This is a genomic window from Stenotrophomonas sp. Sm10 (assembly GCF_030985515.1).
Classification (GTDB): Bacteria; Pseudomonadota; Gammaproteobacteria; order Xanthomonadales; family Xanthomonadaceae; genus Stenotrophomonas; species Stenotrophomonas hibiscicola.
This window is the reverse complement of record NZ_JAPTFO010000013.1, coordinates 1-54,565: the sequence shown is the minus strand read 5'-3', so window position 1 is coordinate 54,565 and position 54,565 is coordinate 1. Positions and strand designations below refer to the sequence as shown.

57 protein-coding genes and 1 riboswitch (1 of these 58 cut by a window edge) are annotated in these 54,565 nt (G+C 67.5%); of the genes, 21 read left to right on the top strand and 36 right to left on the bottom strand.

Annotated elements, in window-relative coordinates; genetic code table 11:
• Positions 1–28, top strand: the end of a protein-coding gene (locus tag O0J15_RS06080; protein ID WP_308305310.1) for a PLP-dependent aminotransferase family protein. 1,424 nt of this gene lie to the left of the window's left edge; 28 of the gene's 1,452 nt are visible here — the last part of the coding sequence; its start codon lies off the left edge, out of view; it ends in the stop codon at positions 26–28.
• A 78-nt stretch (positions 29–106) separates the two neighbouring features.
• On the opposite strand, the gene bioD is transcribed toward O0J15_RS06080, so the two are convergent.
• Positions 107–790, bottom strand: coding sequence for a dethiobiotin synthase (gene bioD, locus O0J15_RS06075; RefSeq protein WP_021203375.1), 684 nt, complete (start codon positions 788–790; stop codon positions 107–109).
• 68 nt (positions 791–858) lie between these two features.
• Here bioD and O0J15_RS06070 point away from each other — a divergent pair, with 68 nt between their 5' ends.
• Both O0J15_RS06070 and O0J15_RS06065 read left to right on the top strand, forming a co-directional pair.
• A complete protein-coding gene (locus O0J15_RS06070; RefSeq protein ID WP_005407940.1) occupies positions 859–1,341 on the top strand; it encodes a GAF domain-containing protein in 483 nt (160 codons plus the stop codon).
• Positions 1,338–1,700 (top strand): TfoX/Sxy family protein, encoded by a 363-nt coding sequence (locus O0J15_RS06065; protein ID WP_308305309.1) that lies wholly within the window; start codon positions 1,338–1,340, stop codon positions 1,698–1,700. The genes O0J15_RS06070 and O0J15_RS06065 overlap by 4 nt, the downstream gene beginning before the upstream one ends.
• Positions 1,701–1,789: 89 nt before the next feature.
• On the opposite strand, the gene O0J15_RS06060 is transcribed toward O0J15_RS06065, so the two are convergent.
• On the bottom strand, positions 1,790–2,368 hold the full coding sequence (locus tag O0J15_RS06060; RefSeq protein WP_021203373.1) for a histidine phosphatase family protein: 579 nt from the start codon (positions 2,366–2,368) through the stop codon (positions 1,790–1,792).
• Between the two features lie 143 nt (positions 2,369–2,511).
• A riboswitch (cobalamin riboswitch) is annotated at positions 2,512–2,735 on the top strand.
• A 114-nt stretch (positions 2,736–2,849) separates the two neighbouring features.
• On the opposite strand from O0J15_RS06060, the gene btuB reads away from it, so the two are divergent.
• Entirely contained in the window at positions 2,850–4,694 is a 1,845-nt protein-coding gene (gene btuB, locus O0J15_RS06055; protein WP_308305308.1) for a TonB-dependent vitamin B12 receptor, read from the top strand.
• Positions 4,695–4,813: 119 nt separating this feature from the next.
• Here btuB and gph read toward each other — a convergent pair whose 3' ends face one another.
• The 3 genes from gph to O0J15_RS06040 form a co-directional block, all read right to left on the bottom strand.
• Positions 4,814–5,482, bottom strand: coding sequence for a phosphoglycolate phosphatase (gene gph / locus O0J15_RS06050; protein WP_019660933.1), 669 nt, complete (start codon positions 5,480–5,482; stop codon positions 4,814–4,816).
• A gap of 63 nt (positions 5,483–5,545) precedes the next feature.
• On the bottom strand, positions 5,546–6,337 hold the full coding sequence (locus O0J15_RS06045; protein ID WP_019660932.1) for a class I SAM-dependent methyltransferase: 792 nt from the start codon (positions 6,335–6,337) through the stop codon (positions 5,546–5,548).
• Positions 6,334–7,263, bottom strand: coding sequence for a LysR family transcriptional regulator (locus tag O0J15_RS06040; protein WP_019660931.1), 930 nt, complete (start codon positions 7,261–7,263; stop codon positions 6,334–6,336). Before O0J15_RS06040 ends, O0J15_RS06045 begins: the two co-directional genes overlap by 4 nt.
• Before the next feature lie 105 nt (positions 7,264–7,368).
• Here O0J15_RS06040 and O0J15_RS06035 point away from each other — a divergent pair, with 105 nt between their 5' ends.
• Complete coding sequence (locus O0J15_RS06035) at positions 7,369–8,007, top strand: NAD(P)-dependent oxidoreductase (RefSeq protein ID WP_164144235.1); 639 nt, start codon at positions 7,369–7,371, stop codon at positions 8,005–8,007.
• 187 nt (positions 8,008–8,194) lie between these two features.
• Positions 8,195–9,106, top strand: coding sequence for an MBL fold metallo-hydrolase (locus O0J15_RS06030; RefSeq protein WP_308305307.1), 912 nt, complete (start codon positions 8,195–8,197; stop codon positions 9,104–9,106).
• A 269-nt stretch (positions 9,107–9,375) separates the two neighbouring features.
• Here the strand turns inward: O0J15_RS06030 and dinB are convergent, their stop codons facing one another.
• Positions 9,376–10,446, bottom strand: coding sequence for a DNA polymerase IV (gene dinB, locus O0J15_RS06025; protein ID WP_134734979.1), 1,071 nt, complete (start codon positions 10,444–10,446; stop codon positions 9,376–9,378).
• A 190-nt stretch (positions 10,447–10,636) separates the two neighbouring features.
• Between dinB and fabA the strand changes: the two genes are divergently transcribed.
• Together fabA and fabB are read left to right on the top strand one after the other, a co-directional pair.
• Positions 10,637–11,152, top strand: a complete 516-nt coding sequence (gene fabA / locus O0J15_RS06020; protein WP_014035851.1) for a 3-hydroxyacyl-[acyl-carrier-protein] dehydratase FabA — start codon at positions 10,637–10,639, stop codon at positions 11,150–11,152.
• Positions 11,152–12,360: a beta-ketoacyl-ACP synthase I gene (gene fabB / locus O0J15_RS06015; protein ID WP_019660927.1), complete on the top strand. Its 1,209-nt coding sequence runs from the start codon at positions 11,152–11,154 to the stop codon at positions 12,358–12,360. Before fabA ends, fabB begins: the two co-directional genes overlap by 1 nt.
• Positions 12,361–12,457: 97 nt before the next feature.
• Here the strand turns inward: fabB and O0J15_RS06010 are convergent, their stop codons facing one another.
• From O0J15_RS06010 to O0J15_RS06000, 3 genes are read right to left on the bottom strand one after another with little or no spacing between them, the layout of a single operon-like run.
• The gene (locus O0J15_RS06010; protein WP_180877013.1) at positions 12,458–13,141 is read right to left on the bottom strand and encodes an HAD family phosphatase; all 684 of its coding nucleotides are present in this window, start codon (positions 13,139–13,141) and stop codon (positions 12,458–12,460) included.
• The gene (locus tag O0J15_RS06005) at positions 13,138–13,839 is read right to left on the bottom strand and encodes a pseudouridine synthase (RefSeq protein WP_019660925.1); all 702 of its coding nucleotides are present in this window, start codon (positions 13,837–13,839) and stop codon (positions 13,138–13,140) included. Before O0J15_RS06005 ends, O0J15_RS06010 begins: the two co-directional genes overlap by 4 nt.
• Positions 13,836–14,900 carry a class I SAM-dependent methyltransferase gene (locus tag O0J15_RS06000; RefSeq protein WP_308305306.1) on the bottom strand — a complete coding sequence of 355 codons (1,065 nt, stop codon included), beginning with the start codon at positions 14,898–14,900 and terminating at the stop codon, positions 13,836–13,838. The genes O0J15_RS06005 and O0J15_RS06000 overlap by 4 nt, the downstream gene beginning before the upstream one ends.
• A gap of 156 nt (positions 14,901–15,056) precedes the next feature.
• On the opposite strand from O0J15_RS06000, the gene O0J15_RS05995 reads away from it, so the two are divergent.
• Entirely contained in the window at positions 15,057–15,320 is a 264-nt protein-coding gene (locus tag O0J15_RS05995; RefSeq protein ID WP_005407925.1) for a hypothetical protein, read from the top strand.
• A gap of 70 nt (positions 15,321–15,390) precedes the next feature.
• Here O0J15_RS05995 and O0J15_RS05990 read toward each other — a convergent pair whose 3' ends face one another.
• Both O0J15_RS05990 and O0J15_RS05985 read right to left on the bottom strand, forming a co-directional pair.
• Positions 15,391–15,684 carry a DUF3247 family protein gene (locus O0J15_RS05990; protein WP_019660923.1) on the bottom strand — a complete coding sequence of 98 codons (294 nt, stop codon included), beginning with the start codon at positions 15,682–15,684 and terminating at the stop codon, positions 15,391–15,393.
• Between the two features lie 43 nt (positions 15,685–15,727).
• Positions 15,728–17,716 carry an ATP-binding protein gene (locus O0J15_RS05985; RefSeq protein ID WP_134731221.1) on the bottom strand — a complete coding sequence of 663 codons (1,989 nt, stop codon included), beginning with the start codon at positions 17,714–17,716 and terminating at the stop codon, positions 15,728–15,730.
• Between the two features lie 243 nt (positions 17,717–17,959).
• On the opposite strand from O0J15_RS05985, the gene O0J15_RS05980 reads away from it, so the two are divergent.
• A complete protein-coding gene (locus tag O0J15_RS05980) occupies positions 17,960–18,523 on the top strand; it encodes a DUF3016 domain-containing protein (RefSeq protein WP_019660921.1) in 564 nt (187 codons plus the stop codon).
• Positions 18,524–18,611: 88 nt separating this feature from the next.
• Here O0J15_RS05980 and alr read toward each other — a convergent pair whose 3' ends face one another.
• Both alr and O0J15_RS05970 read right to left on the bottom strand, forming a co-directional pair.
• The gene (gene alr / locus O0J15_RS05975) at positions 18,612–19,679 is read right to left on the bottom strand and encodes an alanine racemase (RefSeq protein WP_019660920.1); all 1,068 of its coding nucleotides are present in this window, start codon (positions 19,677–19,679) and stop codon (positions 18,612–18,614) included.
• The gene (locus O0J15_RS05970) at positions 19,658–20,962 is read right to left on the bottom strand and encodes a D-amino acid dehydrogenase (RefSeq protein ID WP_058980697.1); all 1,305 of its coding nucleotides are present in this window, start codon (positions 20,960–20,962) and stop codon (positions 19,658–19,660) included. Before O0J15_RS05970 ends, alr begins: the two co-directional genes overlap by 22 nt.
• A gap of 149 nt (positions 20,963–21,111) precedes the next feature.
• On the opposite strand from O0J15_RS05970, the gene O0J15_RS05965 reads away from it, so the two are divergent.
• Positions 21,112–21,591: a winged helix-turn-helix transcriptional regulator gene (locus O0J15_RS05965; RefSeq protein ID WP_019660918.1), complete on the top strand. Its 480-nt coding sequence runs from the start codon at positions 21,112–21,114 to the stop codon at positions 21,589–21,591.
• A 61-nt stretch (positions 21,592–21,652) separates the two neighbouring features.
• Here the strand turns inward: O0J15_RS05965 and O0J15_RS05960 are convergent, their stop codons facing one another.
• Both O0J15_RS05960 and O0J15_RS05955 read right to left on the bottom strand, forming a co-directional pair.
• A complete protein-coding gene (locus tag O0J15_RS05960) occupies positions 21,653–21,829 on the bottom strand; it encodes a hypothetical protein (protein ID WP_058980698.1) in 177 nt (58 codons plus the stop codon).
• A 143-nt stretch (positions 21,830–21,972) separates the two neighbouring features.
• Positions 21,973–22,347 (bottom strand): classical arabinogalactan protein 4, encoded by a 375-nt coding sequence (locus tag O0J15_RS05955; RefSeq protein WP_134731094.1) that lies wholly within the window; start codon positions 22,345–22,347, stop codon positions 21,973–21,975.
• A 140-nt stretch (positions 22,348–22,487) separates the two neighbouring features.
• Here O0J15_RS05955 and msrB point away from each other — a divergent pair, with 140 nt between their 5' ends.
• The 5 genes from msrB to O0J15_RS05930 all read left to right on the top strand — a co-directional run bounded on the left by msrB (position 22,488) and on the right by O0J15_RS05930 (position 25,729).
• Positions 22,488–22,955 (top strand): peptide-methionine (R)-S-oxide reductase MsrB, encoded by a 468-nt coding sequence (msrB, locus tag O0J15_RS05950; protein WP_021204375.1) that lies wholly within the window; start codon positions 22,488–22,490, stop codon positions 22,953–22,955.
• Positions 22,956–23,046: 91 nt separating this feature from the next.
• Complete coding sequence (gene motA / locus O0J15_RS05945; protein WP_014645799.1) at positions 23,047–23,901, top strand: flagellar motor stator protein MotA; 855 nt, start codon at positions 23,047–23,049, stop codon at positions 23,899–23,901.
• 3 nt (positions 23,902–23,904) lie between these two features.
• Positions 23,905–24,843, top strand: a complete 939-nt coding sequence (gene motB, locus O0J15_RS05940; protein ID WP_019660913.1) for a flagellar motor protein MotB — start codon at positions 23,905–23,907, stop codon at positions 24,841–24,843.
• Between the two features lie 108 nt (positions 24,844–24,951).
• The gene (locus tag O0J15_RS05935) at positions 24,952–25,440 is read left to right on the top strand and encodes a hypothetical protein (protein ID WP_019660912.1); all 489 of its coding nucleotides are present in this window, start codon (positions 24,952–24,954) and stop codon (positions 25,438–25,440) included.
• Between the two features lie 13 nt (positions 25,441–25,453).
• Positions 25,454–25,729, top strand: coding sequence for a DUF4031 domain-containing protein (locus O0J15_RS05930; RefSeq protein WP_019660911.1), 276 nt, complete (start codon positions 25,454–25,456; stop codon positions 25,727–25,729).
• A gap of 94 nt (positions 25,730–25,823) precedes the next feature.
• Here the strand turns inward: O0J15_RS05930 and O0J15_RS05925 are convergent, their stop codons facing one another.
• Complete coding sequence (locus O0J15_RS05925; RefSeq protein ID WP_019660910.1) at positions 25,824–26,366, bottom strand: hypothetical protein; 543 nt, start codon at positions 26,364–26,366, stop codon at positions 25,824–25,826.
• A gap of 90 nt (positions 26,367–26,456) precedes the next feature.
• Between O0J15_RS05925 and O0J15_RS05920 the strand changes: the two genes are divergently transcribed.
• The gene (locus tag O0J15_RS05920) at positions 26,457–26,705 is read left to right on the top strand and encodes a DUF3297 family protein (RefSeq protein WP_026347120.1); all 249 of its coding nucleotides are present in this window, start codon (positions 26,457–26,459) and stop codon (positions 26,703–26,705) included.
• A gap of 148 nt (positions 26,706–26,853) precedes the next feature.
• Here the strand turns inward: O0J15_RS05920 and O0J15_RS05915 are convergent, their stop codons facing one another.
• The 3 genes from O0J15_RS05915 to O0J15_RS05905 all read right to left on the bottom strand — a co-directional run bounded on the left by O0J15_RS05915 (position 26,854) and on the right by O0J15_RS05905 (position 29,854).
• Positions 26,854–28,503, bottom strand: coding sequence for a Na+/H+ antiporter (locus O0J15_RS05915; RefSeq protein ID WP_308305305.1), 1,650 nt, complete (start codon positions 28,501–28,503; stop codon positions 26,854–26,856).
• A gap of 117 nt (positions 28,504–28,620) precedes the next feature.
• A complete protein-coding gene (locus O0J15_RS05910; protein WP_155028898.1) occupies positions 28,621–29,412 on the bottom strand; it encodes a dioxygenase in 792 nt (263 codons plus the stop codon).
• Between the two features lie 31 nt (positions 29,413–29,443).
• Entirely contained in the window at positions 29,444–29,854 is a 411-nt protein-coding gene (locus tag O0J15_RS05905; protein WP_019660906.1) for a DoxX family protein, read from the bottom strand.
• A 96-nt stretch (positions 29,855–29,950) separates the two neighbouring features.
• Between O0J15_RS05905 and O0J15_RS05900 the strand changes: the two genes are divergently transcribed.
• Positions 29,951–30,832 (top strand): LysR family transcriptional regulator, encoded by an 882-nt coding sequence (locus O0J15_RS05900; protein ID WP_308305304.1) that lies wholly within the window; start codon positions 29,951–29,953, stop codon positions 30,830–30,832.
• 90 nt (positions 30,833–30,922) lie between these two features.
• Here the strand turns inward: O0J15_RS05900 and O0J15_RS05895 are convergent, their stop codons facing one another.
• On the bottom strand, positions 30,923–33,985 hold the full coding sequence (locus O0J15_RS05895; RefSeq protein WP_171953450.1) for an EAL domain-containing protein: 3,063 nt from the start codon (positions 33,983–33,985) through the stop codon (positions 30,923–30,925).
• 176 nt (positions 33,986–34,161) lie between these two features.
• Between O0J15_RS05895 and O0J15_RS05890 the strand changes: the two genes are divergently transcribed.
• Positions 34,162–36,273 carry a M13 family metallopeptidase gene (locus O0J15_RS05890; RefSeq protein ID WP_021204370.1) on the top strand — a complete coding sequence of 704 codons (2,112 nt, stop codon included), beginning with the start codon at positions 34,162–34,164 and terminating at the stop codon, positions 36,271–36,273.
• A gap of 113 nt (positions 36,274–36,386) precedes the next feature.
• Here the strand turns inward: O0J15_RS05890 and O0J15_RS05885 are convergent, their stop codons facing one another.
• On the bottom strand, positions 36,387–37,559 hold the full coding sequence (locus O0J15_RS05885) for an MFS transporter (protein WP_308305303.1): 1,173 nt from the start codon (positions 37,557–37,559) through the stop codon (positions 36,387–36,389).
• Positions 37,556–38,770: an MFS transporter gene (locus tag O0J15_RS05880; RefSeq protein ID WP_308305302.1), complete on the bottom strand. Its 1,215-nt coding sequence runs from the start codon at positions 38,768–38,770 to the stop codon at positions 37,556–37,558. The genes O0J15_RS05885 and O0J15_RS05880 overlap by 4 nt, the downstream gene beginning before the upstream one ends.
• Before the next feature lie 133 nt (positions 38,771–38,903).
• Between O0J15_RS05880 and O0J15_RS05875 the strand changes: the two genes are divergently transcribed.
• Positions 38,904–39,491 carry a TetR/AcrR family transcriptional regulator gene (locus tag O0J15_RS05875; RefSeq protein WP_155028895.1) on the top strand — a complete coding sequence of 196 codons (588 nt, stop codon included), beginning with the start codon at positions 38,904–38,906 and terminating at the stop codon, positions 39,489–39,491.
• A 111-nt stretch (positions 39,492–39,602) separates the two neighbouring features.
• Here the strand turns inward: O0J15_RS05875 and O0J15_RS05870 are convergent, their stop codons facing one another.
• On the bottom strand, positions 39,603–40,532 hold the full coding sequence (locus O0J15_RS05870) for an oxygenase MpaB family protein (protein WP_111102073.1): 930 nt from the start codon (positions 40,530–40,532) through the stop codon (positions 39,603–39,605).
• Positions 40,533–40,841: 309 nt separating this feature from the next.
• Here O0J15_RS05870 and O0J15_RS05865 point away from each other — a divergent pair, with 309 nt between their 5' ends.
• Complete coding sequence (locus O0J15_RS05865; RefSeq protein ID WP_021204368.1) at positions 40,842–41,456, top strand: hypothetical protein; 615 nt, start codon at positions 40,842–40,844, stop codon at positions 41,454–41,456.
• A 39-nt stretch (positions 41,457–41,495) separates the two neighbouring features.
• Here the strand turns inward: O0J15_RS05865 and O0J15_RS05860 are convergent, their stop codons facing one another.
• The 13 genes from O0J15_RS05860 to O0J15_RS05800 all read right to left on the bottom strand — a co-directional run bounded on the left by O0J15_RS05860 (position 41,496) and on the right by O0J15_RS05800 (position 54,019).
• Positions 41,496–41,840 carry a hypothetical protein gene (locus tag O0J15_RS05860; protein WP_031270794.1) on the bottom strand — a complete coding sequence of 115 codons (345 nt, stop codon included), beginning with the start codon at positions 41,838–41,840 and terminating at the stop codon, positions 41,496–41,498.
• Positions 41,841–41,875: 35 nt separating this feature from the next.
• Complete coding sequence (locus tag O0J15_RS05855) at positions 41,876–42,646, bottom strand: LytTR family DNA-binding domain-containing protein (RefSeq protein ID WP_021204366.1); 771 nt, start codon at positions 42,644–42,646, stop codon at positions 41,876–41,878.
• Complete coding sequence (locus tag O0J15_RS05850) at positions 42,636–43,895, bottom strand: sensor histidine kinase (protein ID WP_021204365.1); 1,260 nt, start codon at positions 43,893–43,895, stop codon at positions 42,636–42,638. The genes O0J15_RS05855 and O0J15_RS05850 overlap by 11 nt, the downstream gene beginning before the upstream one ends.
• A gap of 164 nt (positions 43,896–44,059) precedes the next feature.
• Positions 44,060–45,709 carry a M28 family metallopeptidase gene (locus tag O0J15_RS05845; protein WP_308305301.1) on the bottom strand — a complete coding sequence of 550 codons (1,650 nt, stop codon included), beginning with the start codon at positions 45,707–45,709 and terminating at the stop codon, positions 44,060–44,062.
• 433 nt (positions 45,710–46,142) lie between these two features.
• Complete coding sequence (locus O0J15_RS05840; RefSeq protein ID WP_308305300.1) at positions 46,143–47,789, bottom strand: CsgG/HfaB family protein; 1,647 nt, start codon at positions 47,787–47,789, stop codon at positions 46,143–46,145.
• Between the two features lie 16 nt (positions 47,790–47,805).
• The gene (locus O0J15_RS05835; RefSeq protein WP_021202156.1) at positions 47,806–48,483 is read right to left on the bottom strand and encodes a hypothetical protein; all 678 of its coding nucleotides are present in this window, start codon (positions 48,481–48,483) and stop codon (positions 47,806–47,808) included.
• Positions 48,484–48,581: 98 nt separating this feature from the next.
• Positions 48,582–49,682, bottom strand: coding sequence for a hypothetical protein (locus O0J15_RS05830; RefSeq protein ID WP_308305299.1), 1,101 nt, complete (start codon positions 49,680–49,682; stop codon positions 48,582–48,584).
• A complete protein-coding gene (locus tag O0J15_RS05825; RefSeq protein ID WP_308305298.1) occupies positions 49,673–50,869 on the bottom strand; it encodes a hypothetical protein in 1,197 nt (398 codons plus the stop codon). Before O0J15_RS05825 ends, O0J15_RS05830 begins: the two co-directional genes overlap by 10 nt.
• A 106-nt stretch (positions 50,870–50,975) precedes the next feature.
• Complete coding sequence (locus tag O0J15_RS05820; protein WP_308305297.1) at positions 50,976–52,238, bottom strand: sigma-70 family RNA polymerase sigma factor; 1,263 nt, start codon at positions 52,236–52,238, stop codon at positions 50,976–50,978.
• A gap of 45 nt (positions 52,239–52,283) precedes the next feature.
• Positions 52,284–52,640, bottom strand: coding sequence for a DUF1428 domain-containing protein (locus tag O0J15_RS05815; RefSeq protein ID WP_019660895.1), 357 nt, complete (start codon positions 52,638–52,640; stop codon positions 52,284–52,286).
• Positions 52,641–52,664: 24 nt separating this feature from the next.
• Positions 52,665–53,075 (bottom strand): VOC family protein, encoded by a 411-nt coding sequence (locus O0J15_RS05810; protein WP_191863867.1) that lies wholly within the window; start codon positions 53,073–53,075, stop codon positions 52,665–52,667.
• A 40-nt stretch (positions 53,076–53,115) separates the two neighbouring features.
• Complete coding sequence (locus O0J15_RS05805) at positions 53,116–53,538, bottom strand: VOC family protein (RefSeq protein WP_134731123.1); 423 nt, start codon at positions 53,536–53,538, stop codon at positions 53,116–53,118.
• 67 nt (positions 53,539–53,605) lie between these two features.
• Positions 53,606–54,019 carry a YciI family protein gene (locus O0J15_RS05800; protein WP_053500761.1) on the bottom strand — a complete coding sequence of 138 codons (414 nt, stop codon included), beginning with the start codon at positions 54,017–54,019 and terminating at the stop codon, positions 53,606–53,608.
• Positions 54,020–54,565 lie beyond the last annotated feature (546 nt).

Sequence of the window (54,565 nt, the reverse complement as noted above, 5' to 3'; positions counted from 1 at the left end):
GGAGCTGGCAGTGCGCCAGCTCCTGTAGAGCCGAGCCTACGCTCGGCTGCCCTTCGCTGACGGTCCCCGCTGAGCCGAGCATGGGCTCGGCTCTACAGGAAGCAGGTCAGTCGAGCAGGTGCGTACTCAGGATCTGACCATCCGCCCCCGGCAGATGCGGCAGCCGTCCCCAGCACGGCATCGGCAGGCGCTGCTGCAGCGTGGCGATGTTCTCGTCCTGGCGCTGCATCGCAGGATCAATGTGGTTGCCGATCCAGCCCAGGCGGTCCACGCCGCTGGCCTGCAGTGATTGCGCAGTCAACCGCGCATGGTTGACGCAGCCAAGCCGCATGCCCACCACCAGCAGCACCGGCAGCTGCAGCGCACGCACCAGGTCGAGCTGGTCCAGCGTGGCCGAAACCGGCGCCAGCCAACCGCCAACCCCCTCCACCACCACGATATCGGCCTGCGCGCGCAGTCGCGCGAACGCGGCCACGATCGGCGCCAGTTCCACCTGCACGCCGTCCTCGGCCGCCGCCAGCTCCGGTGCCAGCGGCTGCCGCAGCGCATATGGGTTCAGGTCGGCATAGTCCGGCACCGGCCAGCTGGCCGCCTGCAGTGCCAGCGCGTCCTCGTTGCGCAGGCCCTGCCCCAGGTCTTCGCTGCCACTGGCCACCGGCTTCATGCCGACCGCACGCAGGCCGCGCCGGCGCAGCGCATGCAGCAGCGCAGTGCTGGCCGCGGTCTTGCCGATTTCGGTGTCGGTGCCGGTAACGAACAGGGCGGGCGGCAGCGTGGCAGGCAACGGCATCGATTGGCTCCAACAGGGCAACAGAGCGTGCATTATCGCCGGCCCGTCGCGCTTGCTAGACTGCGGGCATGTTCGCCAATGCCTCGCTCACCGGCAGCAAGCCGGAACAATACGCCCAGCTGCTGGAACAGGCCCGTGGCCTGGTCTACGCCGAGTCCGACCGCATCGCCAACGCGGCCAACCTCTCCGCACTGGTCTACCACGCCCTGCCCGACCTGAACTGGGTGGGTTTCTACCTGTACGATGGCAAGGAACTGGTGGTCGGCCCGTTCCAGGGCCTGCCGGCCTGCGTGCGCATCCCGCTGGACAAGGGCGTGTGCGGTGCCGCCGCCAGCCAGCGGGTCACCCAGCGCGTGGAGGATGTCGACGCCTTCCCCGGCCACATCGCCTGTGATTCGGCCTCGCGTTCGGAGCTGGTGGTGCCGCTGCTGCGCGGCGATGAACTGATCGGCGTGTTCGACATCGACAGCCCGAAGGTGGGCCGCTTCGATGCCGACGACCAGGCCGGCCTGGAAGCCATCGCCCGCGTGTTCGTCGAGGCGCTGGGATGAACGCACCCAAGCTGCGCAACATCGGCCCCAAGAGCGCGGCCTGGCTGCGCCAGGTCGGCCTGCGCAGCCGCGACGACCTGGTCGCGATCGGAGCGGTCGGTGCCTTCGTCAAGGTCAAGCGTGCCGGCTTCAAGCCCAGCCTGAACCTGCTGTACTCGCTGGAAGGTGCGTTGCTGGACTGCCACTGGCAGGAACTGAGCGAGCCGCAGCGCGATGCGCTGGTACAGGACTATGAAGCGCGCATCGCCGCGCATCCGCTGAAGGCGGCCGGCCCGGCGTCTGGCCCGGTGCATGAGCACCGCTTCGATGCCGACGATGAGGCGGAAGACAGCGTGACCGAGCGCGCGGACGAGGATTGAGCCGCGCCCTCCTGTAGAGCCGAGCCCACGCTCGGCTGGCCTTTCTGATCGAAGTGCAGCCGAGCATGGCTCGGCTCTACAAGAGCAGCTCAGGGCTGCTGCAGTTCCAGCAATTCGCCCACCAGCCCGGCCTCACCGCGCTCCAGCCACACACGCAGGCGCGTGCCATGGTCGATGCGCAGCGCCCAGCACAGCGACATCGGCAGGCCGCAGACCTTCGACAGCACCATGCGCAGCGGGCCGCCATGGCTGACCACCAGCGTCGGCACCGGATCGTCATCATCGAGCAGGCGATCCAGCGCGCGCGCGATGCGCCGCTCGAAGTGGCCCCAGCTTTCGCCGTTCGGCGGCGGGAACGCATGCGGGTCAGCATGGAAGGCAGCCAGTGCATCCTCCGGCAGGTCGAACAGCGACTGCCCGTCCCAATCGCCGAAATCCAGTTCCTCCCATTCCTCGTCCGCTTCCACGTCCAGCCCGCGCGGCGTGGCCAGCGCCATTGCCGTGTGCAGCGCGCGCAGCCGCGGCGAACTGATCACCCGCTCCCAGGGCTGCGCGGCGTAGGCGTCGACCAGTTCCTGCGGCAGGCGGGCCAGCTGCGGTGGGTCGCTGCGGCCATCGAGGAACTCATCGCGACCGTTGCCGGCATGGCGGACCAGGTCGAGGATCATGCGTGCGTTCCGTACAGGCAACGCGGGGACAGCGGAAAACGGGCGGACATCGGCAACGGCACCACGGGATCGAGGGACCATTCTAAGGGCACAGCAAAGGCAGTCGAGCAGGCGCGACGCAACGGGAGTGCCTGCGATGCCGTAGACTGCGCGCACTTCCAGGTGACCTGCGGCCACGGCCGGCAGGTTGAAACGGGAAGCCGGTGACGCGTGATTCCACGCCAGGCCGGCGCTGCCCCCGCAACGGTAAGCACGTCAGTTCCGGGCAACACTGCCACTGTGCCTCAGGCATGGGAAGGCGCCTGGACGGCGGCCTCGCGCCGCCCGGCGGCAAGCCCGGAGACCGGCCCGGAAGCCTCAGGTCGCGATGCGGTGGGCATGGCGCTGGATGACCGTGGCGTGCGCTGCGGCATCGGCGCGTGCCTGCCTTCGCGGCTCCTCCCCTTCGCCACGCGGGCGTGCGTGGCACCTGGAGTCCCCCATGAAGCTGCAGTCCCGAATGTTGTCCCTGGCCGTGCTGGCCGCCCTGCCCGCGCTGGCCCAGGCCGCCAATGACACCACCGCGCTCGACCAGATCCTGGTCACTGCGACCCGCACCCCGATCGCCCTGCAGGACAGCATCGCGCCGGCCCAGGTGATCGACCGCGCGCAGATCGAATCCAGCCAGGCCACCTCGCTGCAGGAACTGCTGCGCGGCCGCGCCGGCATCAACCTGACCAATGCCGGCGGCTTGGGCAAGCAGAGCTCGCTGTTCCTGCGCGGCACCAACTCCGGCCACACCGTGGTGCTGGTCGATGGCGTGCGCATCAACAGCGCCGACCTCGGCCTGGCGATGTACCAGGACCTGCCGCTGGCACAGATCGAGCGCGTGGAGATCGTGCGTGGCCCGCAGTCCAGCCTGTACGGCGCGGACGCCATCGGTGGCGTGATCCAGATCTTCACCCGCCGCAACCAGGGTGATTTCGCCCCGCACTTCCAGCTCGGTGGCGGCAGCAACGGCCTGCGCGAAGCCAGCGGCGGGATCGGCGGCGGGACCGAACGCGGCTGGTTCGGCGCTGACATCGCCTACCAGCATTCCGATGGCATCGATGCCTGCCGCGGCTCCTCCTCGGTGTTCACCGCGGGCTGCTTTGCCGACGAGCATGACCGCGACGGCTACCGCAACCTGTCCAAGAGCCTGCGCGGTGGCTACACCTTCAACGACCAATGGAACGTGGAAGGCAGTGCATTGCGTGCCGACGGAAAGAACCATTACGACGGCTACTACAACTATTCGGAAACCCGCCAGCAGGTGCTGTCCGGCAAGCTGCGCTACACCCCGTCCGAACGCCTGGCGTTCACCGCCAATGTCGGCCGCAGTGACAACGAGTCGGACAACTTCGGCGACTTCGATGCCCGTGGCAGCGCCCAGACCCATCGTGACAGCGCCTCGCTGCAGGGCGACTTCGGCATGGCCGAAGGCCAGCTGCTGAGCACCGGCGTGGACTGGAGCGAAGACAACCTGGATGGCAGCAGCGCCGGGTACCTCGTCGACAGCCGTCGCAACACCGGCGTGTTCGTGCAGTACCAGGGCCGCTTCGGCCGCCACCAGCTGCAGGTCAGCGCACGCAACGACGACAACCAGCAGTTCGGCAACCACGCCACCGGCAGCGCCGGCTGGGCGATGGAACTGGGCCACGGCCTGCGCCTCAACGCCAGCTATGGCACCGCGTTCAAGGCGCCGACCTTCAGCGATCTGTACGACCCGTGGAGCGGCGTGCCGACGTTGAACCCGGAGAAGTCCAAGAGCGCCAACCTGGGCGTTTCGCAGCAGGGACAGGGCTGGCACTGGGGCCTGGACGTCTATGAAACCCGCATCGATGATCTGATTACCTACGATGCGGCGACCTTCAGGATGCAGCAGGTGGAGAAGGCGCGCATCCGCGGTGCCGAACTGACCGGTGGCGTGCTGCTGGCCGGCTTCGACATCAACGCCCAGCTCAGCTACACCGACCCGCGCAACCGTACCCATGGCAGCACCCAGTTCGACAACTGGCTGCCGCGCCGCGCGCAGCAGACCGCACGCCTGGACCTCGATCGACGTTTCGGGGCCTTCCGCGCAGGCCTGACGGTTCAGGGAGCGGGCAAGCGCTATGACGATGCCGCCAACGCGGTGAAGATGGCGGGTTACGGTACGCTGGACCTGCGCGCCGAGTACGCGCTGACGCCGTCGTGGACGCTGCTGGCGCGTGCCGCCAATGTGTTCGATCGCCGCTACGAGACCGTGGCGTGGTTCAACCAGCCCGGCCGCGAGTACCAGCTGAGCGTGCGTTACCAGCCGAAATGAAGGCGCGCGCCGGGCATCGCCCGGCGCCTCCTGATGCCATCGACGCATGGCGTCGATCTACTGTAGAGCCGAGCCCATGCTCGGCTCACGCAATGAAGCAGCCGAGCGTGGGCTCGGCTCTACGCCCGAACGCCCGCGGCCAACCCCGGCAACTCACGCAGGTCGTCGATCACTGCCACCGCGTGCGCGCTGCCCAGGTCCAGGCCGCGCGGATAGCCGTAGCGCACCAGCGCGATCGGCATGCCCGCATCTTCGGCGGCGCGGTAGTCGGTCAACGAATCTCCCACCATCAGGCACGCCTCCACCGGCAGCGCGAAATGCGCGGCGATGTGCCGCAGCGGTTCGCCACTGGGCTTGCGCTGCGGCAGCGAGTCACCGCCCAGTATCAGCGCGAACGCATCACCAATGCCCAGGTGCTGCAGCAGCGGCGGCACCAGTGCTTCGGGCTTGTTGGTGCAGATCGCCAGTGGCACGTCGCGCGCGCGCAGCTGCGCCAGTGCGTCGGCCACGCCATCGAACAGGCGCGGGCTGCGCAGCAGGCATTCACGGTAGTGCACCATGAACACCGGCATCACTTCGGCCAGGTCGACCTCGCGGCCTGCCGCATGCACGGCCTGTTCGACCAGGCGGCGCACACCGTCGCCGATCCAGCCGAGCACGGTGGCTTCCGGCACGCGTGCCATGCCGATGTCCTCCAGCGTGCGGTTCAGCGCTTCGGCGATATCAGCTGCGCTGTCGACCAGCGTGCCATCAAGGTCGAACACGACCAGTGGATAGGGATACGACAAGGAACGGTACCTGCACGACGTGGGCCCCCCATTGTACGCCGCTGGTTTCCGCGCCGATCCGCCTCAACCGATCCGGCGCGCTCGGGTGGCCAGGAAGGTGGGAAGATAACGGTCGATCAGGAAGCGCGGCCGCGGCTGCCAGTCTTCCATGAAGCGATCGATGACGAAGCCGGCATCCAGCTGGCCACCAATCAGCTCGGTCAGGCTGTGGCCAAATGTCAATGCGTCGCCACGGGCCAGCTTCGCCTCGCGTTCGGCTTGCGGCAGGTCTTCCAGGTCCGAATAGGGAATGGCGTACTGCGGACGGATCAGGCCCTGTGCATCCAGCTGCGGATCGCGCGCACCCACGAACAGCACCGGATTGTAGAAACTGGCCATCAGCATGCCATCGCGCGCCAGCACGCGGCGGCATTCAGTCCATACCGGGCGCACGTCAGGGACGTAGAGGTTCGAGATCGGGTGGAACACCACATCGAAACTGTCATTGGCAAACACGTGCAGGTCGCGCATGTCACCCTGCACGGTGCGCAGCTGCAGGCCATCGCGCGCGGCGACCGCGCGGTCCTGTTCAAGCTGCCCGTCGGAGAGGTCGAACACGGTGACATCGGCGCCAGCGGCAGCAAGCACCGGTGCCTGTTGGCCACCACCCGAGGCCAGGCACAGGATGCGACGGCCGCGCACGTCGCCCATCCAGTCCAGCGGCAACGCGCGCGGCGTCAGGTGCACCTGCCAGCGGCCTGCGCGCGCGGCAGCAATCGTTGAGCTTTCCACCGGGCGCGACCATTCGCGCGCTTCACTGGCCTGGCGGTCCCAGGCAGCACGGTTGTGGTCGATCAAGGCCTGTCCATGGTTCATGTATCCTCCGTGCCCGGCGGGCGCCAATCCAGATCCTGGAAGGCCGGGCCGGCGAAGCACTCGCCCAGGAAGTCCAGGAATCGCCGCATGATAGCGGGCTGCTGTCGCCGTGATGCGTACACGGCATGAATGCCGAGCTCGTCCAGACTGAATTCGGGCAGCAGTTCGACCAGTTCGCCACTGCGCAGCATCGGCGCCACCTGGTAGGTCGGCAGCATGGCGATACCGGCACCGGCCCGCACCGCCTCCAGCAGCAGCGATGCCTCGTTGGCACTGATGTTGCCGCCCACAGCCACCGACAGCGAACGGCCATCGCGGTGCAGCTGCCACAGGCTCTTGCCGACGTAGTGGTGGGTCAGGCAGTTGTGCGCGGCCAGGTGTTCGGGAGCGGTTGGCGTACCGCGCGCCTCCAGGTAGGACGGCGTCGCGCACAGCACCGAGCGGCAGGTCGCCAGCCGCCGTGCGATCAGGCTGGGATCGATCTGGCGCGCGATGCGCACGGCCAGGTCCACCCGTTCTTCCACCAGGTTCACGGTGCGGTCGACCAGCAGCAGTTCGATGCGCGCGGCAGGATGGCGCGCGACGAAACCGGCCACCGCTCGTGCCAGGTGGCTCTGCCCGAACGACACGCTGGCGGTCACCCGCAGCGTGCCGTGCGGTTCGGGATCATCGCTGGCCAGCTCGCCCTGCAGTTCCTCACTTATCGCCAGCATCTGCCGGAAGCGCGCCAGCGCCGCTTCGCCGGGGCCGGTCAGGCTGACCCGCCGTGTGGTCCGGTGCAGCAGGCGCGCGCCCAGCCAACCCTCGACCTCGGCCAGGTAACGGCTGACCATCGCCCGTGACATGTCCAGCACCTCTGCCGCTGCGGTCAGGCTGCCGCGCTCGGCCACCTCGACGAACACGGTCATGGCGGTCAATCGGTCCATATGCTCGATCCATGCAACAAACAAGCGCGTTATACGCTGTTTTTCGAGCGACTGCAGCGGCCTACAGTGGCCGCGTCCCCCCACACCGCCCCACGGAGTCCTGCCATGAAGATCGCCCTCGTCGGTTCCACCGGCAACATCGGCCGCCAGATCGCCCGCCACGCGCTGGCGAACGGCCACGAACTCACTGTCATCGTGCGCAGCGCGCAGGATCTTCCGGCCGAACTGGCCGGCGCCCATCCGGTGGTCGCCTCGCTGGATGACCAGGACGCGCTGGTCGCCGCCATCGCCGGCCACGACGTGCTGGCCAGCGCCTACGGCCCACGCCCGGGCGATGACATCGGCCGCGTCGGCGAGGTGGCCGCACAGCTGGCCGCGGCCGCGCGCAAGGCCGGTGTACCGCGCCTGGTGGTGGTCGGCGGTGCCGGCAGCCTGGAAGTCGCACCCGGCGTGCAGCTGGTCGATACCCCCACCTTCCCGGAGGCCTACAAGCCATACGCGCTGGCCCATCGAGAAGCCTTCAATCGACTGCAGGTGGTGGACGACCTGGACTGGACCTTCTTCTCGCCGGCCGCCGAAATCGGCCCGGGCGAAGAGCGTGGCCATTACCGCGTGCAGCCCAAGGCGTTCCTGGCCGACGCCAGCGGGCACAGCCGCATCAGTTATGCCGACTACGGCGCCGCGTTCGTCGCCGAGCTGGAAGCGCACAAGTACCCGAAGCAGATCATCACGGCAGCGTATTGATCATGCCGTCCGCCGGGCATGGCCCGGAGCTACCTCCCTGTAGAGCCGAAGGCAACGGCAGGAGCCGTTGCCAACATCGCTTGCGACGGCCCGTAGGGGGCCGGGCAAGGACGCCCGGCATAGCCCGCGCTCGGCTCTACGCGAACATGCAGCCGGGCATTGGCCCGGCTCTAGACAAGGAATTCCCATGCGTACCGCTGCCCTGCTGCTTCCCCTCGCCCTGGCCGCCACTTTCACCAGTGCGCCGCTGCTGGCCGCACCGGCCACCGCGGCGCCGACCACCGCGACGAAATCCCAACTGCACCTGCAGACCTTCCATCCCGGCCCGCAGGCAATGTTCTCGGTGTCCTCGGTGCTGATCGAAGGCCGCCACGACGCGATCCTGGTCAATGCGCAGTTCGGTGCCAGCGACGCGCGCAAACTGGTCGAGCTGATCCGCACCAGCGGCAAGCAGTTGACCACGATCTATATCAGCCACGGCGATCCGGACTACTACTTCGGCCTGGCCACGCTGCAGGATGCGTTCCCGCAGGCGCGCATCGTCGCTACCGCGCAGACCGTTGCCCACATCCAGCAGACACAGGCCGGCAAGCTGGCCTACTGGGGCCCGAAGATGGCTGCCGACGTGCCCGCGCGCATCGTGCTGCCGCAGGTGCTGGAGGGCGATGCCCTGCAACTGGAAGGCCAGCGCCTGCCGCTGATCGGCCTGGACGGACCGACCCCGGACCGCACCGTGCTGTGGGTGCCGTCGCTGCGCGCGATCGTCGGTGGCATTCCGGTGGTGGCGGGCGAGCACGTGTGGATGGCCGACACGCAGACGCCGAAGTCACATGCCGACTGGCTGCAGACCCTGCAGCAGCTGCAGGCGCTGAAGCCGAAGGTGGTGGTGCCGGGGCATTACGCGCCAGGTGCGGCGCTGGATGCCAGTGCACTGCGCTTCACTGCGGACTACATCCGCACGTTCGATATCGAAGCGGCAAAGGCGAAGGACAGTGCGGCGCTGGTGCAGGCAATGCAGTCGCGCTACCCGAAGCTGGATGGCGTCGCATCGCTGGAGCTGAGCGCGAAGGTGGCCAAGGGCGAGATGCAGTGGCCATGAGGTAGGGAGTTTTCTTTTGCAGGGCTGCGCCCTGCACCTGCTCAATGCAACGGCAACAGCCGAAGCAACAGCAACAGCTGGCTATCCGTGGGATGGCGAGGTGGGTCCGGTTGCGGGGGACGCTGCAAGTACGTCCATGTAAGCTCGGTCGCCGCATCCATGCGGCTCACGCCCCCGCAACCGACCCCACCCCGCCTTCGACAGTTTCCTGCTGCTGACGGAACCTGCTGCTGTTGGTGGGTGCCGACCGTTGGTCGGCACGGCAATGATCAGTGCTCGAACAATTCCCCCTGCACCACCGGTTCCTTTTCGCGGAAGCCACCCAGGCCGACGCCGACCAGGCGGTAACGGGTCTCCGCCGGCAGGTCGACGCGGGCGCGCAGGGCCAGCGCGATGTCGCGCAGTTCTTCCATCGATTCCGGCGGGCGCTCCGGGGTGAAGCTGCGGGTGAGGATGCGGAACTGCGCGGTCTTCAGTTTCAGCACCACGGTGTGGCCGACGCGCTCGGTCTTGCGCGTGGCCTTCCAGGTCTTCTCCGCCAGTTGCACGATCGCCTCGCCCAGGTCTTCCAGCAGCAGGTCCTCGGCAAAGGTGTCCTCCGAGGAGATCGACTGTACCTGCTGGTCCGGTTCCACCGGCCGCTCGTCGACGCCGCGTGCGCGGTTGTACAGGCTGCGGCCGAAACTGCCGAACGCCTCTTCCAGATCGGTCAATGCCCATTGCCGCAGATCGCCGCAGGTGGCGATGCCGCGCGCGGCAAGTTTTCCTTCCATCACCTTGCCGACGCCGGGCACCCGGTTCACCGGCAACGGCTGCAGGAACGCGTCCACCCGCTGCGGTGGAATCACGAACTGGCCATCGGGCTTGCGCCAGTCCGAAGCGATCTTGGCCAGGAACTTGTTCGGCGCGATCCCGGCTGAAGCGGTCAGGTTCGTCTCCTCACGGATCTGCGCACGGATGGTGCGGGCGATGTCGGTGGCCAGTTCGATGCCGCTCTTCGGCTCGGTCACGTCCAGGTAGGCCTCGTCCAGCGACAACGGCTCGACCAGGTCGGTGTGGCGCAGGAAGATCTCGCGCACCTGGCGTGACACCGCCTTGTAACGTGCAAAGTCAGGCGGCACGAAGATCGCGTCCGGACACAGGCGTTCGGCGCGCAGCGCCGGCATCGCCGAACGCACGCCGAACACGCGTGCCTCGTAGGACGCCGCACACACCACCGAGCGCGCGCCGCGCCATGCCACAACCACCGGCTTGCCGCGCAGTGACGGATCGTCGCGCTGCTCCACCGACGCGTAGAACGCGTCCATGTCGACGTGGATGATCTTGCGCAGTCGGGTCATGTCAGGCGGAAAGGGCGGGGGCGTGCCGAACGGGCCACACGCCGAAGTATGGTCGTTGCACATCAACAGGATGCGCGTATTCCATTGAAAACACTACGGTTGCGTACGGTTGAAATGTTTGATCGGCGCAGTTTCCACGGGCATCCTCGAACGCTTGTTTCCCTGTTTCCCGCTTCCAGGATTGTGCTTCATGACCCGTCTCCACGCGTTCAACCGCGAACAGCTGCTGGCCAGCGCACGCGGTGAACTGTTCGGCACCGCCGCCGGCCGTTTGCCCAACGATCCGATGCTGATGTTCGACCGCATCACCGACATCCACGAGGACGGCGGACCGCACGGCAAGGGCATGGTACGCGCCGAGCTGGATATCCGCCCGGACCTGTGGTTCTTCGGCTGCCACTTCATCGGCGACCCGGTGATGCCAGGCTGCCTGGGCCTGGATGCCATGTGGCAGCTGACCGGCTTCTTCCTGACCTGGCTGGGCGCCCCCGGCAAGGGCCGCGCGCTGGGCTGTGGCGAGGTGAAGTTCACCGGCCAGGTACTGCCGGACGCCAAGCTCGTACGCTACGAGATCGACATCAGCCGGGTCATCAACCGCAAGCTGGTGATGGCCCAGTCCGATGCCCGCATGTACGTGGATGATCGCGAAATCTACAGCGCCCGCGACCTGCGCGTCGGCCTGTTCACTGAAACCGGGAGCTTCTGATGCGTCGCGTTGTCATCACCGGCATGGGCATCACCTCCTGCCTCGGCAATGATCTGGATACCGTTTCGGCCGCGCTGCGCGAAGGGCGCTCGGGCATCACCGCCCTGGCCGACCACGCCGAAGCGGGCCTGCGCAGCCAGGTCGGCGGTCGTGTCGACCTCGATCTGGAGGCGCTGATCGACCGCAAGCAGAAGCGCTTCATGAGCGACGCGGCGGCCTTCGCCTACCTGGCCATGCGCGATGCCATCGCCGATGCCGGGCTCAGCGCCGAGCAGGTCAGCAGCCTGCGCACCGGCCTGATCGCCGGTTCCGGTGGCGGCTCCAGCGAATGGCAGATCGGCGCGGTCGACCTGCTGCGCGAACGTGGTGTGCGCAAGGTCGGCCCGTACATGGTGCCGCGCACGATGTGCTCGACGGTCTCGGCCTGCCTGGCCACCGCCTACCAGATCAAGGGCGTCAGCTATTCGTTGTCGGCCGCCTGCGCGACCTCGGCGCACTGCATCGGCGCCGCCGCGGACATGATCCGCCATGGCGCGCAGGACATCATGTTCGCCGGTGGCGGCGAAGACCTGCACTGGTCGATGAGCGTGATGTTCGATGCGATGGGCGCGCTGTCGACCAGCTTCAACGAGACCCCGGCCAGCGCCTCGCGCCCGTACGACAAGGACCGCGACGGCTTCGTCATCGCCGGCGGTGGTGGCATGCTGGTGCTGGAGGACTACGACCACGCCGTTGCGCGCGGCGCGCGCATCCATGCCGAACTGATCGGCTATGGCGTGACCTCCGACGGTGCCGACATGGTCGCCCCGTCCGGTGAAGGCGCGGTGCGCTGCATGAAGATGGCACTGCAGGGCGTCGATCGCCCGCTGGATTACCTCAACACCCACGGCACCTCCACGCCGCTGGGCGACGTCACCGAGCTCAACGCCATCCGCGAAGTGTTCGGCGATGCGGTGCCGCCGCTGTCCTCGACCAAGGCGCTGTCCGGCCATTCGCTGGGTGCGGCCAGCGTGCACGAGGCGATCTACTGCCTGCTGATGATGCGCGATGGCTTCGTTGCCGGTTCGGCCAACATCGGCGAACTGGACCCGAAGGTGGAGAGCTTCCCGATCCTGCGCGAAAGCCGCGCGCAGACGCTGGACACGGTGATGTCCAACAGCTTCGGCTTCGGTGGCACCAACGCCGCGCTGGTGTTCGGGCGGGTGTGATGGGGGCAGGTGTGCCGACCAACGGTCGGCACCCACCAATAGATGTAGAGCCGAGCCATGCTCGGCTCAGTGCCGGCTAACGGTCGGCACCTACCGCTTATTTCGGCAACAACGGCACCAGCAACGCGTGCGCATCCACCAGCGAACCGACAATGCGATGGCCAAGCGCGCGCAGCTCTTCGTCAGGATGCACCAGGTCCGGTACCTGGATCACGGTCATGCCAGCGGCCAATGCCGCGCGCGTGCCAGCGGGTGAGTCTTCCAGCGCCAGGCAGCGCCCAGGCACCTGGCCCAGTCGCTGCGCGGCCAGCAGGTAGATGTCCGGCGCCGGTTTCGGCCGCGCCACGTCGCCACTGGTGATCACCGCGTCGAAATACGGCAGCAGTCCGGCCGCCGCCAGCTTGCGGTTGGCACGCGGCTGCCGCGTGGTGGTGGCCACCGCGCGCGGTACCGCGTGCGCCTTCAGCAGCTCCAGCAGTTCCAGGATGCCCGGACGCAACGGCAGGCCGGTCTGTGTGCGTCCTTCGTACAGTTCGTGGCAGCGTGCAGCGACCGCCTCGATCACGCTGTCCTCGATACCCTGCGCACGCAGCAGCGCGTGCGAATCCCGGTCGCCGAGGCCGACCATGCGCAGGAACACTGCCTCGTCCAGGCCCAGTGCGAATTCGTCGGCGGCCTCGCTCCAGCAGGCCAGCGAGACGCGCTCGCTGTCGATCATCAGGCCGTCCATGTCGAAGATGACGGCGTCGGGGAGGAACGGCAGCGCAGCAATGGTGGTCATGGAGCGAACAGCGTATCCAGGTCGGTGGAAGTGAGCTGCCGCCATTGCCCCTCGTCCAGTCCCTGCAGGTCCAGCCCGCCAACACGGCTGCGGTGCAGGGCCTGCACGTGGTTGCCGGTGGCGGCGAACATGCGGCGTACCTGATGGTAGCGGCCTTCGTGCAGCACCAGGCGCGCGCGACGCGCATCCAGCACTTCCAGTTCAGCCGGCAGCAGGGGCGTCTTCTCGGACTCCAGCATCAGCGTGCCGCTGGCGAACAGCGCCACCTCGTCGCCGCGCAGGTCCTCGCTCAATTCGACCTCATAGACTTTCGGCAGCTTCGACTTCGGCGAGATGATCCGGTGCAGCAGGCTGCCATCGTCGGTCAGCAGCAGCAGGCCGCTGGTCTCGCGGTCGAGGCGGCCCACCGTGGACAGCACCGGATCGCGGTCGCGGAAGCGCGGCGGCAACAGGTCGTAGATCAGGCGGCCGGTATCCTTGGTCGAACAGGTGTAGCCAGCCGGCTTGTGCAGCGCGATCGACAGGCCCACCGGCGGGTCCAGCGGCTCGCCATCAACCCGGATCACCTCGTGCGGCACCTGGTCGTCGGCGTACAGTACCTCGCCGTCGGCGTCGGTGATGCGGCCTTCGCGGAACATCCACTGCACCTGCTTGCGGCTGCCATAGCCCAGATTGGCAATGTGCTTGACCAGTTTCACTTGCCTTTCCCCTTCACCGCTTCAACCAGCTTGAAGCCGTCGCGTTCGGCGACCACGCGCACCGCGCCGAAGCTGTCGTTGAGGGTGTGCTCGTACGGCAGGTGGCGATTTGCCACCACGTACAGGCGCCCGCCCGGGCGCAATGCCTGCGCAGCCACGGCGATGAAGCGCTGGCCGATGTCCGGGCGGTCAGCGCGCGACGGCGTATGGAACGGCGGGTTGCTGATGATGACGTCGTAGCCCGGCTCGATGCCGGCGGTGACGTCCTGCCACAGGAAGCGCAGCGGCAGCGGGCGCGGCGGCGGCGCCAGATTGAGCTCGGCCAGCGCCAGTGCGCGCTGCTCGGCCTCGTACAGGTCCAGCGCGGTGATCTTCGGGCAGCGTTCCAGGAGTTCGCGCGACAGGTAGCCGTAGCCGGCGCCGAGGTCGGCGGCACGCCCGGCCAGGTCGGCCGGCAGGTGCTCGGCCAGCAGCGCCGACGCCGGATCGATGCGATCCCAGGCGAACACGCCCGGGCGGCTGAGGAAACGGCCACCGACGATCGGGCGCACCGCGTCCAGTGCCGACCAGCGCTTGGCCAGGTCGGCATCGTGCTGGCCCTGCATCGGGGCGGTCCAGTACACGCGGCAGTGGTTCTTGGTCAGGCTGCCGCCGAGGCCGGCCAACTGCTTGAGGTCGCCCTCGCCGGAGCGCGCGCCTTCGTTGTTGGACTGGCAGGCAACGATGCGGCCGCCGTCGGCGACCAGCGCCAGCGCACGGGCGAACAGCGCACGGGCTTCTTCACGCTGGCGCGGCGGCAGCACCAGCACCAACGGGTAGCGGCCCTTGCCGGCCACATCATCCAGCTGGCCGCTGACGGTCCAGCCGGCGGCCTGCTGCAGCGGCTGCGCGAACGGGGCGAAGCTCTGTTCACAGTGCACCTCGCGGTTGCCGGCCGCTTCGCGCAGCGGCCAGCCGTCGCGGGCCCGCAGGAAGGCCACCGGACCTTCCGGCCAGCGCAGGGCACCTTGTGAAAACGGCAGGAACAGGGTCTGCAGGGGGGCGTCGTCGCTGGAGGCCATCGGCGCGGGTACTTCAAGCGTGAGGGCCGTCCATTGTACCGGCTTGACCGGGCCGGCCCCGGCAGCCGCTTTGCGAAACCCGAACGGGGCTTTGATCTGCCAGCAACATTGAAACGTTCAGGGTAGAGGCTCCCCCGGAAACCCAGGAGAACCTGCATGCGAGCCTTGTTCGTCGGTGGCGTGGTCGACAACAGTGAAATGGACCTGGAAGGCAGCCATCCGCCCGTGCACTACCCCGAGGACACCGGCGGCGGCCACTCGCGCTACCGGCTGCACCAGGTCGGTCATGGCGCCGACGGCAGCGTTGCCTACGCCGTCTATGGGGCACCGGACCTGGCCGATGACGAGGTGGCGAGGGTTGCAGAGGAGCGGGCGTACGCACGCCGGTTCGAGGCGACGCCGACCCTGTTCGAGCACTGACACATCTGTAGCGCCCGAGCCCATGCTCGGGCGGCGGCAGAGCCGAGCGTGGGCTCGGCTCTACCTCGGATCAAGGCGCCTTGGGTGGCAGGCGGTTGATACTGGCGATCTCATCCAGCCACACATGGTGCTGCTGCACCGGCGTGTCGTAGTCATCCAGGCGCAACTGGCCGTTGCTGCCTTCATCACCCGCGGCGTTGCGGTATTGCTGCACAGTTGGCCTCACGGCCACCGTGCCGAGCAGGCGGCGGCCATCGTGCAGAATCAGTTCCACCTGCGTTTCGCCATCCAGCTGCGGCAGCAGGGCTTCCAGGCGCGCGATCTGCGCCGGATCGGTGTGGATACGTGGAGCTATGCGGGACATCGGCGACCTCCTGACTGCAGGGTCGCCGATCGGCCGTGAATGCTCAGTGCAGCGCGCTGTCCGCGCGCGCCACCTGCACCTTGCGCACGGCAGCCACCAGCTGCGCTACCGAGTACGGCTTGGCGACGTGCTCCTGGAAGCCCGAGGCCAGCGCGCGGCGGCGGTCGTCGGCACGCGCCAGTGCAGTCACCGCCACCGCAGGCAAGGTCGCCGCGTCCACGCCCATGTCCTCGCGCAAGGTGCGCACCAGCCCATAGCCATCCATGCCCGGCATGCCGATGTCGGTCAGCAGCACGTGGTACTGCAGGTGGCCGGTGTCGGCCAGCAGTGCCAGCGCTTCGCCGGCCGAGCTGGCCGCCGATACGGTGGCGCCCTGCTCTTCCAGCATGCGGCGCAGGTATTCCAGCACTTCCGGCTGATCCTCCACCGCCAGCACGTGCATGCCGCGCAGCGGATAGGGTTCGACGACCACCGGCTCCAGGATCGGCCCACTGATCACTTCGCGCAGCGGTCGGCGCTCTGCATCCGGCAGGTGCTGGGGCAGGCGCACGGTGAAGGTGGCGCCATGGCCATGCCCTTCGCTGGCGGCAGTGACCGTGCCGCCATGCAGTTCGACCAGCTGCTGCACGATCGCCAGGCCCAGGCCGAGACCGCCATGACGGCGCGTGGTGGTGCCATCAGCCTGCCGGAAGCGGCTGAACAGATGGTTGAGGAATTCGGGCGCGATGCCGTCGCCGGTGTCGCGCACGGTGATCACCCAGTGATTGCCATCGGCCTGCAGCTGCAGGTCGACGCGTCCTTCGGCCGGGGTGAACTTGATCGCATTGGACAGCAGGTTCCACAACACCTGCTGCAGGCGGGTGGCATCGCCCAGCACCAGGCACGGCTGTTCCGGCAGCAGCAGGCTCACATCCAGCGCCTTGCCTTCGGCGACCAGCTCCTGCGCGCCGATGGCTTCGCTCAGCAGGTCGCGCAGGTCCAGTATCTCCACCTCCAGCTGCACCTTGCCCAGCAGCATGCTGCTCAGGTCGAGCATGTCCGAGATCAGCCGCTTCTGCGCACCGGCGCTGTTGGCGATCACGTTCAGGCCCTTGTACAGCGGACTGGTGTTGTCCACGCGCTGCAGCAGCAGTTCGCTCCAGCCCAGGATGGTGGTCAGCGGCGTACGCAGTTCATGCGACAGCGTGGCCAGGAACTCGTCCTTCAGCCGCGCCATGTTCTCCGCAGCGCTGCGCGCGGCACGCTCGGACTGCAGCAGCTCCTCGCGGGCCAGTTCAATTTCGCGTCGTTCGGTGACATCCGGACTGCTGCCGGCCAGGCCAATGAAGCGGCCCATCCGCGAAAAACGCGGGCGGGCGTTCATCTCCAGCCAGCGCCACTGGCCATCCGCGCGCCGCGCACGCACCAGCGCGTGCATCGAACGCTGCGCCTTCAGCGCTTCCTGCAGTTCGTATTCGAACACGGACGCGTCATCCGGATGCACGAGACCGCGCCAGACATCTTCCGGCACACGCGTTTCATCACCACCGAAGAACTCGCTGAAGGCACTGTTGACGAAACGCGCATGGCCGCGCTCATCGAGCACCCACACCGGCATCGGCAGGCCGTCTGCCAGCGCGCTGAAACGGGCTTCGCTTTCGCCCAGCTCCACTTCCATCTGCTTGCGCGCGGTGATGTCGAAGAACAGGATGCCGACCTTGTCTTCTCCCGGCCGCCCCACCCGCACCGCGTCGACCGCGAACGAGCGGCCCAGCGCACGGGCTTCCATCTCGAACTGAGCGGGGCGGCCGCTGCGTGCGACTTCGCCATAGATACGGAACCAGTCCTGCTCGTGGTTGGGTTCCAGCGCAGTCATGCACTTGCCACGCGCGTCCTTCAGCCCAGTGTGGCGCTCGAACGCGTCGTTGACTTCGATGAAACAATAGTCGACCGCACGATCACCCTCGAACAGCACCTGGATCACGCAGAAGCCGGCGTTGATGCGCTCAAGCACGCCACGATGCAGGTCGGGTTCTGGCGCCGACACCAGCATCGGTGGGCGCTCCACGAGGGGCGGCAGTGTGGACAAGGGGGTCTTTGCAGGCCAGGTTGGGAGCACAGCATCTTCCAAAGGGCGTATTCACAGCGTCAAGCGCCGTCAGTCATGGTTGACGTCGATGAATTGGCGGCAACCGCTCTTGCCCACGACGCAATCGGCCATTGCGGTCGTCCGGCAGCAGGCTCACACTCGATCCGTGATCAACACCCCCCCAGCGCGGGGACGCAGGAGACCGTCATGAAACGCTCACTCGCGATTGCCCTGCTGGCAGGCGCCCTGGCGGCCGGTGGCGCCAATGCTGCGCCACGCACCGTGACCGATGCAGACGCGCCGCGTGCGTTGCAGGCCGATGGACCGGTCAGCGTGAAATGGGAAGATCCGGCCAAGTTCACCGAAATACGCCAGAGCAGCAACCGCTTCGAGGCCGAACGCGGTGACTGGGTGCAGCAGCTGGCCCGCTACCTGCAGACCACCGCAGCCAAGCCGCTGCAGCCTGGGCAGACCCTCGATGTGACCCTCGTCGACATCAAGCGTGCCGGTGACTACGAGCCTTGGCACGGCCCGCGTGGCCGCGACATCCGGATCATGCGCGACATCTACCCGCCACGGATCACCCTGCAGTACACGCTGAAGGATGCCAGCGGCCGTATTGTCAGCGAGGGCGATGCGCGCCTCAGCGATACCGGCTACCTGCACAACGTGGGACTGAAGAGCGACAGCGATCCACTGCGCTACGAGAAGCGTCTGATCGATGACTGGGTGAAGCGCCAGCTGGCCAGTCAGGCGACCGCCGCGCGTTAGGTCCCCCGGCAGGTGTCGACCTTGGTCGACACGCATTCACGGCGCCGATCGAGGTCGGCCGCTACCGGTGCCGAGCGCGGGCTCGGCGCTACACGTACACCTTCGCCACGCGCTTGACCGCGCACGGCAGCTGGTAGGCGCTCACGCCACAGCGCGGCGCCAGCTCCGACAGGGTCGGCGCAGAACCCCACAGTTCCACCACGCTGCCGATGCCGGCCTGCGCATGCGCGGTCAGGTCCACCGTCAGCATGTCCATCGACACGCGCCCGATCAGCGCACCGGGCTGGCCGTCGATCAGCACCGGAGTGCCGTTTGGAGCGAACTGCGGATAACCGTCGGCATAGCCGAGTGCAACCACACCCACGCGGGTGCGCGCCTTGGCCACGAAACGCGCGCCATACCCCACCGGTTCACCGGCTTCGATCCAGCGCTCGGCGATCACCTTCGACTGCATCGTCATCACCGGGCGCAGCCGCTCGGTCAACACGGTGTTGTCCGGCAGCGGGTTGGCGCCGTACAGCATCAGGCCCGGGCGCACCCAATCACTGCGCACATCCGGCCAGCCCAGCAGCGCAGGCGAGTTGCACACGCTGGTCTCGCCTGCCAGTCCATCAATGGCGCGGGCGAAGGTCGCCGCCTGTTCGTGGGTGCGTTCGCTGTCCAGCTCGTCGGCACGCGCCAGGTGGGTCATCAGCACGACGCGTTCGACGTGCGGCAGCGCCGACAGGCGCGCGTGCGCCGCGCGGAAGCTGTCCACGTCCAGGCCGAGGCGGTGCATGCCGCTGTCCAGCTTCAGCCACACCGTCAACGGGCGCGGGCTGTCGAACGCCGCCAGTGCCTCCACTTGCCACGGTGAACCGACGGCGAACCAGAAGTCATGCTCGGCCACCAGCGTCATGTCGCTCGGCTCGAAGATGCCTTCCAGCAGCAGGATCGGCGCACGGATGCCGGCCTGGCGCAGCTCCAATGCCTCTTCGATGGTGGCCACGCCGAAGCCATCGGCCTCGCCTTCCAGCGCCTGCGCACAGCGCACCGCGCCATGCCCATAGGCATCGGCCTTGATGATCGCCAGCGCCTTGCCACCGCCCAGTTCACGGGCGAGGCGGTAATTGCTGCGCAGGGCGCCCAGATCGATCAGCGCGCGGGCAGGACGCATGTGCGGTTCTCGTGTTGCGGCGCGTGACCGTACTGGCCGTAGCGGAAAATATCCAGGCCTTCGGTGCTGATCTGCGGCTGTCGCGCGCTCATCAGGTCGGCCAGGTAGCGGCCCGAGCCGCAGGCCATGGTCCAGCCCAGCGTGCCGTGTCCGGTGTTGAGGTACAGGTTGCGGAACGGCGTGGCGCCGATCACCGGCGTACCGTCCGGCGTAGCCGGGCGCAGGCCGGTCCAGAACTGCGCGCGCGACAGGTCGCCGCCCTTCGGATAGAGATCCCTGACCACCAGTTCCAGGGTCTCGCGGCGGCGCTGCGACAGCGACAGGTCGAAGCCGGCCACTTCGGCCATGCCACCGACACGGATGCGGTCGTCGAAGCGGGTCACCGCCACCTTGTAGCTCTCATCGAGGATGGTCGAGGTCGGTGCCATCGCCGGGTCGGTGATCGGCAGGGTCAGCGAATAGCCCTTCAGCGGGTACACCGGCAGGCGCATCCCCAGCGGTGCGACCAGCGCTGGCGAGTAGCTGCCAAGCGCGACCACGAAGCGGTCGGCGGTTTCCAGCTTGCCGTCGATGCGCACGCCGGTGATGCGGTCGCCGTCGAACTCCAGGCCGGTGATGTCCTGGTCGAAACGGAATTCAACGCCGGCATCCATGCACAACTGCGACAGCCGGCGGGTGAACAACTGGCAGTCGCCGGTCTGGTCACGCGGCAGGCGCAGCGCGCCGACCAGGCCATCGACATGGGCCAGGGCCGGTTCGGCCTGGATGATGCCGGCGCGGTCCAGCACCTCGTACGGCACGCCGTACTGGGCCAGGATCTCGATGTCCTGCGCCGAAGCATCCAGCTGCTGCTGGGTGCGGAACAGCTGGGTGGTGCCAAGGTCGCGGCCTTCGAATTCGATGCCGATCTGCGCGCGCAGCTCGTTCAGGCAGTCGCGGCTGTACTCGGACATGCGCACCATGCGCGCCTTGTTGATCGCATAACGCTCGTGGGTGCAGTTGCGCAGCATCTGCCACAGCCAGCGGTACTGGGCCAGGTCCATGCCCGGGCGGATCGCCAGCGGCGCGTGCTTCTCGAACAGCCAGCCGATAGCCTTCTTCGGCACGCCCGGGGCCGCCCACGGCGAGGTGTAGCCGAACGACAGCTGGCCGGCATTGGCGAAGCTGGTTTCCAGCGCCGGGCCGGGTTGGCGGTCGATGACCGTGACTTCAAACCCGGCCTGTCGCAGATACCAGGCACTGGTGGTACCGATCACGCCGCTGCCGAGAACTAGGACTCGCATGGGACTTCTCCAACCCGATCATTCCCTGCACTGGAGCGCACAGGGACCATAATTGGGGAAGTATAGACAGCCATTCCCAGTTGATTTGCCTGTTTTGAAATCAACCGGCAGGATGTTCCACTTCAATTCACTCCCGAAGGTTGACGGTCATGGCCACCCGGATCCGCGAACTGGACAAGATCGACCGCAAGATCCTGCGCATCCTGCAGGCCGAGGGCCGCATCTCCTTCACCGAACTGGGCGAGCGGGTGGGCCTGTCGACCACCCCGTGCACCGAGCGCGTGCGCCGGCTGGAGCGCGAAGGGGTGATCACCGGCTACCACGCCCACCTCGACCCGGCCGCAGTTAAAGCGAGCCTGCTGGTGTTCGTGGAGATCAGCCTGGCGTACAAATCCGGCGACATCTTCGAGGAGTTCCGGCGCGCCGCGCTGAAGCTCCCCAACGTACTGGAATGCCATCTTGTATCGGGCGACTTCGATTACCTGCTGAAGGCGCGGATCAGCGAGATGGCCTCCTACCGCAAGCTGCTCGGCAGCACGCTGCTGACACTGCCGCATGTACGTGAGTCGAAGAGCTACATCGTGATGGAAGAAGTGAAGGAAACACTGAGCCTGCCGATTCCGGACTGAGGCTGCTGCTGGGTGGGGCCAGATCCCGTACAGCGGGCTCTGACCCCGATCATGGCGACAGTCAGCGCTGCTGCGGATGCTTATGCGGGCGCTGTTCCTGCTGCCTGCCGCCCTTGTGCTGCTGCGGCTCCATCTGCTGTTGCTGCTGTTGCTGCTGCGGGTTGCGGCCCTGCGGTTCCTTGCCGGGATGACGGTTCTGCTGGTTTTTCATGGTCGCGATCCAGTGGACGAAGGACATGCGGCGGCGGGATGCCGGCGCAGGGCCACGGTGGCCCCGGAACGGTTAATCGCAGGCGAAAAAGCAGTGATCGGCTGGACGCTGTTTTCGCGCGTTCAGCCCGCTCAGCGCCAGCCAGCAGCCAACCTTGGTGGCACCAGGGTTCAGCGCTTGATCTGCTGGCCATCGCCGGCCGGCACGCTGTCGTAGTAGCGGCCGGTGCGCGAGTCGAACACGCGGTTCGGGCCGGCCGGGCGCACGCCGGGCACGATGCGGCCGTTGCGGTCGTAGACCTTGTCGGCCGGCCTCGGTGCTGGCGGCGGCGTGATCTGGGCCGGACCGGTGGACTTGATCGGCCGCGCCGGTTGCGGCGTAGGCAGCAACTGCGGCTGCGGCCGGGCCGCCTGTGGCGGTGGCGCCACCGGCTGCGGCGCCACGGTGGTCGCGCTGCGGGTGGCCGTGGGGTCGGGGGTGGGCACCTGGGCCAGCGCCAGTGCCGGCAACAGGGCGATTAACAGCAGGGGAAGGGTCGGCTTCATGGCACGCTCCGGCGTCTATGACACCCACCTTGCTCCCGCACCCGTGTGCCACCCATGAACGGCCATCACACTTGCAAGCGCGCGCCGGCACCCCCACGTTTTCCGGCATCCCCAGGCCATCGACCCCACGGAGCGCCGCCATGACCGCCTTCGATCTGACGCCCCCCACTGCCACCCAGACCGAGGCGCTGGTCGCCGGCCTCAGCAGCGAGGAACGCCGCGTGCTGTTGCAGCACGGCACCGAAGCGCCGTTCTGCGGCGTGTTCCTCGACAACAAGCGCGAGGGCGTCTACTGCTGCCGGCTGTGCGCGCTGCCGCTGTTCCGCTCCAGCACCAAGTTCGATTCCGGCACCGGCTGGCCCAGCTTCTTCGCCCCGTTCGACCCGGCGCATGTGCGCGAGATCCGCGATACCAGCCACGGCATGGTCCGCACCGAGATCACCTGCGCGCGCTGCGGCAGCCATCTGGGCCACGTGTTCCCGGACGGTCCGCCGCCCACCTACGAGCGCCACTGCCTGAACTCCGTCTCACTTTCCTTCGTCGGCAATGGCGAGCCCTGGCCCGATCCGCTGCAGCGTGGCGGCGCCGAAGCCGGTGTGGCCGGCTGAAACACCCCGCTGACCGATTTCACAGAATTCCCTCTTCAGAAACCCGGGCGACGGGCCGACAAGGAGATATCCCCTCTCCCTGCGTCGCCCCATGCTCATCATCGTCGGATTCCTGGTCGTCATCATCAGCGTGATCGGGGGCTACCTCGGTGCCCACGGCCGCCTGGGTGCCCTCTGGCAGCCCTACGAGCTGGTCATCATCGGCGGCGCCGCGCTCGGCGCGTTCCTGGTCGGTACCCCGGCCAAGACGGTCAAGCAGACCCTGCAGGCCATGGTCGGCGTGTTCAAGGGCCCGCGCTACAAGCAGCAGGATTACATCGATGTCCTCAGCCTGCTCTATGAACTGCTCAACAAGGCGCGCCGCGAAGGCTTCATGGCACTGGAAGACCATGTCGAACGCCCGGCCGAGAGCGCCCTGTTCGCCAACTACCCCAAGGTGCAGGCCGACCACCACCTGATCGACTTCATCACCGACTGCCTGCGCCTGATGATCGGCAGCAACATCGAGCCGCACGAGCTCGAGCCGCTGCTGGAGCTGGAACTGGAGAAGCACCACGCCGAGGCCATGGCACCGTCGCAGGTGCTGACCAAGGTCGCCGACGGACTGCCCGGTTTCGGCATCGTGGCGGCGGTGCTGGGCATCGTCATCACCATGGGTTCGATCGGCGGAGACATCGTCGAGGTCGGTGGCCACGTGGCCGGTGCGCTGGTCGGCACCTTCCTCGGCATCCTGCTGGGCTACGGCTTCGTCGGCCCGATGGCGGCGGCGATGGAAGCCCGCGCCGAACAGGACAGCCGCATCTACGAATCGGTCAAGACTGCCCTGCTGGCCTGCCTGCGCGGTTACAACCCGAAGATCGCGCTGGAATTCGCCCGCAAGACGCTACCGTCGAACGTGCGCCCGGCCTTCTCCGATTTCGAGCAGCACCTGAAGACGGTCAAGTAAGCCATGGCCGAGAACAAGCCCACCGTCATCGTCCGCCGGGTCAGGAAGGCCGGCCACGCCGCTCACCACGGAGGGTCGTGGAAGGTGGCCTATGCCGACTTCGTGACCGCGATGATGGCCTTCTTCCTGGTGCTGTGGCTGATGGCCACCACCAACAAGAACGACCGTGCGGCCATTTCCGAGTACTTCCGCAACCCGAGCCCGCTGAGCGGGCAGAGTGCCACGCCGGCACCCGGCATGGCCGGCCCGGGCGGCGCCAGCACATCGATGATCAAGCTGGGCGGCGCCACCGACATCTCGCGGGGCAGCAGCAACGATCCCTTCCAGAACCAGAAGGAAGCAGTGCCGCAACCGGTGGACCAACAGCAGCGCGACAAGCAGCAGCTGGAAGCACTGATGAAGGAGCTGCAGGAAGCGATCAGCCGGAGCCAGGCACTGGAACCCTTCAAGGACCAGCTGCTGCTGGACCTGACTCCGGAAGGCCTGCGCATCCAGATCGTGGACAAGCAGAACCGGCCGATGTTCGACCTCGGCAGCGCTACGCTGAAGCCGTACACGCAACAGATCCTGCACGAGCTGGCCAACTACCTGAACCACGTACCGAACCGGATCAGCCTGACCGGCCACACCGACATCACCGCCTATTCGGCCGCACGCGGCTACGGCAACTGGGAACTGAGCGCCGACCGCGCCAACGCTGCACGCCGTGCACTGGTGGACGGCGGCCTGGAGGACAGCAAGATCACCCGCGTGGTCGGCCTGTCTTCATCGGTGCTGTTCGACAAGGCCGACCCGCAGAACCCGATCAACCGCCGCATCAGCATCGTGGTGATGACCAAGGCCGCCGAGGAGGCAGCGCTGGCGGGTGCCGGCCCCCAGGTGGGGCTGTCGGCGCCCACCGCCGACCCGGACGTGCAGGCCGCGCAGGGGCAAGCGGAATAAGCTGTGGGTGCGCGCCTTGGTCCGAATCCACAGGGCCATGCCGGGCGAGCGCACCACGCCGCACCCGCTACAATGGCGGTCTTTCCGTTTCCAGGTGATCTCACCCCCATGTCCCAGAACTCCAAGGCCAAGCGCGACAAGCGCAAGAAGCAGCAGGGCAAGCGCCCGTTCCTCCGCCTGAACGCGCAGCAGCAGGTGCAGAACCATGCCGTGCTGACCAACGAAGACGGCCAGGTGGTGGCGGCCATCGGCCTGCAGGGCCGTGAGTGGCTGCTGGCCATCGGCGGCCAGACCATGGGCAACGCCGAGAACCCGGTGCCGATGCTGGCCATGCTCAAGCACCTGGCCAACGTGCAGGAGAAGGAAGGCCGCAAGGTCAACCTGGAGTACTCCGAACTGCTGCAGAAGCTGCTGGACACCCTGGCGGCCGAATCCGAGCAGACCGCCGACGAATACCTGGACAAGCTGGTGTCCGAGTTCGAAGGCGTCGACGCTGCTGAAGGCGAAGAAGGCGAAGCCGTCGAGGGCGACGCGGCCGAAGAAGCCGCTGCCGAGGCCGCCCCGGCCGCTGACAGCGACAGCAAGCCGCAGGCCTGAACCGGCCGCGGCGGTGACGGTCTACGTCGATGACGCAGTGCATCCCTGGCGCGGACAGCGCTGGGCGCACCTGATGGCCGACACCCTGGCCGAGCTGCACGCAATGGCCGCGCAGCTCGGCATTCCCCCGCGCGCCTTCCAGAACAAGGCCAGCGGCGCCCACTACGATGTCACTGCCGGGCTGCGCGCACAGGCCATCGCGCTCGGCGCCCGGGCGATCTCACGGCACACCGACCGCGAGCTGGTCAAGGCGGTGATTGCCAACGCCCGGGCGCAGTACCGGCCGTAGGCTCGGCTGCCGTGTGCCTCCTGTAGTGCCGAGCCGATGCTCGGCTGCTCTACGCGAAATGCAGCCGAGCGTGGGCTCGGCTCTACAGGCCCGATCAGAACGGGTCGCTGCCCAGCCGGATTTCCACGTTCAGCAGCGAGCACAGCGCAAGCATCGCGTCATCGTCGCGGGTCAGCGCCATCACCCCGGTAAAGCCATCACTGCCGGCATCCACGCTCCACAGCGTGTAGTTGTGCTCGCGCAGGCGGTCGAAGGCGGTGGCCATCAGCTGCACGCCGTCCAGGCCTTCGGCAAAGTCCTCGTCGTCCAGGTCGCCACCCCAGTCCAGCTGCAGGTTGAAGCGCGCCGAAAGCTCGTTCACCGCCGACTGCAGCGACTCCAGGTCCTCACGCTCCACATCGAAACCGGACTGCCAGGCGATGGCGGTGAACAGCGCCGGCAGCCAGTCGCTGTCCGCTTCCAGCGGCTGACCGTCCTCGGCCAGGTGCTCGCGCCAGCGGTTGAACTGCTGCAGGGCCAACTCTTCGTCACCCGGGTTGATCAGCACCAGCAGGTTCCAGACCCGCGCCTCGAAGCCCTCCTCGTCGAAGTCGTGGATGTCTTCCTCGAAGTCGAAATAGTCGCTGTTGTCGGGCATGGCGGAACGTCCTCTGGGGCAGGTCGGCATTCTACGGTTTATCCTGTGCCGCTGAAGCCGGCCTTGGTGGCCGTCACTGTGAATGAAGCGATGAGCGATACCCCTCCCGACCACCTGGCGATCAACCCGGCCAGCCCCTTCCATGATGCGCAGGCGCTGGAGCGCGGCGTTGGCGTGCGTTTCAACGACATCGAGCGCGACAACGTCGAGGAATACTCGGTCAGCGAAGGCTGGATCCGCGTGCAGGCCGGCAAGGCCCGTGACCGCCGCGGCAACCCGATGACGATCAAGGTCAAGGGCAAGGTCGAAGTGTATTTCCTGGACCAGAAACCGGAATAACCGGCACCGGCATGCAGAGCCGAGCCTGTGCTCGGCTGCTTTTCGTTCCGGGTTCATGACGCCTGAAGCAAGCGTAGCCGAGCATGGGCTCGGCTCTACATGCCAGGGCGGAATCCGCGTCAGCGTCAGCAACGCCCGGTCCCAGGCATCATTCGCGCTTGCGCGATTCCAGCAGGTCCAGGTTGCGAATCAGGCGCCGCGAGATCTCATCGGAGATCACCCCGCGCCGGGTCAGCCGGAACAGTTCCTCGCGCTCGGCGTTGAGGCCGGCGCTGCGCAGCTGGCGGTAGCCCAGCTCCATGCGCCGCACCTTCTCCGGGTCTACGTCGGGCCCGTCGTTGTCTTTCTCCAGGTGCCGCTGGTACAGCAGGCTCACCCGCGAGGCGGCATCGTTGTACAGCTGCACGTTCTCGGTGTTCTGGTTCATCACCAGCTGCTGGCGCATGCGCTCGACCCCGGCCAGCGCCGCCTTCGACGACAGCCGGCGCGCCAGGTCCTCTTCCTTGCGTTCACCCGAATCGGCCGGCAGCTGCAGGCCCTTCAGCAGCTGCGGCAGCGCGATGCTGGCGCCGAGCAGCGAGAACAGGATCACCGAGGCGGCCAGGAAGATCACCAGGTCACGTGCCGGGAACGCACTGCCATCAGGCAGGAACAGCGGCAGGGTCAACACGCCGGCCAGGGTGATCGCACCACGCACGCCGGCCACCGAGGTCGCCACCACGATGCGCCAGTTCGGCGCTTCGCCCCGCTCCAGTCCGCGGCGACGCGCGCGCAGCAGGTTCCAGCGCAGCGACAGCCACACCCACAGCAGGCGCAGCACGACCAGCGCCAGGTTGATCACCACTACGTACACCAGCAGCCACCACGCGCTCTGGTGGCCGGTCCCGTTCATGGTGGTGGTGGCACGTTCGACAATACCGGGCAGCTGCTCGCCCAGCAGCACGAACATGATGCCGTTGAAGCTGAACTGCAGCATGTTCCAGACCCCGGCACGCTGCACGCGCATGCTGCCGGAGACGCGGCCGGTCAGCTCGACGTAGCTCATCGCGATACCGGCGGCGACCGCGGCGAGGATGCCGGAGGCGTGGATCTCTTCGGCCAGCAGGTAGGCCGCGAACGGAATGAGCAGGTTGACCAGCATCGCCGCGCCCGGCTCCTCGCCGAAGCGGCGCCACAGCCAGCGCTGGAAGGTCGACACACCAAGGGTGACCGCCACGCCCACCGCAAGGCCGGCCACGGCCACCCACACGAACGTCAGCGAGGCCGTGGCCAGCGAGAACGTGCCGGTCATCACCGCAGCCACCGCGAAGCGGAAGCAGACCAGGCCCGATGCATCGTTGAGCAGCGACTCGCCTTCCAGGATGTGCATCAGGCGCTTGGGAATCGGCGCCTTGGAGGCGATCGCACCCACTGCCACAGGATCGGTCGGCGACACGATCGCCGCCAGCGCGAAGCACACCGCCAGCGGCATCACCGGAATCAGCCAGTGGATCAGGAAGCCTGCGCCGATGACGGTGAACACCACCAGGCCGAACGCCAGTTCGAGGATCGCGCCCTTGTCGCGGAACAGGCCCTGCTTGGGAATGCGCCAGCCATCCAGGAACAGCAGCGGCGGCAGGAACAGCAGGAAGAACACTTCCGGCTCCAGTGCGTGGCCGCGGTTGAATACCCCGGCAATGACCGCGCCCAGGCCGATCTGCACCAGCGGCAGCGGCAACGAGAACGGCAGGACGCGAACCAGGTAGCCGCTGGCGACAACGGCCACCAGCATCGCCAGGACGACTTCAATGGTATGCATGCTTCTTCCAGGAAGCGGCGCGTGGGGCGGCTTGAAGGCCAGCGCCGGAAACCCGGAAAAAACTACCACATGCGGCCATGACCGCGACGACGGGAGCCGCCGCGCGTCAGCCCCGGCTCATGCCGCCCCATCGAAGCGGTACAGGTCCATGGCCAGGAAACCGGCGTCGATGCCGGCGTCGATGCGGCGTGCGCCGAAACCACCCTCGCCGGCCGCGCCCATCGCAAAGAACAGCGGCAGCAGGTGCTCGTCGGTCGGGTGCGCACGTTCGGCGAATGGCGCCTGCCGGCGGTAATCCAGCAGGGCCTGGCGGTCATCAGCGGCCAGCCGCTGCTCCACCCACTCGATGAAGGGCCGCACGTATGGCGCTTCCTTGCCGTCCTGGTAGTCGCCCCAGTCGTGCAGGTTGTGGGTGATGCTGCCCGAGCCGACCAGCAGCACGCCTTGTTCGCGCAGTGGTGCCAGCGCGCGGCCCAGCGCGAACTGATGCTCGGGGCCGAGCAGCGGCTGGATCGACACCGGCACCACCGGGATGTCGGCCTGCGGGCGCAACAGCCGCAGCGGTACCCACGCGCCGTGGTCGAGGCCACGCTGCGGATCGATGGCCACTGGCAGTCCTGCGGCGGCGATGCGGCCGGCCACTTCTTCGGCCAGTGCCGGGTCACCCGGCGCCGGGTACTGCAGTTCGAACAGCGCGCGCGGGAAGCCGCCGAAATCGTGGATGGTTGGCGGCTGCGGATGCGCCCCGACCAGCGGCTGCCGGCCCAGCCAGTGCGCCGAGGCCATCACGATGGCGCGCGGCGTGGGCAGGTCGCGCGCCAGCTCGGCCAGGCGCACACCAACCTGGCCCGGATGCAGGGCAGTCATCGGCGAACCATGGGAGATGTACAGCGAAGGCAGGCGGGACATGGAATTCTCCAGTTGCAGGATCAGGCGGCGATCAGCGCGAACGCAGGGTCCACTTGCCATCGCCGACCAGGAACAGCACCACCAGCGCCAGCGCCCAGAACGCCGGGTATTCCCAGCCGCCGCCGGCATTGGCGAAACCGAAGCCGTTGGCGCCGTGCACGGTGACGATGGTGCCCAGCAGCAGCGGCACGCCGACCAGGCCCACCCAGCGCGCATAGATGCCCAGCAGCAGCGCGACAGTGATCACCAGCTCGACGCCGATGGTGAGGTAGCCGAGCACGCCGGGCAGGCCCAGCGACTCGAAGAACGCTGCCGTGCCGGCCGGGGTGAATACCAGCAGCTTGGTCAGCGCATGGACCAGGAACAGCACGCCCAGGGCCAGGCGCAGCAGGGCGGCGCCATACGGGGCCAGCGGCGAATCAGGAGCGGTCGTGGCGTGCATCGGAAAGCACCTTGAAGGGAGTGGGCTCAGGTTATTGCGCCTTCACGGGCCGATAAATACGATCGATTGACCGTATTTATTTCAGAAGGCGCAACAATGGACACCCTCGAGGCGATGCGCGTGTTCGTGGCGGTGGTCGAGCGCAACGGCTTCAGCGCCGCCGCCCAGGCCTTGGACATGTCCACCGCCGGCGTTACCCGCCAGGTCGCCGCGCTGGAAAAGCGCTTGTCCACCCGCCTGCTCCATCGCACCACGCGGCGGGTCAGCCCCACCAGCACCGGCGCCGCCTACTACGCCCAATGCGTGCGCCTGCTGGCCGAGTTCGACGCGCTGGAGGCCAGCATCGGCGCGCAGGCGCTGGAGCCCTCCGGCACGCTGCGCATCAACGCGCCGGTCAGCTGGGGCATTGCCCGCCTCGGTCCGTTGCTGGCCAGCTACCGCGAACGCTTCCCGCAGGTGGAACTGGACCTGGCCTTGTCCGACCGCCTGGTGGACATGGTCGAGGAAGGCTACGACGTGGCCATCCGCATCACCCGCGAGCCGGGCCCCACCCTGATCGCCCGCCGCCTGGGCGAATCGCGGGTGAGCCTGTGCGCCGCGCCGGCCTACCTGGCCGGCCCCGGCGCCCCCCCCCCCCCCCCCCGCCTGCAGGCGCACGCGTGCCTGGGCTACAGCTACTGGGCCGCTGGCAACCACTGGCCGTTGCAGGGGCCCGCAGGCGAAGTAAAGGTCGCGGTGAACAGCCTGCTGCACGCCAACAACGGCGACGTGCTGCGCGAAGCGGCGATTGCCGGCATGGGCGTGATCCTGCAGCCGGATTTCCTGCTGGAAGACGCGTTGGCCGATGGCCGGCTGCTGCGCGTGCTGCCCGAATGGGAGGCCGCCCCGATCGGCATCTTCGCGGTCTATACCAGCCGCAGCCACCTGGCACCGAAGGTGCGCAGTTTCATCGACCATCTGGTCGAAGCCGGGGTGTAGCCGAACCTGGTGCTTGCCGGCCTGCGGCCGGCACTACCGTCATGCTTCGGCCGGGTAGTGCCGGCCGCTGGCCGGCCAATACGAACCCGATCAGGCGGGGACTTCATCCAACGCGTCGATGATCCGCTCCAGCGGTGCCGGCCGCCCCAGCAGGTAACCCTGCACCTGGTCACAGCCGTGCGCGGCCAGCCAGTCCAGCTGCCCCGGTGTTTCCACGCCTTCGGCAATGATGGTCAGGCCCATGCTGTGGCCCAGCGACAGCAGCGCGCGACAGATCGAGGCGTTGCGTGGATTGGTTTCCACGTCCGCCACGAAGCTGCGGTCGATCTTCAGGATGTCCAGCGGCAGGTGCTGCAGGTAGGACATGCTGGAATAGCCGGTGCCGAAATCATCCAGCGACACGCTGATGCCCTGCTCATGCAGGCGCTGCATGGTCTGCATCGCCTGCGCCGGCTTGCGCATCAGGCTGCTCTCGGTCAGCTCCACGTGCAGCGCACCGCGGGCCAGGCCGAATTCCTGCTGGGCGCGGGTGAACTCGGCCACCAGGTCGCTGTTGAAGAACTGCACCGCAGACACGTTGACCGCGATCGGCAGCTCGCCCCACCCGGCGTCGACCAGACGGCGCTGCGCCTTCGCCGCGGCGCGGATCACCCAGCGGCCCAGCGCCAGGATCAACCCGGTGTCCTCGCACAGCTGGATGAACTCGTTGGGCGGGATGAAGCTGCCATCGGCCTGCGGCCAGCGCAGCAGGGCCTCCAGCGCGGCCGGGCTGCCATCACCGGCATGCCGGATCGGCTGGAAGTACAGCTGGAACTCGTTGTCGATAGCGGCATGGATGCGCCCGGCCAGGCGCAACCGATCGGCCAGCCGCGTGGTCACCGCCGCATCGAACCAGACCACCACGTTGCCCTCGGCACGCGCCGCGTGCGCGGCCTGCGCAGCCATGCCGATCACCTGTTCGGCGCCATGGCCGTCACCGGCGACATGCACGGCCACGCCGATACGCGGCTCGAACTGGTGCAGCGAGTCCTTGCCGCGCATCGGCGCCGACACGATCTGCAGCAGGTCGTCCAGCACGCGCTGGGTATCGTGCCCGGCACCAATGGCCAAGACGAAATCTTCGGCCGGCTGGAACGCCAGCGTGCCATAGCGCGCGCCCAGGCCCCCGAGCCGGGTCGCCATCGACTGCAGTACCGCATCGCCGATCTCGCGGCCAAGCGTATCGGCCACCAGCTGCAGGCCGCGCAGCTGCACGAAGGCGATGGTATAGCCCTCGCCCTGCCCATCCAGCTGTTCGGTCAGGGCGCGCACATTGAGCAGGCCGGTGGCCGGGTTGTGCCGTGCCTGGTAGGCCAGGTCGCGCTCGTAGGCCAACCGTTCGCTCACATCCTCGGCCAGCACCAGGCACGCGGGCTGTCCGTCGAAATCGAGTTTGGACAGGTGTGCGCGCACCTCGAACACGCTGCCGTCCTTGCGCCGGTGCAGGCGCACGGTCGCGTCCGGAGGATCGCCCACCTGTGCGCGCTGGATGGCACCACGCACCTCGTCCCAGCCCTCGCGCGGGCGGATGTCGAGGATGCTCATCGCCAGGAACTCGTCGCGGCTGTAGCCGTACTGGCGCACGGCGGCATCGTTGACCTCGATGAAGCGCAGCGTGTCCGGGTCGAATACCCAGAACGGCGCCGGATTGCGGTCAAACAGCAGGCGGAAGCGGCGTTCCACTTCGCTCATCTGCTCGCGCGCCTGATAGCGTTCGCTCAGGTCGGTCAGCGCACCGATCATGCGCCGCTCGCTGTCGGCCACTTCCACCCGCTGCCCACGTGCCCCGACCCAGCGCACCTCGCCTCCGGGCAGCACCAGGCGGAATACCTGGTCGAGCACCGCGCCGCCGGCGAAGGCCTGGTCGAAGGCCTGCTGCAGGCGTGCGGCGTCGTCGCGATGCACGCGTGCGAAGAAGTCGGCCACCGGCAGGGCATCGGTCTGCACGCCGAAGATCTCGCGCGCCAGGGGTGACCAGCGCAGCAGCGCGGCATCCTCGTCCACGTACCAGGTGCAGACACGCCCGACCTGGTGCGCAAGGCGCAGCTCGGCGTGGCCGGCCTTCAGCTCTTCGGCCATCGACTGCTGGCTGCGGGTGGTTCGGCGCACCGCATACAGCAGCACCAGCAGCACCACGATGTAGGCCAGTACGATTGCCACCGATGCCTGCAGGTAGGGCCACCACGGTGCCAGCACGTCTTCGTCGGCCAGGCCCACCTGCACCGCCAGCGGACTGCGTTCTAGCGTGCTGATGGTGAGGATGCGCGGTACGCCGTCCACCACGCCCGGCATGCTGCCCAGCTCGACCACTGCCTGCGTGCCGAGCAGGTCACGGCGTGGCAGGTCATAGCGGTGGCCCACCGTGCCATGCGGGTCAGGCACGCGGGCCAGCATGTAGCCTTCGGCATCGCTGATCGAGACCAGTCCCTTGGGGCCGACGTCGAGGCCACCGACGATGCGCTGCAGTTCGCCGCAGCGCAGCCGTGCCAGCAGCCAGCGTTCGCCGGCCATCGGCAGCGCCAGCGGGACCACCCAACCGCCATCGCTGGCCCGCTGCGGCGGGCCGATGTACAGCGCGCTGCCCTGGCCACGACGCTGCGGGTCGGTCCACAGCGGCAGCTGCAGGTCGCCCTCGCCGGCCGTCAGCGGTCGGCCATGGCGGTCGAGCACGGCGATGCTGTGCAGTTCGGCATGCCGGCCCAGCACCCCGCCGATGGATGCATCCAGCAGGGCCGGCGCCTGCGCCGGCACGCTGCGGAACAGCTCGGCGGCGTCGGCGGCGATGCCGGACATGGCCCGCTCCAGGTTGCGCAGTTCCAGCGCCAGCAGGCGCTCGCTGCCCACCGCCAGCGCGCGGCTCTGGCGCTGCGCCGCTTCCAGACGGCGGTGGTAGTCATTGACCAGCATGAGGGTCAGCCCGGTGACCAGCAGCACGCCCAGCAGCACTCCGCCCCAGGTAATGGCGCGCAGCGGCCGGGCCAACGCGCGTTTCAGCGCGGGCATCGGCGGGTGTTCCTTGTGCAGTCGGCTGGCTTCATGCGCGAACGAATCCTCCACGTCCCCGACCTCAACGGCCGGTGGACGCCATTCTTGACGCCTGACCCGCCCCCGCATGGCCACCTCCCCGTGTCCGCGCAGGGTTCCAGGGTCCAGCATGCACCACGTCGCTCACGGCGTGAAGGTCGGTTCCACGTGTTCAGCCAGATCCTGCACAGCACAGGACGCAGCACAGGGCCGCCAGGCGGGCCGGCGCAGATTAGACTTGGCGTTTTCCGCCGCAAGAGAAGTCCATGTCCAAGCTGCGCCGTCCCACCCTGGCGCTGGCCATCGTTGCCAGCCTGTCCCTGGCCGCCTGTGACCGCCCGGCCGAGCCGGCCGCCACGGCCACCGCGCCGGCCGATGCCACCCCCGCTGCGGCCAAGCCGATGCTGGGCAGCTTCGGCTTCGATGCCAGCGGCATGGACCGCAGCATTGCCGCCGGCGATGACTTCTTTGGCTTCGCCAACGGCACCTGGGTCAAGAACACCGAGATTCCGGCCGACCGGTCGCGCTTCGGCAGCTTCAACGTCATTGCCGAGAAGACCCTGGCCGACACCCGCGCCATTCTCGAAGGGGCCGCCGGCAACACCCAGGCCAGCGGTGACGACAAGCTGATCGGCGATTACTACGCCGCTTACATGGACGAGGCCGGCATCGAGCAACGCGGCGTTGCACCCGTGGAGCCGCAGCTGAAGGCGATCGATGCCATCACCGACAAGGCCGGCCTGGCACGCGCCCTGGGCGGCGATGTGCGCGCCGACGTCGACCTGCTCAATGCGACCAACTTCTACACCGACCGCCTGTTCGGCCTGTGGGTGTCGGTGGACCTGCTGCAGCCGGACCGCAATGCGCCCTACCTGGTGCAGGGCGGCCTGGGCATGCCCGACCGCGATTTCTACCTGGGCGGCGGCCGCATGGCCGAACTGCGCAAGCAGTACCAGGCCTACATCGCACAGATGCTGCAGCTGGCCGGGGTCGCCGATCCGGCCGGCAAGGCACAACGCATTCTCGCGCTGGAGACGAAGATCGCGCAGGCACATGCCACCCAGGAAGAAACCAATGATGTGACCAAGGGTGCCAATCCCTGGACCCAGGCCGACTTCAATGCCAAGGCGCCCGGCATGGACTGGAACGCCTTCCTCGACGCGGCCGCGCTGGGCAAGCAGCAGGACTTCATCGTCTGGCAGCCCAAGGCCGTGGCCGGCCTGTCCAGGCTGGTCGCCACCGAGCCACTGGAGGTGTGGAAGGACTACCTGGCCTTCCACGCGCTGGACCGTGCCGCCGCCTACCTGCCGAAGAAATTCGCCGATGCCCGCTTCGCCTTCCACGGCACCGCGCTGAGCGGCACGCCGCAGCAGAGCGATCGCTGGAAGCGCGCGGTGGACGACGCCAACCACGCAGTGGGCGAAGCGATCGGCAAGCGTTACGTCGAAAAGCACTTCGACGCGAAGACCAAGGAACGCGCGGACGAGATGGCCAAGAACATCATTGCCGCCTTCGCCAAGCGCATCGACGCGCTGGCGTGGATGTCGCCGCAGACCAAGGCGAGCGCCAAGGCGAAGGTGGCCGGCCTGACCGTGGGCATGGGCTATCCGGAAAAGTGGCGCGACTACACCGGCCTTGAGATCCGCCGTGATGACCCGCTGGGCAATGCACAGCGCGCCGAGCTGTTCGAGTACCAGCGCAACATCGCCAAGCTGGGCAAGCCGGTCGACCACGGCGAGTGGGCGATGCTGCCGCAGACCATCAACGCGATGAATGTGCCGCTGGAAAACCGCCTGGTGTTCCCGGCCGCGATCCTGCAGCCGCCGTTCTTCGACGGCGCCGCCGACGACGCCGTGAACTATGGTGCGATCGGCGCCGTGATCGGCCACGAGATCAGCCACGGTTTCGACAACGCTGGCGCACTGTTCGATGAAACCGGCAAGCTGCACAACTGGTGGACCGCCGAGGACCTGAAGCAGTTCAACGCCGCCGGCGATGCGCTGGCCGCGCAGTTCAGCAGCTACGAGCCGTTCCCGGGCGTGCATGTGAATGGCAAGCTGACCCTGGGCGAGAACATCGCCGACGTGGCCGGCCTGGGTACCGCCTACGACGCCTACCAGCTGTCGCTGCAGGGCAAGCCGGGCCAGACCCTGGAAGGCTTCACCCCGGACCAGCGCTTCTTCCTCGGCTTTGCCCAGGCCTGGCGCAGCAAGAGCCGCGAGCAGGCGCTGCGCAACTCGCTGCTGACCGATGTGCATGCACCGGGCCAGTTCCGCGCACTCACCGTGCGCAACATCGACGCGTGGTACCCGGCGTTCGACGTGAAGGAAGGCCAGAAGCTGTACCTGGCCCCGGACAAGCGGGTCAAGGTGTGGTGATGTAACCGGAACGGGCGCCGCAAGGCGCCCGTTTCACTTGCGGGTAGCTGCCAACCTTGGTTGGCACATGCCCCGCTCCGGTGGGTGCCAACCTTGGTTGGCATGGCGCGGATCTACCTGCCGGTGGTGGCAACCATCAGCAAAGCACTCCCCGCCAACACCGCCGCAGCCCACAGCGTGGCGTGCAGCCCGATGCCATCCAGCAGCAGTCCACCGCCCCACGCCCCGAGCGCGATGCCGATGTTGAATACACCCACATACAGCGCGGTGGCGATCTCCACGGCCTGCGGCACCGCTTTCATCATCCAGCTCATCAGGCCCACCGATACACCGCCATAGGCCAGGCCCCACAGCAGCAGCACCGCGATGCCAGCGGACGGTGTGTTTCCCACCCACAGGAACAACAGCGGCGTCAGCATCAGGCCCGATGCGATCGCCAGCACCGTGCCACGTGGATGGCGTGCTGCCAGCGGCCCGGCGATGAAGTTGCCGGCGATGCCAGCCAGGCCGTAGGCAAACAGCAGTGCACCGATCCACGACGCATCCATGCCGGAGAGGCACGTCAGCAGCGGCCGCACATAGGTGAAGGCGATGAAGTGCCCGGACACCAGCAGCACGGTCAGCCACAGGCCACGCCGCAGGTCGCGCTGGCCAAGCTGCTGTACGAACTGCCGCAGCCGCACCGATGTACTGACAGGCAACGCAGGAACGACCCGCAGATGCAGCAGCATCACCGCCGCACTGAACAACGCCAGCGCCACGAACGCGCTGCGCCAGCCCAATGCATCCCCGATCAGCGCGCCCAGCGGCACGCCCAGCACCGATGCCGCAGCCACGCCACCGAAGATGATCGAGGTGGCCAGGCCCATGCGCTGCGCAGGTACCAAGCGCGCTGCCAGCCCACCGGCGATGGCCCAGATGCCGCCCATGCAGAACCCCACCAACACGCGCGCGGCCAACAGCCAGCCGATGCCCGGTGCCAGTGCCGATGCAAGGTTGGCGACCAGCAGCAGCCCCAGCAGCGCGCACAGGATGCGGCGACGATCGATGCCACCGGCTGCGATCACCACCAGCGGTGCGAACAGGGCCGCCAGCAGGGCCGGCAGCGAGATCATCAGACCGGCGGTACCAGTGGATGCGCCGAGATCTTCGGCGATAGGGGTCAGCAGGCCCACCGGCAGCATTTCAGTGGTGACCACCGAGAAGGTGGCGAGGCCGACGGCGGAAACTGCCCACCACGGATGGCGGGGCACAAGCGCGGCGTGCGCAGGCGATGAACCGCTCACGGGATGATTCCTCCAGGGGATGTGGATGCAGCAGACGGGCGCAGTGCACGTTGCGCGAGCATGGCGAACAGCAGCACGCCACCGCCTGCCAACAGCGCAACGACAAAGCCGCTGCGCACGCCCCCCGCATCGACGCTCTGGCCGGACAGCGCCGCGCCCAGCGCCACGCCGATGTTCAAACCGGCCAGCAACCAGGTCATGCCCTCGGTCAGGCGCGATTCGGGCACGTGCTGTTCGACCAGCGACATCGCCACGATCATCGTCGGCGCGAAGAACACCCCGGCCAGCAGCACGGCAAAGGCCAGTGCAGGCAGGTTGCCCACCCACAGCAACGGCAACGTGGTCAGTGCGGTGGCCGCTGCGCCGGCCAGCAACAGGCGCGGCAACGGTGCCTGCAGCTTCAGGGCACCGAACAGCAGGCCCGCTGTGCAGCTGCCCAGCGCATAGGCCGACAGCACTGCACTGGCGGCAAGCGGCTGGCCCCGCTCTTCGGCGAACGCCACGCTGGTGATGTCGACGGTGCCCACAATCACGCCCATCGCCAGCATCAGCAACGCCAGCAAGCGGATCTCCGGCTGCCGCAGCAACGAACGCGAGGGTGCGGCACCTTCGCGATGCTGCAGCGGCGGCTCGGTGCCACGCTGCATTACCAGTGCGGCCGCTCCAATCACCAGCAGCAACGCTGCCGCCAGCACGCCCGCCTGCGGCCACACCGCAACCGACAATCCCACCGACAACGGTGGCCCGGCGATGAAGGTCACCTCGTCGAACACAGTCTCCAGCGAATACGCGGTCTGCAGCTGCGCGCGTCCGCGATGGATCGCGGTCCAGCGCGCGCGCACCATCGCCGACACGCTGGGCATGCAACCGGCCAGCATCGCCGCAATGAACAGCGTCCAGTCCGGCGCAGCCAACAGCGTGCACGCGACCAGCAACAGCAGCCCCGCCGCACTGGCCGCAGTAGCCCATGGCAGCACCCTGCCCTGCCCGCGCCGGTCAACCCAGCGCGACACCTGCGGTGACAGCAGCGCGTAGGTCAGCACGAAGGTGGCCGACACCGCACCAGCCAATGCATAGCTGCCGCGCAGCTGCGACAGCAGGGTGATGATGCCGATGCCGGTCATCGGCAGCGGCAGGCGGGCCAGCAGGCCGGCCAGGGCGAGGCCGGCGGTGCCAGGGGCAGCGAACAGGTCGCGGTAGGGGGTGGCCATCAGGATCTCCAGGGCAGCGGCTTGCCTGGCGCACCCGGCGCCACGACAATACATACAGAGCGTATGAATAAGAGGCTACATTCATACGCTTCGTATGTAAACAATCATGCATTGTGTATCTAAGGAGTTCCGGATGGTCCGTCGCACCCGCGCCGAGATGGAAGAAACCCGCGCCACCCTGCTGGCCACCGCCCGTCGCGTCTTCAGCGCGCATGGCTATGCCGCCACCTCGATGGATGACCTGACTGCCCAGGCCGGGCTCACCCGCGGTGCGCTGTATCACCACTTCGGCGACAAGAAGGGCCTGCTGGCGGCGGTGGTCGCCCAGCTGGATGCCGAGACCGACCAGCGCCTGCAGGCGATCAGTGACAGCGCCGACGATGCCTGGGAGGGCTTCGTGCAGCGATGCCGCGCCTATCTGGAGATGGCGCTGGAGCCGGAGATCCAGCGCATCGTGCTGCGCGATGCACGTGCGGTGCTCGGTGGCGCCTCACCGGAATCGCAGCGCCACTGCGTGCACTCGATGCAGCGGTTGATCGAACAGCTGATCACGCAGAGCGTGGTAGCACCGGTGGACGCGCAGGCGCTGGCGTCGCTGATCTACGGCAGCCTGGCCGAGGCCGCGTTCTGGATCGCCGAAGGAGAGGATGGTGATGCGCGACTGCGTCAGGCGACGGCGGCGCTGGACGTGTTGTTGCGTGGGTTGAAGTCGGCGGGGTAAGGCCCATCCACGCATGGCGTGGATCTAATGCGGAATCCGCTCGGGTAGATGCCAACCTTGGTTGGCGCTTCCGCGGCACCGCGTGAAAGGCGTGCCAACCAAGGTTGGCACCTACCAGGCAACCGCAGGCCACTCGCGCAGGATCTCCACCGGCACGCCCATGCGCGCGCAGGCGCGGCTGGCCAGGCCATCGGGCAGCGCGCGGCGGAACAGCGGCGCCATGCCCTGCATCAACTTCGCTGAAGCTGCCGCCTGCGCACGCTGGCGTCCACTGCGCTCGAGCATGCCCTCGGCCCAGTCCGGCAGCAGCGCCGCGCCTGCACCCAGGAACACCTCGCGCGACAGCCCCGGCACCGGTACCGGCAGGCGCACGCCGGACAGCACCTCCAGCACTTCACGCGAGCGCTCGTCCACACGCAGCTCCGGTTGCCGCGCGCAGAAGTACGCCGCCACTTCCGCTTCGCTGCACGGCACATCCACTGCACCCAGCGCCTCGGCCACACGGCGGTACTCATCGTAGTAGCGGTCGGCGATGTCCCCCGGCAGCTCGCGCCCATAGCGGCGGAAACCCTGCAGGAACCCGAAGGCTTCGGTCACGTGCACCCAGGTCAGCAACTGCGGATCGTCGGCGGCGTAGGGCTCGCCCTGCGCGGTCTGGCCGCGGATCCGTGCATGAATACGGCGCACCTTGGCCACCAGCGCCTCCACTTCGCCAGTGGGCGCGTAGCTGGTGCCGGCAACGAAGGCGGTGGTGCGGCGCAGGCGTCCCACCAGGTCCTGGCGGAAATTGGAGTGGTCGTAGACCCCGGCCAGCGCGCGTGGGTGCAGTGTCTGCAGCATCAGCGCGCACAGGCCACCGGCGAGCATCGAGGGAAATTCGGCGTGCAGCCGCCAGGTGACGCTGTCCGGGCCGAACCAACCCGGGTCGCCCTGCGGATGGTCGTAGTCGATGCCACTCTGGCCGCGCGGGAAGGCGTCCAGTACCCAGCGCCGGATCGGCGCGGTGACGGGGCGGTAGAGTCGCTGCAGCAAAGCCGGCATCACGGGTCCAGGAAAGTCGGAAGAACGGTCGCATCTTGCGCGGTCGGCCCCGATTCTCTGCGATCACGGCGCAGGCGGCGAGCCTCCACGCTCAGCGACCGTTTCATGTGCGGCCGCAGCACGTTTCACCCTGCGACATCCTGTCGCAGGCTGTGACCGCGATGATGCAATGCATCAATTTTCACCCCCGCCGGGCAAACCCTTGCGTCGCTTGGCATTGCCCCCGTTGCACCGCCCGCTGGAAGTGCTAGAACTGGACCCGCCACACCGTCCAATGCTGATCGACGCACGTTCCACAAGGAGCCAGCCATGATTGCCTTGTTCAAGGGTTTGGGAATTCTGCTTCGCGACAACGAGCTCTACAGCAGCCCGTTCGACAAACAGGTGGCGCACTGGCGCAACCTCAGCGAGCAGCAGATCCGCGATGAAGTGGCGGTGCTGGCCCAGGCCAAGTGCCAGTGGCTGATCGCATCGATCATCGGCTGGCAGGCAGCCTCTCTGCTGATCCTGGGCCTGATCGCCAACTACCTGTGGCGCGATGACTTCCATATCACCTTCACCCGCGTGGTGATCGTGTTCGGCTCATGGGTCTCGATCCTGTTCGTGATCTGGTTCATGGCCAACATGTTCGATCAGCAGGCCGGCTTCGAGCGCTGGATGAAGGCCTTCAACAGCCGCGCCCGCATCAGTTCCAAGGCCGACAGCGTGGAGCACGTGGCCGAGGCACTGGACCTGGCCGAGCACTACCCGGAAGTGCTGGACTACAAGCAGGCGGTCACCACCAAGCGCGAACTGCGCCACGAGGACATCCGCATCATGACCGAGATCGGGCGGATGAAGCAGCACTCGGAGCTGGTCGGACGCCTGAACCACGTCGGCGAAACCGAACACCATCACGAGCTGACGCTGCAGCCTGCCTACTGACCCTTCAGCGAAGCGGGGGGATCCACACTGCCACCGTGGTCACTCGCGGTGGCAGTGTTCTATCGGGTCCTGGCTGACGCACTGGCGGAAGCCGTCGGGCAGGCCACGCATGGCCTCGGTCTTGCCTGCCGCAACCGCAAACCGACGCAGCGGCGGCGTGGTGCACGCGGCATCGGTGCTGCACGCTGGGTCCAGCACCAGGTAATGGCAGTGGCCACTGCTGCTGGCAATGCACTGAAAGCGCGCCTCGCCGTCGACCACCGTACTCTTGCTGTACAGCGTGTCCACGCCGTTGGCATGGGTGCGGGTGATCGAGGTGTTGCGGGATTTTTCGCAGCCGGCCAGTGCCAGCACGGCAACGCACGCAATCAGCAGACGGGACATGTTCATTCCTCGGTGCAGGGGGGATGCGGCTGCGGCTACATGCCGCGGAACAGGCTCATGAACGGTTGGCTGACCACCAGCGTTTCCGTTCGGCCACGCAGGCGCAGCACGCCCCGCCCGGTATCGTCGCGGCTGACCGCCGCCACGGCCTTCATGTTGACGATGGTCGAGCGGTGGATCTGGCGGAAATGCTGCGGGTCGAGCACTTCCAGCAGTTCGCGCAACGGCGTGCGCAGCAGGCTCTCGCCGGCGGCAGTGACCACGGTGGTGTACTTGTTGTCGGCGCGGAAGTAGGCCACCTCCTCCAGCATGATCAGCTGCGTCTCGCGGCCGTTGCTGGCGGTGATCCAGGCCAGCGGCGGTCGCTCTGCAGTGCCCTGCGATGGGCCCAACCGCTGCAGCAGGCGCTCCAGCACGGCATCGTCCTGCCGCGTCGATGGCAGCCGCGACAGGATGCGTTCGCGGGTGGCAAGCAGGCGCTCGTCGCTTACCGGCTTGAGCAGGTAATCCATCGCGCCCTGCTCGAATGCATCGATGGCGTACTGGTCGTAGGCAGTAACGAACACCACCTGGGTGCGCGGACTCAGCTCGGACAGCGAGCGCGCGACCTCGATGCCGCTGATACCGGGCATGCGGATATCGAGGAAAGCGATGTCCGGCTGCTTCTCGGCCAGCTGCTCCAGCGCGCTGGCGCCGTCCTCGCACTCGGCCACCAGCTTCAGGTCCGGCCACAGCCGGCGAAGTTGCTCCACCAGCGACTGCCGCAGCAGTTCTTCGTCTTCAGCGATCAGTGCCTCAAGCGGCATGGCTGCGCTCCTTGTGCGACTGCGGCAGGGTCATGGTCGCGGCCACGCCGCTGGGGAAATTGGCCACGATCGCCACACCGGCCTGCTCACCGCAGGTCAGGCGCAGGCGCTCGCGCAGGTTCTTCAGGCCGATGCCGGTACCGCTGGTGCCCTGCCCGAAGCCGAGCCCGTCGTCGGCGACGGTCACGGTCACGTGGTCATCGAAACCACGCGCGAGGATCCAGATCGTGCCACCGCCGGGCTTGGGTTCCAGGCCGTGCTTGATCGCGTTTTCCACCAGTGTCTGCAACGCCATCGCCGGCAGGTGCACGCCATGCAGTTCGTTGGGTACCTGCACTTCCACCGCCAGCCGCGCGCCCATGCGGATACGCAGAATCTCCAGGTAGGCGCGGGTGCGCTCCAGCTCCACGCCCAGCGTGGACACCGATTCGTCCACCTGCGGCAACGAGCTGCGCAGGTACTGGATCAGGTGGCCGAGCATCTGTTCGGCACGCGCCGGGTCGGTGCGGGTCAGCACCTGCGCGTTGGCCAGCGTGTTGTACAGGAAGTGCGGTTCCACCTGCGCGTGCAGCAGATTCAAGCGCGCCACCGACAGTTCCTTTTCCACCTGGGTCTGTTCGGCGGCGGCCTGCTCATCGCGACGCTGGTCGGCCACGCGGCGGCTGATCGCACGGGTGACCGCTTCGGCGTTCTCGAAGTTGCTGCCCTCGTCCAGCGCCAGCAGGTCGGCCCACCAGCCCGCATCCGGTTCAAACAGTAGGGTGACGGTGCTGGTGCCCTGCCCCGGCGTGACCGTGGCCAGCACGCTGTTGCGCTTGATCGCCAGCCGCGCCGGCAGGTTCCAGCGCGAGGGCTGACGCCCATTCCAGAGATCCACGCGGCGAACATAGGCGCGCACCTGCAGGCTGCCGGCCGAGCTTTCCACATCCTCCACGCGGGGAAGTTCGGCGATCGCCGCTTCCACTACCGAGAACGCGTGGCCGGCGTCCATCGGCAGTTCGATCTGGCGGCGCTGGCGCCCGGACAAGGTGGTGGCATCCAGGCGACCGGCCACCAGCCAGACCCGGCGGATATGGGTGATGGCACTGCCCAGCGCGGAAATGATCAGGAACATCGCCAGCAGGCCGAAAATCCAGCCCGGGCCATCGTTCATGCCACTGAAGATGCCGCTCCAGACCATGCCTGCGACGAACAGCGCCGCAGCCCAGGCCAGCAGATGACGTAACAGGAGAGAAAGGCTGGCGAACACGGCGGCGCCTTGGAGGAAGGGGGTGAGCCGAGCATAGGGCGGCCCGCCGGGCAAGCAAGCGGGCTGCGACGAAGGGCGGGAAAGCGGGGATGGAAGCCTTCAGTGCAACGCCGGGCATGGCCCGGCGCTACCAGGGCTGGCGGGGCAGCGCGCCCCGCATTCCCTTATTTGCGCTGGTCGGCGCTGGCGTCGCGTACGGCGCGGAACGACTCGTCCTTGCTCCAGTTCGGCCAGGCACGGGAGTTGGCCAGCTGGTTGCCCAGCGTGTACAGCACTTCCAGGTCGCGGGCGGCACCGGCGAACACCCAGTCCGGCTGCCATTCGTCGCCCTGCTGGTGGTAGCGCTTGGCGGTGTAGTCTTCCGAGGCCTTCTTGCCCGCAGCCACGCCACCGTCCACCCAGTCCTGGCCGGCCGACCACGACAGTGCCGGCACGCCACGCTTGGCGAACGGGAAGTGATCGGAGCGGAAGAACAGGCCCGCTTCCGGCTTCGGGTCCGGCGTGTAGCGGATATCCCAGCCCTTGGCCACGTCCTTCAGCTGGTCCAGCAGCTCGAAGCGCGCGGCGCCGTAGATGCCGAAATCGCGCGACGGACCGAACGGCGCCATGCCATCCATGTTGATCACCGCCACGGTCTTTTCCAGCGGGTACAGCGGATGGGTGGCGTAGTACTCCGAACCCAGCAGGCCCTTTTCCTCGGCGGTGACTGCCAGGAACAGCACTGACCTCTCCGGGCGCTTGGCCTTGGCGAAACCACGGGCCAGCTCGATCAGCGAGGCAGTACCGCTGGCATTGTCCAGCGCACCGTTGAAGATGCGATCACCGCGCGCGTCCGGCTCGCCCACGCCGATGTGGTCCCAGTGCGCGCTGTAGACGATGGTCTCGTCCGGGTGGCGGCTGCCTTCCAGGCGTGCGGCCACGTTGTGCGAGGTGATCACTTCGGTCTTCACCGCGTACTTCGCGTCCAGACTGGCGCCGGTCAGCGGCACCGGGGTGAAGTCGCGCTGCTGCGCCTTCTTCTTCAGCGCTTCGAAGTCCTGCCCGGCCGAGCGGAACAGCTCCACGGCAAGGTCGCGCTGGATCCAGCCTTCCAGCAGCGGGTGGCTTTCCGCCGGGTTGTCGCGCACCACATCGAACATGGTGTTGGTGTTGGAGCCGGCCACGGTGGCCCAGCCGTACGACGCCGGTGCGGTCTCGTGCACGATCAGCACGCCCAGCGCGCCCTGGCGGGCACCTTCTTCGTACTTGTAGGTCCAACGGCCGTAGTAGGTCATGCCCTTGCCGTCGAAGTCGCCCTGGCCGGTCTCGAAGTCCGGATCGTTGATCAGCACGACGGCGATCTTGCCCTTCAGGTCCACGCCCTTGAAGTCGTCCCAGTTGCGCTCCGGGGCCTTCACGCCGTAGCCGAGGAACACCAGCGGCGCCTTGCTGATATCGACGTTGCTGGCGCCGTTCATGGCGGCGCGCACGGCGATCTGCTTGCCCTGCTCCAGCGCAACGGTCTTGCCGCCCTGGTGCAGCGCCAGCTGCGGTGCGCCGACGATGTCGCCCTTGCGCAGCGGAACGGCCTGGGTCCACAGGCGCTTGCCATCCTTGAGGTCACCGCCCGGCTGCAGGCCGGCATCGGCGAACTGCTTGCTGAGGAAGGCGATGGTCTTTTCTTCGCCGGCGGTGGCCGGGGAGCGGCCTTCGTAGGCGTCGGAGGCCAGTTCCTTGACGTCGGCGGAGATCCGCGCGCCGTCGAATTTCGGGGTGGCGGCCATCAGTGCGCTCGACACTGACAGGGCCAGCACGCCCAGTGCTACTCGCTTCATTGCTCTCTCCAGCAGGGAAATCTCTCTGGAGTGTAATGGGATTCGGCAGGGCTGCGCCCTGCACCCGCCGAAGCCAGGGCAACAGCAACAGCAACAGCCAAAGCCAAAGCCAAAGCAACAGCGGCATTCCGTGGGATGGCGGGGTGGGTCCGGTTGCGGGGGACGCTGCAAGTACATCCATGTAAGCTCGGTCGCCGCATCCATGCGGCTCACGCCCCCGCAACCGGACCCACCCCGCCTTCGACAGGTTCCCGCTGCTGTTGGTGGAAGTCGACCTTGGTCGACACACCGCTGTTGGTGGGTGTCGACCTTGATCGACACGCCGCTGTTGGTAGGTGTCGACCTTGGTCGACACGGACGGAAACACGAAGGGGTCAGGTTCCTTTCCCTGCGGGAAAGGGCTCTGACCCCATCTATGTGTTGCTTGAGCCTGTTACCAGTTCGGATCTTCGGCCGGCGCGGCAGCGGGCTTGGGCTTCGGCTTGGCGGCCGGGCGTGCGGCAGCTGCGGGAGCGGCCGAGGCAGTCGCTCCTGCGGCGGCGGCCGCCGGCTTGCTGCCCAGCTTCTGGCGCAGTTCGATCTGGCCCGGACGGAAACCGCCGCGCATCGCGTCGACGCCGTCTTCGATGGTGCCGTATGAGGTCTGTGCAGCGACGCGGTCGATGCGGATGGTGCAGCACGGGTGTTCGCTGCGGCCCAGCGAGCGGCCGGTCTGCGGGTCCTTCAGTTCTTCGCCCAGGCGCACGGCCTGCCAGCGCTGGCCGGCCTGCACGGTGTCACCGCCCTGACTCAGCACCACCTGGTCACCGTCCACCGACACCACCGATACCGGGAACAGCGTGGTGACGATGCTGGTGCCGATCTGGCCGGACAGCGATTCCATCATCGCCGCGGCCATGTTGCGGCCGTTGACCACACGCGGCAGGGTGCTGGGGCCGGTCGAGGCCAGCTGGTGGTCGAAGCTGTCGGACATCACCACCTGGCCGGTGGTGGCGTTGACCAGGCGCAGGGTGATGCGGCCGCCACCGGAGTACGAGGTCACCTGGCGGTCGGACATGCGCAGGTTGCGCACGCTGCGCGGGTACTCGAAGCGTTCGATGGTCGGGATCAGGATCAGGTCGGTCGCCAGCTGCTGGCCGACACGGGCAGTGTCCTGCAAACGTACGTTGCCGCTGTTGATGTGGTCGATCTCGGCCTGCAGTTCGTCGCCGAACTCACGGTCCAGCACGATGAAGCGCTGGGTCTGGGTCAGCGTGTCGGACAGGCGTGCGCGGATCGCGTCGGCCACTTCATCGGCGCTCACGCGGCCATCGCCCACGGCATAGCTGCCGGCCTTGGTACGCGGCAGCGCGACCACGATCTTCGGCTTGCCCTGCTCGTCCGGTGCGCGGTACTGGGCGATCTGGGCACGTACGCGTACCTTCCAGTAGCTGCGCATGCTGCGGTGGGTCACGTCGGAATCGAACGAGCTGGCGCCACGCTTGGCATCGACGTTGACCTTCTCGTCGTAGCTCTGCTTGACACTGGCCGAAGCCGAACCGCTCTTGGCCGAGGCTTCGCCGGACGCACTGGCCGACGCCGAGCCCTTGAAGCTCCAGCCTTCGTCGCTGGCGCGCACACGGGCGATGGTCTCCTCGTCCAGCTGCCGCACTTCGTCCTGCGACAGGATTTCATAGCCCAGCACCGCGCCCTTCGAGCCGGCGATCATCTGCTGGGTGAACGCGTCGGCGCGGATGTCGCCGACGTGTTCGTCATCCACATCCACATGCAGGCCTGCACGCAGGCCCTGCATCTGGCTGGCCACGCGTACGCCGTTGACCTGCGCCACCGCCGACTGCAACGCCGCCAGCACCGCCAGTTCCGGGGTGCTGCCGATGCCGTCGGCCTCGCGCGCGACCTGGGTGGTGCCGCCGAAATCCGGCGTGCCACGCAGGGGCGCCGCTTCCACTGGCGCATTGCTGGCCAGTGCACTGGTTGCCTTTTCCTTGGCGGGCGCGGCAGCCGGGGCGTCCTGCTCGCCACAGGCTGCAAGCAGCGCGGCAACCAGGCCCAGGCCGATCAAACGGTAGGTCATACGCATGAAGATTCGCCTCGGATCAGAGCGTGTCGAGCATCGAATCGGCGTTGGACGGCACCTTCACCTTGCTCTTCCTGGCGAAGGTCACGGCCGACTTGGTCGAGCCGTACAGGCCCTGGATGAAGCCCGGCGATTCCTTGGCCACCCATGCACCGGCGGCCAGCTTGCGGCCGACGGTCGCCAGCTGGGTCGCGCCCAGGTTCTTCATGCCGGCGGTGAAGTTGCTGGCCTCGCCACCGAGCTTCTGTGCTTCGGCGGCCGACGCCAGCAGCGAGACCAGGCCTTCGGCGTAGTGCTGCTTGGATTCAGCGTTCAGTTCCGGCTGCGCGGCCTGGCGCTCGTTGATCGCAGCCTGCGCCGCTTCGCTGACCGACACCGACTTCTTCATCGCATCGACGCTTACCGAACCCGACGACAGCGCCTGGCGCTCGGCTTCCAGCAGCTGCACCTGCTCGGCCAGGCCGAAGGCACGGGCAAACGAGGTCTGGGCCTGCAGCGAGTGCGACTGCGAGCTGACGAAACGACGCACCAGCGCTTCCTGCGCGGCTTCGTCCGGGGCGGCGGCGCTGGAAGCGCTGCTGCTGGAGGTGCCGGTGGCGGCACCGGCCAGGTCCTTCAGCTTGCCCAGGCCAGCGTGGGCCGGCATCGACAGGGTGGCGGCAGCGATGGCCACGACAAGAGCAGTATTGCGGATCATATGAGTGTCCTTTGGGAGAGACGGCCGCCAAGCGGCACGTGGGAATCGGTAACGCCAGGCCGATGCCGAGCGGGCTCGGCACCCACCGGGGCGGCGGATCAGCGGACCGCCTTGACGTTCAGTTCGTTGATCATCTGCTGGGCGGCCTTTTCGGCAGCCAGCTGCAGCGCGTTGGTACGGGCCACGGTTTCATTCGGGCCGGTGCCAGAGAACTGCACCGGGCCCACCGACGACACGGTGCGCGGGAAGCGACCGGTCACGTCCAGCACCTTGCCGGTGACCGTGACGAACACGCGGGTGTTGCCACTGGCCGGATCGCGGTCGCGCATGCCTATGTCGAGGGTGCCGACGGCGATGTACGGAATGTTGGCCGCACGGATGCCGTTGGCGGTATCGCGCAGGGTGGCCGGGGCCAGGTCGTTGCCGGTGCTGAAGTCCTTGCGGATGCGCTCGATGCTGAGCAGGCCGCGCGACTCGCCCTCCACGTATTCGGCTTCAACCACTTCGTAGCCGGCGGCGCTGAAGGCACCGGTCATCGCGGTGTTCACTTCGGCGGCGTTGGCCACCTTCCAGGTGATGTTGTCGGCGCGTGCGGTGGTGCTTCCGCCGCTGGTGATCGACACCGAACCATTCTGGTTGATGCTGCCGTTGGTGCTGGCCGAGTTGCCGCGGAAGCTGTCGCCCTCACGGGTGTTCTCGCTGTAGCTGCTGCTGGCGTCGACGCGGCGGTATTCCTTGTCCTGGAACGACTGCACGGTGTCCTGCGAGCGCGCCATGAACAGGAAGGTCAGCAGCGAGCGCTGCGCGGCGGTGGCACCGGCCACGGCCGAACCTGCATCCAGCTTGGTCTGCAGCAGGGTGGTGTTGATCTCGGCGCGGACGGTGACGGTGTAGGTCTTGGCCTTCTTGTCTTCGGTGTCCGACAGCTGCACGGCACTGAGCACGTAGCGGTCGATCTCGCCGATGAACTCGGCGCGGCGCGCTTCGAACAGGCGCAGCTTGGCCGCACCGGTTTCGGCGATGTACGCCTCCAGTGCATTGACCTTGGCCTTGTTCAGGGCCTGGGCACGGGTGTCGGCACTCAGGCGCAGGCCGTAGCTGGCCGAACCAGTACCGCGCGAACTGGCGGTCTGCGCAGCGACCGGCGAGGCCACCACCAGCGCGATGAGGATGAGCAGGATGGTACGCATCAACGACATGACTTGATCAACTCCTGGAGGGCTTGGGTCTGCTGCTGCAACGGGCGGCCGCCCGGCTTCTGTTCGTCCAGCCAGCCACGCGAATCGGCGCGCTTGGCGGCGGCGCCGGCGAAGGCATCGAGGCCCGCCAGCAGGGTTTCGTAGCTGGCCGACCACTGGTCGACCTGCCACTGCGTGACCGGCACAACCTTGGTGGCCCCCTTGCGCAGCGGCTGTTCGAAATAGACCTTGCCGGAGAACGGCTCGGTCACCTTGGCGGTGAAGAACGCGCCGAACAGCATCGTCTTCATCGCCGCGGTTTCTTCGATCACGCCGTTCTTCAACGCATCCACCTGCAGGTTGATGACGTAGTCCGGCTCGGGGATCTTCAGCTGGTAGACCTTGCCGTCGGCAAAGCGGGCGGCCATCGCACCACCGATCGCCTGGCCCGAGGCCGGCGGCAGCAGGCCGATGCCGGTATTGGACGACAGCGTCTTGGACAGTTCATGGGCCAGCGTGGCGCGCAGCGGGGTTTCCCACTTCGGGTCGGGCAGCTTGGCGCGGACCGCGTCGGACAGGGTTACGCCACCGACCTGCAGGCGACGCACGGCGGCATCGGGCAGCTTGGCCTGGGCGAGACTGGCGGCCAGCACCTGCGACAGGCTGGTATCGGCGCTGCCGTACAGCAGATCGGCGACGATCGCGTCGATATCGTCGTTGTCCGGGCGGTAGTCCTGCACGTCGATGCGCTGCAGGGTCAGCGGATAGGACGCGATCACCTGGCGCTCGCGGAAGTCGAAGAACAGCGCCTGCAGCGCCACTTCCACCAGCACCTTGTACTGGTCACCGATCGGCTCGACCGAGACCAGTTCGCGGTCCAGTGCCGCGGCCAGCACGGTCGCGCTGGTGGTGCCGTCGAGCATCGCCACCGGCTGGTCGATCAGCTGCAGGTGGGCTGGGGCGCGGCGCTTGAGCGACTGTGCCAGCGCCTGGTTCAGCGGGACCAGGCCACGCCGTTCCAGCACCGCATGCGCATGTGGCGTGGTCGCCTGCACGGCGGCGGCGTCAGCGGTATAGGCGAAGCCTGCCCAATAGGCCTGCTGTGATTTGTCTGCCGCCTGCGTGGCCATCGGCCACACGGCCAGGCACAGGGCACAGGCAAGCAGGCGCGCAAAAGCGCGCGATGCGCTCTTCGTCCTTGAATACATCCAACCGCTCCTCGGTCAATACGCACGGAATGCGGACGCTGATGCGTCCGCTGGGCGCGAAACATAGCCGCTCAGGCGCGCGGCGACAAGTGCTGTCCTTGTCGGCTCAGTCTGTGCGGGGCAGGCCCGCCCGTTGCCGCAGCAATCCGCGCTCGGCCCGGTTCTGGCTGAGCCGAGCTGCCTCGCCAAAAGCGTCACGCGCATCCTGCTCACGCCCCAGTGCCTGCAACAGCTCGCCACGAACCACCTGCAGCGGCGCGTAGTCGCGCAGGCGCGCATCAACCAGCAGCGGCTGCAGTTGTACCCATGCAGCGAACGCGCCCTCGCTGCGCAGTACCGCCACCACCCGGTTCAATGCCACCACCGGCGAAGGTTGCACCTGCAGCAGCTGTGCATAGAGCGCGGCGATACGCGGCCAGTCGGTAGCGTCGGCGCGCCGCGCCGCCGCATGGCACGCTGCGATGCGCGCCTGCAGCACATAGGGATCGTCACCGCCACCGGCGGCCAGCGCGCGCGCCAGCACCTGCTGCCCGCGTTCAATCTGCAGCCAGTCCCAGCGCGCGCGGTTCTGTTGGTCCAGCAGCACCGGCACGCCCTGCGCATCGGTCCGTGCTGCGGCACGCGAGGCCTGCAGCTCCATCAGCGCCAGCAGGCCCAGCACCGGCGGCACCGGCAGCCGGTGCGCCAGAATGCGCGCGAGTCGCAGTGCCTCGTCGCACAGCGCCGGACGCATCCAGTCGTCACCGGCACTGGCCGCATAGCCTTCGTTGAAGACCAGGTAGATCGCCTCCAGCACTGAAGCCAGCCGCTCGGGCATCGCCTCCGCGCGCGGCACTTCATAGGGCACCTGCTTCTGCGCCAGGGTGCGTTTGGCGCGCACGATGCGTTGGGCGATGGTCGGCTCGGGCTGCAGGAAGGCGCGGGCGATCTCGGTCGTGGTCAGGCCACCGAGCAGGCGCAGGGTCAGTGCCACCCGCGCATCGGCCGGCAGCACCGGATGGCAGGCCACGAACATCAGCCGCAGCAGATCGTCACCCAGGTCATCCTCCAGCGCCTGGCTGTCATCCGGCGCTGGCAGGGGTGCCGGATGCAGTTCCTCACCCCATTGCGCATGCTGCTGCGCCACGCGCTGGTGCTGGCGCAGCACATCGATGGCGCGGTTGCGCGCGGTGGTCATCAGCCAGGCTCCGGGGTTGTCCGGGATGCCCTGTTCCGGCCAGCGCTCCAGCGCGGCCAGCCAGGTGTCCTGGGCCAGCTCCTCGGCACGGCCGACATCACCGCCGAGCAGCCGCGCCAGGCGCGCGATCAACACCGGCGACTCCATCCGCCAGAGGGTTTCCAGACGCTGCGTCAGTGCGGGATCGAGCATGCGCCGATCACAGCACGCACGCCCGGCCCGCACAAGCGCCATGGCTCACGCTTCGACGATGGGCTTGAAGCCGCCCCAGAACATGCGCTTGGTATCGAACGGCATGTCCTTCGGGCCCAGCGACGCCAGCCGCGGGTCGGCCATCACCCTGGCGTTGATGCGGTCGCGTGCCGCACGCGAGCGGAACACCACGAAGGCGACGATCACCGTTTCACCGGGCCTGGCTTTCACCGCGCGCGGGAATGACGTGCTTTTGCCCGGTTCCACGTCGTCGGCCACGCACTCCATGTACTGCAGCGCGCCATGGTCCTTCCACACCGCGCCGGCCTTGCGGGCAAGGCGGCGGTAGGCCGCCACCTTGTCCTGCGGGCACGGCAGCACGTAAGCATCCACGTAAGCCATGAGGGTTCTCCCTTGCGGCGGCCGTCAGCCCGGCTCGCCGTCCATGTGTGCGATTTCCCAGAGATGGCCATCCAGGTCCTGGAAGGCACGCTGGTACATGAAGCCCAGGTCGCGCGCCGGCTGCGGCTCGCTGGCGCCGGCGGCCAGTGCCTTGTCCACCAGCACATCAACGGCCTCGCGACTGGGCGCCGAGAGCGCATTGATCACTTCCGTGTGGGTGTGCGCATCGGCAATCGGCTTGTTGGTGAACTGCTGGAAAAAAGGTTGGGTCAGCAGCATCACGTAGATGCTCTCGCTGATGACCATGCCAGCCGCATCGTCATTGGTATAGGTTGGATTGAAGCTGTAGCCCAGCGCGGTGAAGAACGCCTTGGACTTCTCCAGATCCTGCACGGGCAGGTTGACGAAGATCATCTGCGGTTGTGGTGCACTCATTGGTAACGCTCCTTGTGGATGAAGAGGAAAGAGGGAGGGATCAGGGCTGCTTCATGCAATTGACCATCCACGGCTTGCCGTAGCGATCAATCAGCATGCCCCAGCGGTGCGCCCAGAACGTTTCGGCGATCGGCATCTGCACCTGGCCACCTTCGGCCAGCGCCGCGAACACGCGCTCGGCTTCCTCGATGCTGTCGACATCGACATTGATGGTGGTCGAGCCACCCTCGCCACCGCCGGGGCCATCGGCGGCCATCAGGATGGCGTTGCCGATCTCCAGCTGGCTGTGCGCAACGTGGTCGAGGGTTTCCGGCGGCATCTCGTTGCAGCCGGGCGACCCATCGGAGGGCGGCATGTCGCGGTACTTCATTTCCGAGGTGACCTGGGCACCGAGTGCCTTGGCGTAGAACGCCATCGCATCGTGGGCCTGGCCGCTGAAGCCGAGGAAGGGAATCAGTTTCATGGCAATACTCCGTTGTGCGGTTCAGGGCAGTAGTGCCGGGTCCTGCCCGGCAGGGAGATGAATCGGGTCAACCTTCCAGCTGTGCACGCAGACGCTGTTCCTGCTGCTGTAATTCGGGGGTGAAGGCTTCACCGAAGTCTTCTGCGGAGATCAGGGGACGCAGTTCCAGCGTGCCTCCCTCGCCGAACGGCGCACGGCTGGCCCATTCAACGGCCTCGTCCAGCGACCGCACCTCCCACAACCAGAAGCCGGCGATCTGTTCGCTGGCAGGACCGAACGGACCGGCCTCGACCTTGGGTGCCCCGCCGCCGAAATGAATGCGACGGCCGCGCTGGGTGGCGTGCAGGCCTTCACCGGCCAGCATGATGCCGGCGGCCACGAGCTGTTCGTTGAAGGCGCCCATTTCGGACAGTTCCTGTTCGCTGGGCATGCGGCCGGCTTCGGAGTCGGCGTTGGCCTTCACGATCACCATCACTTTCATTGCAGTCTCCCGTGGGGACGCGTGATGCGTGCCCTTCACTGGGTACAACGAACCAGGGGGCTGGGAATCGACACGTCTGTTGGAAATTTTTTCTTCCGTGGAAGGCGCGCCTTCGGCGGGAGTCGGCGAACGGCGGAGCCCCTCCGTGGTGGGTTGGGTTGGTCGCTGAAAGCTGGGTTCATGGGCTTTGCCGGGTGGGTAGACGGGTCGGGGGACGCCGTAAACCCGTCCCTGGGGGCTTGACCGCGGCTTGCTCGTGTGCGCTGTCCTGCGCACACGGCAAGACCGGGGTTGGGCATCGTGCCCAACCCGCCCGAGGCTTGCCTCGGGCCCATGCCGCGGGCACCACCGCCCCGCCTACCCACCCGGCCTTTGACAGTTTCCTGTCACCGTCGCACACCACGGGAAGATCAAGAGAAAAGGCAGAAGCAAAGGCAACAGCAACGGCGGTTGGCTGGCGGCCGCGGCTTTGCGAGCGAAGCGACCCGCTTTTGCTCTTGCTTGTGATTTCCCGTGGTGGATCGGCAACCGGAATCTGTCTGGGGC

Coding starts and splice junctions, on each gene's coding strand:
- bioD (WP_021203375.1), bottom strand. CDS start 790: ATGCCGTTGCCTGCCACGCTGCCGCCCGCCCTGTTCGTTACCGGCACC.
- O0J15_RS06070 (WP_005407940.1), top strand. CDS start 859: ATGTTCGCCAATGCCTCGCTCACCGGCAGCAAGCCGGAACAATACGCC.
- O0J15_RS06065 (WP_308305309.1), top strand. CDS start 1,338: ATGAACGCACCCAAGCTGCGCAACATCGGCCCCAAGAGCGCGGCCTGG.
- O0J15_RS06060 (WP_021203373.1), bottom strand. CDS start 2,368: ATGATCCTCGACCTGGTCCGCCATGCCGGCAACGGTCGCGATGAGTTC.
- btuB (WP_308305308.1), top strand. CDS start 2,850: ATGAAGCTGCAGTCCCGAATGTTGTCCCTGGCCGTGCTGGCCGCCCTG.
- O0J15_RS06045 (WP_019660932.1), bottom strand. CDS start 6,337: ATGAACCATGGACAGGCCTTGATCGACCACAACCGTGCTGCCTGGGAC.
- O0J15_RS06040 (WP_019660931.1), bottom strand. CDS start 7,263: ATGGACCGATTGACCGCCATGACCGTGTTCGTCGAGGTGGCCGAGCGC.
- O0J15_RS06035 (WP_164144235.1), top strand. CDS start 7,369: ATGAAGATCGCCCTCGTCGGTTCCACCGGCAACATCGGCCGCCAGATC.
- O0J15_RS06030 (WP_308305307.1), top strand. CDS start 8,195: ATGCGTACCGCTGCCCTGCTGCTTCCCCTCGCCCTGGCCGCCACTTTC.
- dinB (WP_134734979.1), bottom strand. CDS start 10,446: ATGACCCGACTGCGCAAGATCATCCACGTCGACATGGACGCGTTCTAC.
- fabA (WP_014035851.1), top strand. CDS start 10,637: ATGACCCGTCTCCACGCGTTCAACCGCGAACAGCTGCTGGCCAGCGCA.
- fabB (WP_019660927.1), top strand. CDS start 11,152: ATGCGTCGCGTTGTCATCACCGGCATGGGCATCACCTCCTGCCTCGGC.
- O0J15_RS06010 (WP_180877013.1), bottom strand. CDS start 13,141: ATGACCACCATTGCTGCGCTGCCGTTCCTCCCCGACGCCGTCATCTTC.
- O0J15_RS06000 (WP_308305306.1), bottom strand. CDS start 14,900: ATGGCCTCCAGCGACGACGCCCCCCTGCAGACCCTGTTCCTGCCGTTT.
- O0J15_RS05995 (WP_005407925.1), top strand. CDS start 15,057: ATGCGAGCCTTGTTCGTCGGTGGCGTGGTCGACAACAGTGAAATGGAC.
- O0J15_RS05990 (WP_019660923.1), bottom strand. CDS start 15,684: ATGTCCCGCATAGCTCCACGTATCCACACCGATCCGGCGCAGATCGCG.
- O0J15_RS05985 (WP_134731221.1), bottom strand. CDS start 17,716: ATGCTGGTGTCGGCGCCAGAACCCGACCTGCATCGTGGCGTGCTTGAG.
- O0J15_RS05980 (WP_019660921.1), top strand. CDS start 17,960: ATGAAACGCTCACTCGCGATTGCCCTGCTGGCAGGCGCCCTGGCGGCC.
- alr (WP_019660920.1), bottom strand. CDS start 19,679: ATGCGTCCTGCCCGCGCGCTGATCGATCTGGGCGCCCTGCGCAGCAAT.
- O0J15_RS05970 (WP_058980697.1), bottom strand. CDS start 20,962: ATGCGAGTCCTAGTTCTCGGCAGCGGCGTGATCGGTACCACCAGTGCC.
- O0J15_RS05965 (WP_019660918.1), top strand. CDS start 21,112: ATGGCCACCCGGATCCGCGAACTGGACAAGATCGACCGCAAGATCCTG.
- O0J15_RS05960 (WP_058980698.1), bottom strand. CDS start 21,829: ATGTCCTTCGTCCACTGGATCGCGACCATGAAAAACCAGCAGAACCGT.
- O0J15_RS05955 (WP_134731094.1), bottom strand. CDS start 22,347: ATGAAGCCGACCCTTCCCCTGCTGTTAATCGCCCTGTTGCCGGCACTG.
- msrB (WP_021204375.1), top strand. CDS start 22,488: ATGACCGCCTTCGATCTGACGCCCCCCACTGCCACCCAGACCGAGGCG.
- motA (WP_014645799.1), top strand. CDS start 23,047: ATGCTCATCATCGTCGGATTCCTGGTCGTCATCATCAGCGTGATCGGG.
- motB (WP_019660913.1), top strand. CDS start 23,905: ATGGCCGAGAACAAGCCCACCGTCATCGTCCGCCGGGTCAGGAAGGCC.
- O0J15_RS05935 (WP_019660912.1), top strand. CDS start 24,952: ATGTCCCAGAACTCCAAGGCCAAGCGCGACAAGCGCAAGAAGCAGCAG.
- O0J15_RS05925 (WP_019660910.1), bottom strand. CDS start 26,366: ATGCCCGACAACAGCGACTATTTCGACTTCGAGGAAGACATCCACGAC.
- O0J15_RS05920 (WP_026347120.1), top strand. CDS start 26,457: ATGAGCGATACCCCTCCCGACCACCTGGCGATCAACCCGGCCAGCCCC.
- O0J15_RS05915 (WP_308305305.1), bottom strand. CDS start 28,503: ATGCATACCATTGAAGTCGTCCTGGCGATGCTGGTGGCCGTTGTCGCC.
- O0J15_RS05910 (WP_155028898.1), bottom strand. CDS start 29,412: ATGTCCCGCCTGCCTTCGCTGTACATCTCCCATGGTTCGCCGATGACT.
- O0J15_RS05905 (WP_019660906.1), bottom strand. CDS start 29,854: ATGCACGCCACGACCGCTCCTGATTCGCCGCTGGCCCCGTATGGCGCC.
- O0J15_RS05900 (WP_308305304.1), top strand. CDS start 29,951: ATGGACACCCTCGAGGCGATGCGCGTGTTCGTGGCGGTGGTCGAGCGC.
- O0J15_RS05895 (WP_171953450.1), bottom strand. CDS start 33,985: ATGCGGGGGCGGGTCAGGCGTCAAGAATGGCGTCCACCGGCCGTTGAG.
- O0J15_RS05890 (WP_021204370.1), top strand. CDS start 34,162: ATGTCCAAGCTGCGCCGTCCCACCCTGGCGCTGGCCATCGTTGCCAGC.
- O0J15_RS05880 (WP_308305302.1), bottom strand. CDS start 38,770: ATGGCCACCCCCTACCGCGACCTGTTCGCTGCCCCTGGCACCGCCGGC.
- O0J15_RS05875 (WP_155028895.1), top strand. CDS start 38,904: ATGGTCCGTCGCACCCGCGCCGAGATGGAAGAAACCCGCGCCACCCTG.
- O0J15_RS05870 (WP_111102073.1), bottom strand. CDS start 40,532: ATGCCGGCTTTGCTGCAGCGACTCTACCGCCCCGTCACCGCGCCGATC.
- O0J15_RS05865 (WP_021204368.1), top strand. CDS start 40,842: ATGATTGCCTTGTTCAAGGGTTTGGGAATTCTGCTTCGCGACAACGAG.
- O0J15_RS05860 (WP_031270794.1), bottom strand. CDS start 41,840: ATGTCCCGTCTGCTGATTGCGTGCGTTGCCGTGCTGGCACTGGCCGGC.
- O0J15_RS05855 (WP_021204366.1), bottom strand. CDS start 42,646: ATGCCGCTTGAGGCACTGATCGCTGAAGACGAAGAACTGCTGCGGCAG.
- O0J15_RS05845 (WP_308305301.1), bottom strand. CDS start 45,709: ATGAAGCGAGTAGCACTGGGCGTGCTGGCCCTGTCAGTGTCGAGCGCA.
- O0J15_RS05840 (WP_308305300.1), bottom strand. CDS start 47,789: ATGCGTATGACCTACCGTTTGATCGGCCTGGGCCTGGTTGCCGCGCTG.
- O0J15_RS05835 (WP_021202156.1), bottom strand. CDS start 48,483: ATGATCCGCAATACTGCTCTTGTCGTGGCCATCGCTGCCGCCACCCTG.
- O0J15_RS05830 (WP_308305299.1), bottom strand. CDS start 49,682: ATGTCGTTGATGCGTACCATCCTGCTCATCCTCATCGCGCTGGTGGTG.
- O0J15_RS05825 (WP_308305298.1), bottom strand. CDS start 50,869: ATGTATTCAAGGACGAAGAGCGCATCGCGCGCTTTTGCGCGCCTGCTT.
- O0J15_RS05820 (WP_308305297.1), bottom strand. CDS start 52,238: ATGCTCGATCCCGCACTGACGCAGCGTCTGGAAACCCTCTGGCGGATG.
- O0J15_RS05815 (WP_019660895.1), bottom strand. CDS start 52,640: ATGGCTTACGTGGATGCTTACGTGCTGCCGTGCCCGCAGGACAAGGTG.
- O0J15_RS05810 (WP_191863867.1), bottom strand. CDS start 53,075: ATGAGTGCACCACAACCGCAGATGATCTTCGTCAACCTGCCCGTGCAG.
- O0J15_RS05805 (WP_134731123.1), bottom strand. CDS start 53,538: ATGAAACTGATTCCCTTCCTCGGCTTCAGCGGCCAGGCCCACGATGCG.
- O0J15_RS05800 (WP_053500761.1), bottom strand. CDS start 54,019: ATGAAAGTGATGGTGATCGTGAAGGCCAACGCCGACTCCGAAGCCGGC.